54 protein-coding genes, 1 tRNA gene and 1 pseudogene (2 of these 56 cut by a window edge) are annotated in these 55,993 nt (G+C 74.6%); 42 read left to right on the top strand and 14 right to left on the bottom strand.

Annotated features, from left to right (window positions below; translation table 11 throughout):
* The 4 genes and pseudogenes from ftsH to folK form a co-directional block, all read left to right on the top strand.
* On the top strand, positions 1-1,925 hold the 3' portion of the coding sequence (gene ftsH / locus ACFU9A_RS18010) for an ATP-dependent zinc metalloprotease FtsH (protein ID WP_430576666.1). The gene continues 145 nt to the left of window position 1, outside the view; 1,925 of the gene's 2,070 nt are visible here — the last part of the coding sequence; its start codon lies off the left edge, out of view; the stop codon is at positions 1,923-1,925.
* 23 nt (positions 1,926-1,948) lie between these two features.
* The gene (gene folE / locus ACFU9A_RS18005; protein WP_430576972.1) at positions 1,949-2,536 is read left to right on the top strand and encodes a GTP cyclohydrolase I FolE; all 588 of its coding nucleotides are present in this window, start codon (positions 1,949-1,951) and stop codon (positions 2,534-2,536) included.
* Between the two features lie 7 nt (positions 2,537-2,543).
* Entirely contained in the window at positions 2,544-3,518 is a 975-nt protein-coding gene (gene folP, locus ACFU9A_RS18000) for a dihydropteroate synthase (protein WP_430576665.1), read from the top strand.
* A pseudogene (gene folK, locus ACFU9A_RS17995) lies at positions 3,515-4,465 on the top strand (2-amino-4-hydroxy-6-hydroxymethyldihydropteridine diphosphokinase); the annotation flags it as partial. The gene folP and the pseudogene folK, both read left to right, overlap by 4 nt.
* Before the next feature lie 479 nt (positions 4,466-4,944).
* On the opposite strand, the gene ACFU9A_RS17990 reads toward folK, so the two are convergent.
* Complete coding sequence (locus ACFU9A_RS17990; protein WP_430576971.1) at positions 4,945-5,253, bottom strand: pentapeptide repeat-containing protein; 309 nt, start codon at positions 5,251-5,253, stop codon at positions 4,945-4,947.
* A gap of 179 nt (positions 5,254-5,432) precedes the next feature.
* Between ACFU9A_RS17990 and ACFU9A_RS17985 the strand changes: the two genes are divergently transcribed.
* From ACFU9A_RS17985 to mshA, 13 genes are all read left to right on the top strand, one after another.
* Positions 5,433-5,921, top strand: coding sequence for a DUF3180 domain-containing protein (locus ACFU9A_RS17985; RefSeq protein WP_430576664.1), 489 nt, complete (start codon positions 5,433-5,435; stop codon positions 5,919-5,921).
* Between the two features lie 117 nt (positions 5,922-6,038).
* Positions 6,039-6,563, top strand: a complete 525-nt coding sequence (locus ACFU9A_RS17980) for a PH domain-containing protein (RefSeq protein WP_430576663.1) — start codon at positions 6,039-6,041, stop codon at positions 6,561-6,563.
* Positions 6,560-8,218, top strand: a complete 1,659-nt coding sequence (locus tag ACFU9A_RS17975; protein ID WP_430576662.1) for a PH domain-containing protein — start codon at positions 6,560-6,562, stop codon at positions 8,216-8,218. Before ACFU9A_RS17980 ends, ACFU9A_RS17975 begins: the two co-directional genes overlap by 4 nt.
* Complete coding sequence (locus ACFU9A_RS17970; protein ID WP_430576661.1) at positions 8,215-9,201, top strand: Rossmann-like and DUF2520 domain-containing protein; 987 nt, start codon at positions 8,215-8,217, stop codon at positions 9,199-9,201. Before ACFU9A_RS17975 ends, ACFU9A_RS17970 begins: the two co-directional genes overlap by 4 nt.
* On the top strand, positions 9,198-10,139 hold the full coding sequence (gene panC, locus ACFU9A_RS17965; protein ID WP_430576660.1) for a pantoate--beta-alanine ligase: 942 nt from the start codon (positions 9,198-9,200) through the stop codon (positions 10,137-10,139). The genes ACFU9A_RS17970 and panC overlap by 4 nt, the downstream gene beginning before the upstream one ends.
* 34 nt (positions 10,140-10,173) lie before the next feature.
* A complete protein-coding gene (panD, locus tag ACFU9A_RS17960) occupies positions 10,174-10,587 on the top strand; it encodes an aspartate 1-decarboxylase (protein ID WP_430576970.1) in 414 nt (137 codons plus the stop codon).
* A gap of 49 nt (positions 10,588-10,636) precedes the next feature.
* The gene (locus ACFU9A_RS17955) at positions 10,637-12,331 is read left to right on the top strand and encodes an L-aspartate oxidase (RefSeq protein ID WP_430576659.1); all 1,695 of its coding nucleotides are present in this window, start codon (positions 10,637-10,639) and stop codon (positions 12,329-12,331) included.
* 121 nt (positions 12,332-12,452) lie between these two features.
* Positions 12,453-13,373, top strand: a complete 921-nt coding sequence (gene nadC, locus ACFU9A_RS17950) for a carboxylating nicotinate-nucleotide diphosphorylase (RefSeq protein WP_430576969.1) — start codon at positions 12,453-12,455, stop codon at positions 13,371-13,373.
* A 35-nt stretch (positions 13,374-13,408) separates the two neighbouring features.
* Complete coding sequence (gene lysS, locus ACFU9A_RS17945) at positions 13,409-14,947, top strand: lysine--tRNA ligase (protein WP_430576658.1); 1,539 nt, start codon at positions 13,409-13,411, stop codon at positions 14,945-14,947.
* A 14-nt stretch (positions 14,948-14,961) separates the two neighbouring features.
* Positions 14,962-15,153 carry a hypothetical protein gene (locus tag ACFU9A_RS17940; RefSeq protein ID WP_430576657.1) on the top strand — a complete coding sequence of 64 codons (192 nt, stop codon included), beginning with the start codon at positions 14,962-14,964 and terminating at the stop codon, positions 15,151-15,153.
* 104 nt (positions 15,154-15,257) lie between these two features.
* Positions 15,258-15,593: an Lsr2 family protein gene (locus tag ACFU9A_RS17935; RefSeq protein WP_430576656.1), complete on the top strand. Its 336-nt coding sequence runs from the start codon at positions 15,258-15,260 to the stop codon at positions 15,591-15,593.
* 105 nt (positions 15,594-15,698) lie between these two features.
* Positions 15,699-16,790 (top strand): lactonase family protein, encoded by a 1,092-nt coding sequence (locus tag ACFU9A_RS17930; protein WP_430576655.1) that lies wholly within the window; start codon positions 15,699-15,701, stop codon positions 16,788-16,790.
* Positions 16,790-18,136: a D-inositol-3-phosphate glycosyltransferase gene (mshA, locus tag ACFU9A_RS17925; RefSeq protein WP_430576654.1), complete on the top strand. Its 1,347-nt coding sequence runs from the start codon at positions 16,790-16,792 to the stop codon at positions 18,134-18,136. The genes ACFU9A_RS17930 and mshA overlap by 1 nt, the downstream gene beginning before the upstream one ends.
* Before the next feature lie 22 nt (positions 18,137-18,158).
* On the opposite strand, the gene ACFU9A_RS17920 is transcribed toward mshA, so the two are convergent.
* Positions 18,159-18,728: a hypothetical protein gene (locus ACFU9A_RS17920; RefSeq protein WP_430576653.1), complete on the bottom strand. Its 570-nt coding sequence runs from the start codon at positions 18,726-18,728 to the stop codon at positions 18,159-18,161.
* Between the two features lie 108 nt (positions 18,729-18,836).
* Between ACFU9A_RS17920 and ACFU9A_RS17915 the strand changes: the two genes are divergently transcribed.
* The 4 genes from ACFU9A_RS17915 to ACFU9A_RS17900 all read left to right on the top strand — a co-directional run bounded on the left by ACFU9A_RS17915 (position 18,837) and on the right by ACFU9A_RS17900 (position 23,846).
* The gene (locus tag ACFU9A_RS17915; protein ID WP_430576652.1) at positions 18,837-19,277 is read left to right on the top strand and encodes a nitroreductase family deazaflavin-dependent oxidoreductase; all 441 of its coding nucleotides are present in this window, start codon (positions 18,837-18,839) and stop codon (positions 19,275-19,277) included.
* Positions 19,278-19,360: 83 nt separating this feature from the next.
* The gene (locus ACFU9A_RS17910; RefSeq protein ID WP_430576651.1) at positions 19,361-20,101 is read left to right on the top strand and encodes a phosphoglyceromutase; all 741 of its coding nucleotides are present in this window, start codon (positions 19,361-19,363) and stop codon (positions 20,099-20,101) included.
* A 216-nt stretch (positions 20,102-20,317) separates the two neighbouring features.
* On the top strand, positions 20,318-22,756 hold the full coding sequence (locus ACFU9A_RS17905) for a polysaccharide lyase 8 family protein (RefSeq protein ID WP_430576650.1): 2,439 nt from the start codon (positions 20,318-20,320) through the stop codon (positions 22,754-22,756).
* A gap of 61 nt (positions 22,757-22,817) precedes the next feature.
* Positions 22,818-23,846, top strand: coding sequence for a DUF4037 domain-containing protein (locus ACFU9A_RS17900; RefSeq protein ID WP_430576649.1), 1,029 nt, complete (start codon positions 22,818-22,820; stop codon positions 23,844-23,846).
* 113 nt (positions 23,847-23,959) lie between these two features.
* Here the strand turns inward: ACFU9A_RS17900 and phoU are convergent, their stop codons facing one another.
* Positions 23,960-24,625, bottom strand: coding sequence for a phosphate signaling complex protein PhoU (phoU, locus tag ACFU9A_RS17895; RefSeq protein ID WP_430576648.1), 666 nt, complete (start codon positions 24,623-24,625; stop codon positions 23,960-23,962).
* A 170-nt stretch (positions 24,626-24,795) separates the two neighbouring features.
* Between phoU and ACFU9A_RS17890 the strand changes: the two genes are divergently transcribed.
* The 6 genes from ACFU9A_RS17890 to pstB all read left to right on the top strand — a co-directional run bounded on the left by ACFU9A_RS17890 (position 24,796) and on the right by pstB (position 30,968).
* A complete protein-coding gene (locus ACFU9A_RS17890; RefSeq protein ID WP_430576647.1) occupies positions 24,796-26,043 on the top strand; it encodes a sensor histidine kinase in 1,248 nt (415 codons plus the stop codon).
* On the top strand, positions 26,040-26,756 hold the full coding sequence (locus ACFU9A_RS17885) for a response regulator transcription factor (RefSeq protein WP_430576646.1): 717 nt from the start codon (positions 26,040-26,042) through the stop codon (positions 26,754-26,756). The genes ACFU9A_RS17890 and ACFU9A_RS17885 overlap by 4 nt, the downstream gene beginning before the upstream one ends.
* 232 nt (positions 26,757-26,988) lie before the next feature.
* The gene (locus ACFU9A_RS17880) at positions 26,989-28,101 is read left to right on the top strand and encodes a phosphate ABC transporter substrate-binding protein PstS (protein WP_430576645.1); all 1,113 of its coding nucleotides are present in this window, start codon (positions 26,989-26,991) and stop codon (positions 28,099-28,101) included.
* A 94-nt stretch (positions 28,102-28,195) separates the two neighbouring features.
* Positions 28,196-29,188 (top strand): phosphate ABC transporter permease subunit PstC, encoded by a 993-nt coding sequence (pstC, locus tag ACFU9A_RS17875; protein ID WP_430576644.1) that lies wholly within the window; start codon positions 28,196-28,198, stop codon positions 29,186-29,188.
* Entirely contained in the window at positions 29,188-30,144 is a 957-nt protein-coding gene (pstA, locus tag ACFU9A_RS17870) for a phosphate ABC transporter permease PstA (RefSeq protein ID WP_430576643.1), read from the top strand. The genes pstC and pstA overlap by 1 nt, the downstream gene beginning before the upstream one ends.
* A gap of 44 nt (positions 30,145-30,188) precedes the next feature.
* Complete coding sequence (gene pstB / locus ACFU9A_RS17865) at positions 30,189-30,968, top strand: phosphate ABC transporter ATP-binding protein PstB (protein WP_430576642.1); 780 nt, start codon at positions 30,189-30,191, stop codon at positions 30,966-30,968.
* A 100-nt stretch (positions 30,969-31,068) separates the two neighbouring features.
* Here pstB and ACFU9A_RS17860 read toward each other — a convergent pair whose 3' ends face one another.
* On the bottom strand, positions 31,069-31,560 hold the full coding sequence (locus tag ACFU9A_RS17860) for a hypothetical protein (RefSeq protein ID WP_430576641.1): 492 nt from the start codon (positions 31,558-31,560) through the stop codon (positions 31,069-31,071).
* Between the two features lie 275 nt (positions 31,561-31,835).
* On the opposite strand from ACFU9A_RS17860, the gene ACFU9A_RS17855 reads away from it, so the two are divergent.
* The 3 genes from ACFU9A_RS17855 to ispF all read left to right on the top strand — a co-directional run bounded on the left by ACFU9A_RS17855 (position 31,836) and on the right by ispF (position 33,625).
* Positions 31,836-32,318, top strand: coding sequence for a CarD family transcriptional regulator (locus ACFU9A_RS17855; protein WP_079570762.1), 483 nt, complete (start codon positions 31,836-31,838; stop codon positions 32,316-32,318).
* A gap of 78 nt (positions 32,319-32,396) precedes the next feature.
* Positions 32,397-33,137 carry a 2-C-methyl-D-erythritol 4-phosphate cytidylyltransferase gene (gene ispD, locus ACFU9A_RS17850; protein ID WP_430576640.1) on the top strand — a complete coding sequence of 247 codons (741 nt, stop codon included), beginning with the start codon at positions 32,397-32,399 and terminating at the stop codon, positions 33,135-33,137.
* Positions 33,134-33,625, top strand: coding sequence for a 2-C-methyl-D-erythritol 2,4-cyclodiphosphate synthase (gene ispF, locus ACFU9A_RS17845; RefSeq protein WP_430576639.1), 492 nt, complete (start codon positions 33,134-33,136; stop codon positions 33,623-33,625). The genes ispD and ispF overlap by 4 nt, the downstream gene beginning before the upstream one ends.
* A gap of 4 nt (positions 33,626-33,629) precedes the next feature.
* Here the strand turns inward: ispF and ACFU9A_RS17840 are convergent, their stop codons facing one another.
* Positions 33,630-34,277, bottom strand: coding sequence for a M15 family metallopeptidase (locus ACFU9A_RS17840; RefSeq protein WP_430576638.1), 648 nt, complete (start codon positions 34,275-34,277; stop codon positions 33,630-33,632).
* Positions 34,278-34,364: 87 nt separating this feature from the next.
* Between ACFU9A_RS17840 and ACFU9A_RS17835 the strand changes: the two genes are divergently transcribed.
* Both ACFU9A_RS17835 and ACFU9A_RS17830 read left to right on the top strand, forming a co-directional pair.
* Positions 34,365-35,096, top strand: coding sequence for a response regulator transcription factor (locus ACFU9A_RS17835; protein ID WP_430576637.1), 732 nt, complete (start codon positions 34,365-34,367; stop codon positions 35,094-35,096).
* Entirely contained in the window at positions 35,089-36,204 is a 1,116-nt protein-coding gene (locus ACFU9A_RS17830; protein WP_430576636.1) for a sensor histidine kinase, read from the top strand. Before ACFU9A_RS17835 ends, ACFU9A_RS17830 begins: the two co-directional genes overlap by 8 nt.
* 15 nt (positions 36,205-36,219) lie before the next feature.
* On the opposite strand, the gene ACFU9A_RS17825 is transcribed toward ACFU9A_RS17830, so the two are convergent.
* Positions 36,220-37,638, bottom strand: coding sequence for a D-arabinono-1,4-lactone oxidase (locus ACFU9A_RS17825; protein WP_430576635.1), 1,419 nt, complete (start codon positions 37,636-37,638; stop codon positions 36,220-36,222).
* Between the two features lie 87 nt (positions 37,639-37,725).
* Here ACFU9A_RS17825 and ACFU9A_RS17820 point away from each other — a divergent pair, with 87 nt between their 5' ends.
* The 3 genes from ACFU9A_RS17820 to rlmB all read left to right on the top strand — a co-directional run bounded on the left by ACFU9A_RS17820 (position 37,726) and on the right by rlmB (position 41,449).
* Entirely contained in the window at positions 37,726-38,931 is a 1,206-nt protein-coding gene (locus tag ACFU9A_RS17820; RefSeq protein WP_430576634.1) for an alanine racemase, read from the top strand.
* Positions 38,932-39,003: 72 nt separating this feature from the next.
* Positions 39,004-40,428: a cysteine--tRNA ligase gene (gene cysS / locus ACFU9A_RS17815; protein WP_430576633.1), complete on the top strand. Its 1,425-nt coding sequence runs from the start codon at positions 39,004-39,006 to the stop codon at positions 40,426-40,428.
* 28 nt (positions 40,429-40,456) lie between these two features.
* Entirely contained in the window at positions 40,457-41,449 is a 993-nt protein-coding gene (gene rlmB / locus ACFU9A_RS17810) for a 23S rRNA (guanosine(2251)-2'-O)-methyltransferase RlmB (protein ID WP_430576632.1), read from the top strand.
* A 100-nt stretch (positions 41,450-41,549) separates the two neighbouring features.
* On the opposite strand, the gene ACFU9A_RS17805 is transcribed toward rlmB, so the two are convergent.
* From ACFU9A_RS17805 to ACFU9A_RS17790, 4 genes are all read right to left on the bottom strand, one after another.
* Entirely contained in the window at positions 41,550-42,875 is a 1,326-nt protein-coding gene (locus tag ACFU9A_RS17805; RefSeq protein ID WP_430576631.1) for a DUF4032 domain-containing protein, read from the bottom strand.
* Positions 42,876-42,949: 74 nt separating this feature from the next.
* The gene (locus ACFU9A_RS17800; RefSeq protein ID WP_430576630.1) at positions 42,950-44,074 is read right to left on the bottom strand and encodes an ABC transporter ATP-binding protein; all 1,125 of its coding nucleotides are present in this window, start codon (positions 44,072-44,074) and stop codon (positions 42,950-42,952) included.
* A gap of 218 nt (positions 44,075-44,292) precedes the next feature.
* The gene (gene otsB / locus ACFU9A_RS17795; RefSeq protein ID WP_430576629.1) at positions 44,293-45,150 is read right to left on the bottom strand and encodes a trehalose-phosphatase; all 858 of its coding nucleotides are present in this window, start codon (positions 45,148-45,150) and stop codon (positions 44,293-44,295) included.
* 56 nt (positions 45,151-45,206) lie between these two features.
* Positions 45,207-46,670, bottom strand: coding sequence for a trehalose-6-phosphate synthase (locus ACFU9A_RS17790; protein WP_430576628.1), 1,464 nt, complete (start codon positions 46,668-46,670; stop codon positions 45,207-45,209).
* Between the two features lie 254 nt (positions 46,671-46,924).
* Between ACFU9A_RS17790 and ACFU9A_RS17785 the strand changes: the two genes are divergently transcribed.
* From ACFU9A_RS17785 to ACFU9A_RS17775, 3 genes are all read left to right on the top strand, one after another.
* Entirely contained in the window at positions 46,925-48,859 is a 1,935-nt protein-coding gene (locus tag ACFU9A_RS17785; protein WP_430576627.1) for a serine/threonine-protein kinase, read from the top strand.
* A gap of 120 nt (positions 48,860-48,979) precedes the next feature.
* The gene (locus ACFU9A_RS17780; protein ID WP_430576626.1) at positions 48,980-49,795 is read left to right on the top strand and encodes a DsbA family protein; all 816 of its coding nucleotides are present in this window, start codon (positions 48,980-48,982) and stop codon (positions 49,793-49,795) included.
* A 52-nt stretch (positions 49,796-49,847) separates the two neighbouring features.
* Positions 49,848-49,923: transfer RNA gene (locus ACFU9A_RS17775), tRNA-Thr, on the top strand.
* Between the two features lie 86 nt (positions 49,924-50,009).
* On the opposite strand, the gene ACFU9A_RS17770 is transcribed toward ACFU9A_RS17775, so the two are convergent.
* Complete coding sequence (locus ACFU9A_RS17770) at positions 50,010-50,909, bottom strand: SGNH/GDSL hydrolase family protein (protein ID WP_430576625.1); 900 nt, start codon at positions 50,907-50,909, stop codon at positions 50,010-50,012.
* A gap of 67 nt (positions 50,910-50,976) precedes the next feature.
* Entirely contained in the window at positions 50,977-51,627 is a 651-nt protein-coding gene (locus ACFU9A_RS17765; protein WP_430576968.1) for a uracil-DNA glycosylase, read from the bottom strand.
* Between the two features lie 141 nt (positions 51,628-51,768).
* Here ACFU9A_RS17765 and ACFU9A_RS17760 point away from each other — a divergent pair, with 141 nt between their 5' ends.
* The 4 genes from ACFU9A_RS17760 to groL all read left to right on the top strand — a co-directional run bounded on the left by ACFU9A_RS17760 (position 51,769) and on the right by groL (position 55,184).
* Positions 51,769-52,110, top strand: a complete 342-nt coding sequence (locus ACFU9A_RS17760) for a DUF3263 domain-containing protein (protein ID WP_430576624.1) — start codon at positions 51,769-51,771, stop codon at positions 52,108-52,110.
* A gap of 91 nt (positions 52,111-52,201) precedes the next feature.
* Complete coding sequence (locus tag ACFU9A_RS17755; protein WP_430576623.1) at positions 52,202-52,867, top strand: LytR C-terminal domain-containing protein; 666 nt, start codon at positions 52,202-52,204, stop codon at positions 52,865-52,867.
* A 136-nt stretch (positions 52,868-53,003) separates the two neighbouring features.
* Positions 53,004-53,207, top strand: a complete 204-nt coding sequence (locus tag ACFU9A_RS17750) for a cold-shock protein (RefSeq protein WP_430576622.1) — start codon at positions 53,004-53,006, stop codon at positions 53,205-53,207.
* 351 nt (positions 53,208-53,558) lie between these two features.
* Positions 53,559-55,184, top strand: coding sequence for a chaperonin GroEL (gene groL / locus ACFU9A_RS17745; RefSeq protein ID WP_430576621.1), 1,626 nt, complete (start codon positions 53,559-53,561; stop codon positions 55,182-55,184).
* Positions 55,185-55,287: 103 nt separating this feature from the next.
* Here the strand turns inward: groL and ACFU9A_RS17740 are convergent, their stop codons facing one another.
* Both ACFU9A_RS17740 and ACFU9A_RS17735 read right to left on the bottom strand, forming a co-directional pair.
* Positions 55,288-55,578: a WXG100 family type VII secretion target gene (locus ACFU9A_RS17740; RefSeq protein ID WP_429733705.1), complete on the bottom strand. Its 291-nt coding sequence runs from the start codon at positions 55,576-55,578 to the stop codon at positions 55,288-55,290.
* Between the two features lie 115 nt (positions 55,579-55,693).
* Positions 55,694-55,993 carry the final stretch of a hypothetical protein gene (locus tag ACFU9A_RS17735; protein ID WP_430576620.1) on the bottom strand. It continues 417 nt past the right edge of the window, so the window shows 300 of its 717 coding nt (coding positions 418-717); its start codon lies off the right edge, out of view; it ends in the stop codon at positions 55,694-55,696.

The raw sequence follows: 55,993 nt of genomic DNA, 5'->3' as shown, positions 1-55,993 counted from the left end.
CGGTGGACCACGCACTCGTCGTCGACGGGGAGCAGCGCGTCGAGCTCGAGCTGAGCAAGAAGTACGTCACCGACCAGGGGTCGAAGGAAGAGCAGGACCACGGCACGAAGGTCGAGTTCTTCTACGTCCAGCCGCAGGGCGACGAGGTGGCCACCGCGGTCCGGACCGCGGACCTCAAGGACGGGTTCGACTCCCAGGTGCCGCAGCCGAGCTTCTGGAGCTCGATGCTGGGCTTCCTCATCCCGTTCCTCATCATCGGCGTGGTCTTCTGGTTCATCCTGTCGCGGATGCAGGGCGGCGGGCGCAACGGCGTCATGGGCTTCGGCAAGTCCAAGGCCAAGCTCATCAGCAAGGACATGCCGCAGGTGACGTTCGCCGACGTGGCGGGCGTGGACGAGGCGGTCGAGGAACTCCAGGAGATCAAGGAGTTCCTCGAGGACCCGGCCAAGTTCCAGGCCGTCGGCGCCAAGATCCCCAAGGGCGTGCTGCTGTACGGCCCGCCCGGCACCGGCAAGACCCTGCTCGCCCGCGCGGTCGCCGGCGAGGCCGGGGTGCCGTTCTACTCGATCTCCGGCTCGGACTTCGTCGAGATGTTCGTCGGCGTCGGCGCGTCCCGCGTCCGCGACCTGTTCGAGCAGGCGAAGAACAACGCGCCGGCGATCATCTTCGTCGACGAGATCGACGCCGTCGGCCGCCACCGCGGCGCCGGCATGGGCGGCGGTCACGACGAGCGCGAGCAGACGCTGAACCAGATGCTCGTCGAGATGGACGGCTTCGACGTCAAGACGAACGTCATCCTCATCGCGGCGACCAACCGCCCCGACATCCTCGACCCGGCGCTGCTGCGCCCGGGCCGCTTCGACCGCCAGGTCGCCGTCGAGGCGCCGGACCTCAAGGGCCGCGAGCACATCCTCACCGTGCACGCGCAGGGCAAGCCGATGGTCGACACGATCGACCTCGCCGCCGTCGCGCGCCGCACCCCGGGCTTCACGGGCGCCGACCTGGCGAACGTCCTCAACGAGGCCGCGCTGCTCACCGCCCGCAGCGGCGCCCAGCTCATCGACGACCGCGCGCTGGACGAGGCGATCGACCGCGTCATCGCCGGGCCGCAGAAGCGCACCCGCGTGATGAAGGTCAAGGAGCAGAAGATCACCGCCTACCACGAGGGCGGGCACGCCCTGGTCGCGGCGGCGATGCGCTACACGGACCCCGTCACGAAGGTGACGATCCTGCCCCGCGGCCGCGCCCTCGGCTACACGATGGTCATGCCGATGGAGGACAAGTACTCCACCACCCGCAACGAGCTGCTCGACCAGCTCGCGTACGCGATGGGCGGCCGCGTGGCCGAGGAGATCGTCTTCCACGACCCGACCACCGGCGCCAGCAACGACATCGAGAAGGCCACGGCGACCGCCCGCAAGATGGTCACCGAGTACGGCATGAGCGAGAAGGTCGGCGCCATCAAGCTCGGCAACGGCTCGGGCGAGCCGTTCCTGGGTCGCGACATGGGCCACCAGCGGGACTACTCCGAGGCCGTCGCCGGCACCGTGGACCACGAGGTGCGCAAGCTCGTCGAGGCCGCGCACGACGAGGCGTGGGAGGTGCTCACCCAGTACCGCGACGTGCTCGACGACCTGGTGCTGCGCCTGCTCGAGAAGGAGACGCTCAACCAGGCCGAGCTGGCGGAGATCTTCGCGCCCGTGGTCAAGCGCGAGCCGCGCGACGTCTGGCTGTCCAGCGAGCAGCGCACCGTGCAGACGCGCGGCCCGATCATGACCGACGGCGAGCGCGCCGCGGCCAACGGCAACGGGCACGTCGTGCCGCAGGACGAGGCGGCCATCGTGGGCAACGAGGGCGACCTGCAGGAGGCCGGCCCGGGCGTCGGCACCGACAGCGAGCCCCCGGCAGCGGGGGAGAACCGGTGACCGACCCGGTGACGGACCTGGGCATGCGCGCGGCCGCGGACGTGCCCCCGTACGACTCCGTGCGGGCCGAGGCCGCCGTCCGCGAGCTGCTGCTCGCGGTCGGCGAGGACCCGGACCGCGAGGGCCTGCGGGAGACGCCCGCCCGCGTGGCGCGCGCCTACCAGGAGATCTTCGCGGGCCTGCGCCAGGAGCCCGAGGACGTGCTGACCACCACCTTCGACCTCGGTCACGAGGAGATGGTGCTGGTGCGCGACATCGAGGTGTACTCGACGTGCGAGCACCACCTGGTGCCGTTCCACGGCGTCGCCCACGTGGGCTACATCCCCAGCACGGACGGCCGGATCACGGGCCTGTCGAAGCTGGCGCGGCTCGTCGAGGTCTACGCCCGGCGCCCGCAGGTGCAGGAGCGCCTGACGACGCAGGTCGCGGACGCGATGGTGCGCATCCTCGAGCCGCGCGGCGTCCTGGTCGTCGTGGAGTGCGAGCACCTGTGCATGTCGATGCGCGGCGTGCGCAAGCCGGGCTCCCGCACGGTCACGTCGGCCGTGCGCGGCATCATGCAGAACCCGGCGACGCGCGCCGAGGCCATGAGCCTCATCGCGGGGCGGTGACACCCGGATGACGGTGCACCCGCGCGACGCGCTCGTCGCGGGGCTCCCGGAGCTGTCCGGGGTCGGTCGGTGCCTCGTCATGGGCGTCGTGAACATCACGCCCGACTCGTTCTCCGACGGCGGCGAGTGGTTCGAGCCGGACGCCGGCGTGCAGCACGGCCTCGACCTGCTGGCCGAGGGCGCGGAGATCCTCGACGTCGGCGGAGAGTCCACCAGGCCGGGCTCCGCCCGCGTGGACGAGGCCGAGGAGCTGCGCCGCGTGCTCCCGGTGATCGAGCGGCTCGCGGCGCACGGCGCCGTGGTGTCGGTCGACACGACGCGGTCCGCGGTCGCCGAGCGTGCGGTCGCCGCGGGCGCGCGGCTCGTCAACGACGTCTCGGGCGGCCTCGCCGACCCGCGGATGGGCCACGTCGTGGCCGACACGGGCGTCGCGTACGTCGCGATGCACTGGCGCGGCCACGCGGACGTCATGGACAGCCTCGAGGTGTACGACGACGTCGTCGCCGAGGTGCGCGACGAGCTCGCGCAGCGCATGGACGCCCTGCTCGCCGTGGGCGTCGCCGCCGAGCAGGTGGTGCTCGACCCGGGCCTCGGCTTCTCGAAGGCCGGCGCCCTGAACTGGCCGATCCTGTCCCACCTGGACGCGCTGCACTCGCTCGGGCGCCCGGTGCTCGTCGGCGCCTCGCGCAAGAGGTTCCTGGGGCACCTGCTCGAGGGGACCCGCGGACTGCCGGACGACCGGCCCGCGCCGCCGCTCGAGCGCGACCACGCCACCGCCGCCGTCTCCGCGCTGTCCGCCGCCGCGGGCGCGTGGGCCGTGCGCGTCCACGCCGCCCGGGCCAGCGCGGACGCGGTCCGCGTCGCGGACGCCTGGACGGCGGCGTCCCTCGACGTGGAGGATGCCGGGATGACCGCACCGGCACACCGCACCGAAGCCGTGGGCGGGCCCCGTACCGCCGCCGATGAGGAGGGCCTCTCGTGACCTTCGCAGCAGCCGTTCCCGGACCGGACGGACAGCCGCTCGACCAGATCCGCCTCGCCGGCGTCACGGCGACCGGGCACCACGGCGTCCTCGCGCACGAGCGCGCCGAGGGGCAGGTCTTCAGCGCCGACGTCGTGCTGCACCTGGACACCCGGGAGGCCGCGTCGTCGGACGACCTCGGGCGCACGGTGAGCTACGCCGACGTCGCGCAGGACGTGCACGACGTGCTCGCCGGGTCCCCGGCGGACCTCGTGGAGACCGTCGCCGAGCGGATCGCCGCCGTCGTCCTCGCCCGCCCGGCCGTGCAGGCCGTGGACGTGCGCGTGCACAAGCCGCAGGCGCCCATCCCCGTGCCGTTCGACGACGTCGCGATCGTGGTCCGCCGCGACCGGTCGCGCCCGCCCGTGGTGCCCGCCGCGACGCCGGCCGAGCCCGTCGAGGCCGCCCCGGCGTTCCCGGCAGCGGCGTTCGCCGACGCGCCGCCGGAGCCCGAGCCGGCAACGCCCGCGCCCGTCGCGGCGCCCGTCGCCGTCGCGGCGGCCGCCGCCCCCGAGCCCGAGGTCGCGCCGACGCCCGCCGGGGACCCGCTGGACACCACCCCGGCCGAGCCCGTCGAGGCCGTGCTGGCCCTCGGCGCCAACCTGGGCGACGCGCAGGTCACCCTCCGCCAGGCGGTGACCGACGTCGACCGGCTCCCCGGCGTGCAGGTCATGGAGGTCTCGCCCCTGGCGCGCACGGCCGCCGTCGGCGGCCCGGAGCAGCCGGACTACCTCAACGCCGTCCTCGTCGTGCGGACCACGCTCTCGCCGCGGGACCTGCTGCGCAGCACCCAGCAGGTGGAGGCGCAGCACGGCCGCGTCCGCGAGGAGCGCTGGGGCCCGCGCACCCTCGACGTCGACATCGTCCAGTACGGGTCGCTCGTCGCGAACGGGCCCGACCTCGAGCTGCCGCACCCGCGCGCCCAGGAGCGCGCGTTCGTGCTGGTGCCGTGGGCCGAGGTCGCGCCCGAGGCGCTGCTCGGCGGCCCGGGCGGTGGCCCCGTCGGCCAGCTCGCGGTGACCGCCCCCGACCGGGCCGGCATCCGCTGGCTCGCGCTCGACTGGCTGACCGGGCCCACGCAGAGCACCGGCCAGGTCTCCGCCGGGTCGGACCCCGCACCGTCCTCGCCCGTGCCGCAGTCGGAGCCGGCGCCGCAGGAACAGGCCTCCGGCGCGTACCCGGCGCAGGCCTACCCCGGCGAGCAGCACGGGGTGGAGCCGTACGCCGCCGAGCAGCCCGGCGCGCCCGTCGCGGAGCCGCCGTCGGAGCCCTACGCCGAGCCGTACGCGGCGCCCTCCGTCGTCGAGCCGGAGCCGCACGCCGAGCCCCGGCGGGACGACCCGCACGGTGGCCCGCGCGACGCCTACGACGCCTACGGGCCCGACGCCTACGGCGACCCGGCGCAGCCGCTCACGCCGCGGCCGTTCGCCGCCGTCACGCCGGTCGGGCACGACGCCGGACCGCACGCGCCGGTGCCCTCCCCGCCCGCGCCGTCGGGCCCGGCGCCGTACCTGCCGGTGCAGTCGGGCCTCGTCCCGTCCGCGCCCGCGGCGCCCGCACCGCCGGTCGCGTCGTCGTTCGCGCCGCCCGCCGCGCCGGAGGCGGCCGCCCCCGAGACGTTCGCCCCCGAGCCGTTCGCACCCGAACCGTTCGCGCCGGTCGCGTACGTGCCCGAGCAGTTCGTGCCGGACCGCACGACGCCGCAGCCCGCCGCCCCGGGCCCGGTACGGCACGAGCCGGTGCCGCCGGCGCCGGCCCCTGCCCCGGGTGTCGCCGCCAACCCGCCGGCGCTGCCGGACCCGTTCGCGCCGCTGCCGGACGCGCACCCCGGCCCGGCCCTCTCGCAGGAGCGGTACGGGGAGGACGACCGCTGAGATGCGTCGCACCTCGGTCCGCCTGCTCGCGGCCGTCTTCGCCGTCGTGGCGGTGGGCGGCGCCGGGCTGCTGCGGCTGCTCGAGTCGCGGGGCGTCTACCTGCCCACCGTCGCGTGGGTGGAGGACGTCGCGATGCTCGCGCTCGCCGGCGCCATCTTCTGGGCCGGCTGGGCCGTGCGCGCGTACCAGAAGGGCGACCGGCCGGACCTCGACCCGCTGCGTGCCGCGCGCACGTTCGTCCTGGCCAAGGCCGGGGCGCTGACGGGCGCGCTGCTCGCCGGGCGGTACGTCGCGAGCGTGCTCGTGGTCCTCGGGCAGCTGCACATCGAGGCGCGCCGGGACCAGGCGATCGCCTCCGCGATCGCCGCCGCGTGCGCGGTCGTGCTCTGCGTGGTCGGGCTCGTCGTGGAGAAGTTCTGCCAGCTCCCGCCGTCGGACGACGCCGACGGCGGGGACACGGAGGAGCACGCCGACCCCCTCCCGTCCTGACGACGGGACCCCGCCGCGAGGAGGGGGGGCCGTCCGACCTCCGTCGGACCCGCGGGCGTCACGGTCCAGCCGGACGGACGATGTGGCCGGGCCCGGCGTGGATGGAAGGATGGAGCCATGACGAGCATCCCCGCGGGCGCGGACCACCCGGCCGTGCGCCACTCCGGTCCCTTCGACCCGCCGGACGTCGCCTGGCAGAGCGTGTCGCCGCGGCTGGTCCCGGCGCGGCTCATCTCGATCTCGGTGACGCTGGGCGTGCCCCTCGTGGCGGGCGTCGTCCTGGCCGTCCTCGTCTCGCCGTGGTTCTGGCTGCTGGCCGGGGTGCCGGCCGCGCTGCTGCTGTGGGCGGTGCTCCTCGTGCCCCGGCAGGTCCGCGCGATCGGGTACGCCGAGCGGGACGACGACCTGCTCATCCGCAAGGGCATCATGTTCCGCTCGCTCGTCGTCGTGCCCTACGGCCGCATGCAGTACGTGGACGTGGAGGCCGGGCCGCTGGACCGCAAGCTGGGGATCGCGAAGGTGCAGCTGCACACCGCGTCAGCCGGCACCGACGCCGACATCCCGGGCCTGGTGCCCGACGAGGCGGAGCGGCTGCGCGACCGGCTGACCGCTCGGGGCGAGGCGAGGCTGGCGGGCCTGTGAGCACCCCGACCCCCGGCGCGACGCCGGGCCCGACCTCGGGTCCGACGCCCGGCCCGGCCCCGGCACCCGCCCCCGACCCTGCCGCGGGCGCGCCGTCCGCGCGCCACGACCTGACCTGGCGCCGCGTGCACCCGGTCACGCCGTTCGTGCGCGGCTGGGCGGCCGTCGTCGCGATCCTCGTCATCGCGGGCCAGCAGGTCCTCGACGACGTCGCCAACGCGGTCAAGGCCGCCGGCGAGATCCGCGGCCTGTGGTGGATGGTGCTGCTCGGCCTCGTCGTGGTGGCGGCGATCATCTTCGGCTACGCCGCGCTCGCCTGGCGCATGACGGCGTACGCGGTGGACGACGACGTCGTGCACCTGCGCAAGGGCATCCTGTTCCGGCAGCAGCGGCACGCGCGGCTGGACCGGCTGCAGGCGATCGACGTGCGCCAGCCGCTGCTCGCGCGCCTGTTCGGACTGGCCGAGCTGCGGCTCGAGGTGGCCGGCGGCTCGGACTCGGGCGTGGCGATCGGCTTCCTCAAGGAGGCGGACGCGCAGCACCTGCGCGCGGACCTGCTGGCCCGCGCCGCGGGCGTCAAGGCCGCCCACCGCGCCGGGGCGCCGGCCGCGCCGGCCGGTGGGGTGCGCCCCGCGCCGGACGACGCCGCCGCGGTCGCCGCGCCCGCCGACCTGGCCGACGGGCGGCCCGCCGGGGCGGGGCCCGTGCCCGACCCGGTGCCGGACCAGGGGGAGGCGGACGACGTCGCCCCGGAGGCGCCCGAGCGTCAGGTCTACGAGGTACCGCCCACGCGGCTGCTGCTGTCGCTGCTGCGGATGCCCGGACTGTGGTTCGCGGTGCTCGTGCTGGTCGGCGTGGGCGTGGCGGTGTTCGTGACCCGCGAGGTCAGCATCCTGTTCTCGGCGCTGCCCGCCATCCTGGGCGTCGGCGGGTACATCTTCCAGCGCTTCGCCGGGGAGTTCGGCTTCCGCGCGGCGCTGTCGCCCGACGGGATCCGCCTGCGCCACGGCCTGCTGGAGACCCGCGCGCAGACCATCCCGCCGGGCCGCGTGCAGGCCGTGTCGCTCACGCAGGGCCCGCTGTGGCGCGGGCCGGACTGGTGGCGCGTCAAGGTCAACGTGGCCGGCTACGGCGGCGGCGAGGGCCAGCAGGGGGAGCAGCAGCACGTGCTGCTGCCGGTCGGCCCCCGCGAGGAGGCCCTCACCGCGCTCTGGCTGGTGCTGCCCGACCTCCAGGTCGCGGACCCCGACGACACGCTCGCCCTGCTCGACGAGGCCCTCACCGGCGACGCCCGCACCGACCGCTGGTTCGTCACCAGCCCGAAGCGGGCCCGGCTGCTCGACCCGTGGAGCTGGCGCCGCAACGGGTACGCCGTGACGGGCCGCGCGCTCCTGGCGCGCGGCGGCCGGTTCGTGCGCCGCCTCGAGGTGGTGCCGCACGAGCGCACCCAGTCCCTCGGGCTCGAGCAGGGGCCGTGGCAGCGCCGGCGCCGCCTGGCGTCGTTCGCGCTGCACTCCACGCCCGGCCCCATCAGCCCGGTCGTCTACCACCTCGCCGAGGACGAGGCCGCCCGCCTCCTCGACGAGCAGTCCGTGCGCGCCCGGGAGGCCCGCGCCCACGCGGGTCCCGAGCGCTGGATGGAGGGCCCGCGGTGAGCGTCGCCGACGACCGCCCGACCCCGCCGTCGGCGCGGCCGGGCCGCCTGGGGGTGGGCGTCGTGGGCGCCGGCCGCGTCGGCGCCGTGCTGGGCAGCGCCCTGCGGGCGGCGGGTCACACCGTCGTCGGGGCGAGCGGCGTCAGCGAGGAGTCGCGCGAGCGGATCGCGACGCTGCTGCCCGGCGTGCCGCACCTGGAGGTCCAGGAGGTCGTGGAGCGCGCCGAGCTCGTGCTGCTCGCGGTGCCCGACGACGCGCTGGCGGACGTCGTGGGCGGGCTCGCGGCGCTCGGCGCCTGGCAGCCCGGGCAGCTCGTCGTGCACACGTCCGGCCGGTACGGCGCGGCCGTGCTCGACCCGGCCCGACGCGCCGGCGCGATCCCGGTGGCGCTGCACCCCGCGATGACGTTCACGGGGACCTCGCTGGACCTGCACCGGCTGGAGGGCTGCACGTTCGCCGTCACGGCGCCGGCGGCGGTCCAGCCGATCGGCCAGGCGCTCGTCGTCGAGGTCGGCGGGGAGCCCGTGATCGTCGCGGAGGAGGCGCGAGGGCTGTACCACGCGGCCCTCGCGCACGGCGCGAACCACCTGGTCGTCCTCGTCGCGCAGGCGGCGCAGGCGCTCGAGGCGGCCGGCGTCGAGCAGCCCGGCCGCGCCCTGGCGCCGCTGCTGTCGGCCGCGCTCGACGGCGCGACCCGCGCCGCGGACGTGCGCGACGGCGCCGGTGCGGTCTCCGCGCTCACCGGGCCCGTGTCGCGGGGCGACGTCGGCACCGTGCGCACGCACCTCGACGTGCTGCGGGAGCTGGCGGCGCGGACCGGCGCCACCGACGTCCCCGCGTCGTACACCGAGCTGGCCCGCGGCGCCACGAGCCGCGCGCTCGCCGCCCACCGCATCGGCGACGGCGCGGCCCGCGAGCTGCTCGACGCCCTCGCGCCGCCCGCGGCGCACCACCCCGACGACCCGTCCGAGGAGCCACGATGAGCGCAGAGACCCCCACCACCGCGGCGCCCGCCGTCGTGCGCACCCGGCCGGAGCTGCACGACGCCCTCACCGCGTGGACCCTGTCGGGGCCGGAGCCCACGGACCGGCGGGCCGTCGTCATGACGATGGGCGCGCTCCACGACGGCCACCTGCAGCTCGTGCGGCAGGCGCGCGAGGCGGCCGGGCCGACGGGGCAGGTCGTGGTGACGATCTTCGTCAACCCGCTGCAGTTCGGCGCCGGCGAGGACCTGGACCGGTACCCGCGCGACCTGGACGGCGACCTCGCGAAGCTGGCGAGCGTGGGCGCGGACCTGGTGTTCGCGCCCACGCCGGACGTCGTCTACCCCGACGGGGACCCGATCGTGCGCGTCGCGGCCGGGCACGTCGGCGAGGTGCTGGAGGGCGAGTCGCGCCCCGGCCACCTGGACGGCGTGCTCACCGTGGTGCTGAAGCTCATGCACCTGGTGCGCCCCGACGTGGCCCTGTTCGGGGAGAAGGACGCCCAGCAGCTGCTGGCCGTGCGCCGCATGGTGCGGGACCTGGACGTGGACGTCGAGGTCCTCGGCGTGCCGATCGTGCGCGACCCGGACGGTCTCGCGATGTCCTCGCGCAACGCCTACCTGTCCGACGACGAGCGGGCCGCCGCGCTGACGCTGTCCCGGGCGCTGCGGGCCGGTGCGGACGCGGCCGGCGAGGGCCCGGAGGCCGTCCGCGCCGCGGCGTCGGGAATCCTCGAGGCGGGGGCCGGTGTTGAGGTGGATTACCTGGCACTCGTCGACCCGACTACCGTGGACCCGGTGCTCGCGGACTTCCGCGGCTCCGCCCTCCTCCTCGTGGCGGCGCGTGTCGGCGCCACCCGACTGATCGACAACCAGGCCGTGGACCTCGCTGGCGGCCCCGCCACCAGCGCGAGTCCACAGGAGAACCCCAGTGACTGAGCACGCGAACCGCCCCGCCTCCCTGCAGCGGCCGATGATGATCGGCAAGATCCATCGCGCCACCGTGACGCAGGCGGACCTGCACTACGTCGGCTCGATCACGATCGACGCCGACCTGCTCGACGCCGCGGACCTGTACCCCGGCCAGCAGGTCGACGTGGTCGACGTCACCAACGGCGCCCGCCTCACGACGTACGTCATCCCGGGCGAGCGCGGCGGCCGCCAGGTCAGCATCAACGGCGCGGCCGCGCACCTCGTGCACCCGGGGGACACCGTCATCGTCATCGCGTACGGGATGCTCTCGGACGCCGACGCGCGGACCTACTCCCCGGCGGTCGTCTTCGTCGACCCGGAGAACCGGGTCGTCGAGCTCGACGACGACCCGGGCCAGGTGCCGGACGGCTTCGGGCTGGAGTCCAGCGGCGTGCCCTTCGCGGCCGTCCGGTGACGGCGGCGCGGACCCCCGACCGCAGCCCCGACGGCCCGGTGACGACCCGGTGAACGGGCCGCGGCTGGCCCGCGCGCTCGTCGCCCCGGCCCCCGGCTGGACCATCACCGCCGACGCGGTCGTCGTCGGCACCGGCATCGCGGGCCTGACGGCGGCGCTGGAGCTGCGCTCCCGCGTGCCGCGCGTGCTGCTGGTCACCAAGGGCGCGCTGTCCTCCGGGTCCACGGTGTGGGCGCAGGGCGGCATCGCAGCGGCCCTGCACCCCGACGACACCCCCGACGCCCACCTCACGGACACCCTCGCCGCCGGCGGCGGCCTGAGCGACCCCGAGGCGGTGCGGGTGCTCGTCACCGAGGGCCCGGACCGCGTGCGCGAGCTCGTGGCCCGCGGCACGTCGTTCGACGTGGGCCCGGACGGCGAGATCGCCCTCACCCGGGAGGGCGGCCACCGCGCCGACCGGATCGTGCACGCGGGCGGCGACGCCACCGGCGCGGAGATCTCCCGCGCCCTCGTGGCGCAGATCGAGGCCGTGCGCGACGACCCCGGCATCGAGGTGCTGGAGAACGCGCTGGTGCTCGACGTGCTCACCGGCGCCCCCGGCCCCGACGGCCGCCGGCCCGCCGCGGGCGTCACGCTGCACGTGCGCGGCGCGGGCAGCCGCGACGGGGTGGGCGCCGCGCTGGCGCCGGTGGTGGTGCTGGCCACGGGCGGCATCGGGCAGGTCTTCCGCTCGTCGACCAACCCGCCCGGCGCCACGGGCGACGGCATCGCCGCGGCGCTCCGCGCGGGCGCCACGGTGGGCGACCTCGAGTTCGTGCAGTTCCACCCGACCGTGCTGTGGCAGGGGCTCGGCGCCAAGGGCCAGCAGCCGCTCATCAGCGAGGCCGTCCGCGGCGAGGGGGCGCTGCTGCTCGACGTCGACGGCTACCGCTTCATGCCCCGCGAGCACGAGCTGGCCGAGCTGGCGCCGCGGGACGTCGTCGCGCACGCCATCGTGCGGCGCATGGCGGCCACGAACGCCGACCACGTGCTGCTGGATGCCCGGCACCTCGGGGCCGGGTTCCTCCGGCGCCGGTTCCCGACCATCACCTCGCGGCTGCTGGCCCAGGGCATCGACTGGACCGAGGAGCCCGTCCCCGTCGCGCCCGCGCAGCACTACCACTCGGGCGGCGTCGTGACGGACGTGCGCGGCCGCACCTCCGTGCCCGGCCTGTACGCCGTCGGCGAGGTGGCGTGCACGGGCGTGCACGGCGCCAACCGGCTCGCGTCCAACTCGCTGCTGGAGGGGCTGGTCTTCGCGCACCGCGCCGCCCGCGACGTCGCCCAGCGGGTCGAGGACGGCGAGCTGCGCTCGGCCCCGGACCCCGAGGAGCGCCCCGGCGGGTCGGCCCTCGTGGCCGCCGCGGCCCGCTCGCGCGTGCAGCGCGCGACCTCCGAGGGGGCGGGCCCGGTGCGGTCCGCCGAGTCGCTCGAGCGCGCCGCCGGCCTCCTCGACGCCGTCCGGACCGACGCGCACCGCGCCGACGGCGTCGTCGCCGACCCCCAGGTCGCCGAGTGGGAGACCACCACCGTGCACCAGGTCGCCAGCGCCCTCGTGCACGCCGCCTGGGTGCGCACCGAGTCCCGGGGCGGGCACTTCCGCACCGACTTCCCCGCGCCGGACCCGGCCTGGCAGCGTCGGGTCGTCCTGGCCCTCGACGACGACGGCGCCCTCCGCGAGGCGGCCCCCGTCGCCGCGAGGTAGCGCCGCACCGGGCGAGACGGTGCGGGTAGCGTTGCGACGCGTGACCGACCTGCGCCCCGACCTGAACCGCCCCGACCCGAACCACGCCGACGTGGACGGTGCCGACCTGAAGGGTGCCGGCCTGCCCGTGCACGACCGGGCCTCCGCCGTCGAGCCCGGTCTGGACGCGGCGTGGGTGGCCCGCGTCGTCGAGGTGGCCCTGGACGAGGACCTCGGCGCGGCGCCCGGTCGCGACGTCACGACGCAGGCCACGGTGCCGGCGTCGGCCACGGGGACGGCGGACCTCGTCGCCCGGGCGGCGGGCACGGTCGCGGGGCTGGTCGTGGTGGCGGAGGTGCTGACGCAGGTCGCCGGCCGCCTGGGCCTGCCGGCCCCCACCGTGACGTTCCACGCGCAGGACGGCGACGCCGTCGAGCACGGCCGGGTGCTCGCGGCGCTCGCGGGCCCGGTGCAGGTGCTGCTCGTCGCGGAGCGGACGCTGCTCAACCTCGCGTCGCGCGCGTCGGGCGTCGCGACGGCGACGGCGGCGTGGTCGCGCGAGCTCGCGGGCACGGGCGCGCAGGTGCTCGACACCCGCAAGACGACGCCCGGCCTGCGCGCGCTGGAGAAGTACGCGGTCCGCGCGGGCGGCGGCACCAACAAGCGGATGGGCCTGTACGACGTCGCGATGGTCAAGGACAACCACGTGGTGGCCGCCGGCTCCGTGCGCGGCGCGATCGACGCGGTGCGGGGCGCGTTCCCCGACGTGCTGGTCCAGGTCGAGGCGGACACCACCGCCCAGGCGCTGGAGGCGCTGGACGCCGGCGCGGACTTCCTGCTGCTCGACAACATGCCGACGCCCGTGCTCGCCGAGACCGTGGCCGCGGTCCGCGCGCGGCAGGGGCGTGCCGGCGTCCCGGCGCACGTGGAGCTCGAGGCCACGGGCAACCTGACCCTCGACCGCGCGCGCGAGGTGGCGTCGACCGGCGTCGACTACCTGTCCGTGGGCGGGCTCACGCACTCGGCGCCGATCCTCGACCTCGCCCTCGACCTCCGCCCCTGATCCCGGCACCCGGCGATCGCTCGTAGAATCTCCGGGTGACCTCCCCGCAGAACCCCGCCTCCGCCGCGCCCGCCGACGACTCCGCCGCGGGCACGGACGACCTCCCGGAGCAGATGCGCGTGCGCCGGGAGAAGCGCGACCGGCTGCTGGAGCAGGGCGTCGAGCCCTACCCCGTCGGGCTGCCGGTGTCGCACTCGATCGCTGCGGTGCGCGAGGGCTACGAGCACCTCGAGGCGGGCCAGGAGACGGACGACGTCGTCGGCGTGGCCGGACGCGTCGTCTTCCTGCGCAACACGGGCAAGCTGTGCTTCGTCACGCTCCAGGACGGCGAGGGGCGGCGCCTGCAGGCGATGCTCAGCCTCAAGGAGGTCGGCGAGGAGTCGCTGGCGTCGTTCAAGTCCGACGTCGACCTGGGCGACCACCTGTTCGTGCACGGGCGCGTGGGCTCGTCGCGCCGCGGCGAGCTCAGCGTGTTCGCCGACTCGTGGCAGCTGGCGGCGAAGGCCCTGCGGCCGCTGCCTGTGCTGCACAAGGACCTGTCCGAGGAGGCCCGCGTCCGCCAGCGGTACGTCGACCTCATCGCGCGCCCCGCGGCCCGCGAGATGGTCCGCACCCGCGCGGGCGTCGTGCGCTCGCTGCGCGACAACTTCCACGGCCGGGGCTTTCTCGAGATCGAGACCCCGATGCTGCAGACCATCGCATCCGGGGCGTCGGCGCGTCCGTTCATGACGCACATGAATGCCTATGACATCGATCTGTTCCTGCGGATCGCGCCGGAGCTCTTCCTCAAGCGCGCGGTCGTGGGCGGAGTCGAGAAGGTCTTCGAGATCAATCGGAATTTCCGGAACGAGGGCGCGGACTCCACGCACTCTCCCGAGTTCGCGATGCTCGAGGCCTATGAGGCGTACGGCGACTACAACACCATCGGCGCCCTGACGCAGGATCTCGTGCAGCGCGCCGCGCTCGACGTTCTCGGCACCACGGTCGTGACCCTTCCCGACGGTGAGGAGTACGACCTCGGCGGCGAATGGGCGCAGATCACGATGTACGGGTCCCTCTCCGAGGCGATCGGTGAGGAGATCACTCCCGAGACCACGGTGGAGCACCTCACGGAGCTGGCCGAGAAGGTCGAGATCTCGGTCGACCCGAAGAAGGCCAACCACGGCAAGCTGGTCGAGGAGCTGTGGGAGCACCACGTGGGCGACGGGCTCCACGCCCCGACCTTCGTCCGGGACTTCCCGGTGGAGACGTCGCCGCTGGTGCGCGCGCACCGCACGGTGCCCGGCCAGGTGGAGAAGTGGGACCTGTACGTGCGCGGGTTCGAGCTGGCCACGGGCTACTCCGAGCTGGTCGACCCGGTGGTGCAGCGCCAGCGCTTCGAGGCCCAGGCGCTGCTCGCCGCGGCGGGAGACGACGAGGCGATGGCCCTCGACGAGGACTTCCTCACCGCGATGGAGCACGCGATGCCGCCGTCGGGCGGGATGGGGATGGGTCTCGACCGTCTCCTCATGGCGCTCACCGGCCTCGGGATCCGCGAGACCATCCTTTTCCCGCTCGTCAAGCCGACGGCCTGAACGAAAGTCATCCCATGGACACCTTTGTCGCCATCTTGAGCGGGCTCGCCCCGTCCGTCGGTGTGGGCCTGCTCTTCTGGCTCGCGATGCGCAAGATTCTGCACGCGGACCGGAACGAGCGGCTCGCCCTCGAGAAGATGGACGCGGAAGAGGCGGCCGCTGCCGCTGCTGCCGCCGCCGTCCCCGCCGAGCAGGAATCCCGCTGAATTCTTGATGTCATTGTCGGGTCGCGTGCGATTCGCATTGACATTCCGGTGACGGAGAAGGCATTGTCGACGATGTCATCTCTTCATGACCGGAAGGCATTCACGTGGTTCAGAAGCAGCAGATCGTCCTGATCGACGATATCGACGGGAGCGACGCGGACGAGACCGTGACGTTCGCCCTCGACGGCGTCTCCTACGAGATCGACCTCACCTCCGCGCACGCCTCCGAGCTCCGCGACGCGTTCGCCACCTGGATCGGGCACGGCCGCAAGACCACGGCACGCCTGGGGGGCGGCACCCGTGCCGCCGCCCGCCGCACCGGCACCGACCGCGCGCAGCTCGCGAAGATCCGCGAGTGGGCCCGCGAGAACGGCCACGAGGTCAGCGACCGGGGCCGCATCTCGGCCACGGTGATGGCCGCCTACGAGGCCGCGCACTGACCTCGCCGCAGCACGCGCGCACGGCGCACCGCACGACCCCGGCCGGGCTCCGGCCGGGGTCGTGCGCGTTCCGGCCCGGGCGGCCGGCGGTCATAGGCTGAGGCCATGACGGACACGGGCGCTCGGGCGCAGCTCTGGGTCGGCACCTACCCGCAGCCGGGGGCGGAGCCGGGCAGCGGCGAGAGCATCTGGCGCGTCGAGCTGGACCGTGCCGACGGCTCGGTCGCCTCCGCGGTCCCGGCCGTGGCGGCGACGTCCCCCTCCTTCCTCGCGGCGCACCCGTCCGGCCGTTCGCTCTACGCGGTGGGGGAGACGGCCGCCGGCACGCTCACGGCGTTCCGCGTCGGGGACGCCGACGGCACCGCGACGCTCGCGCCGTCGGGCTCGGTGGCCTCCGGCGGCGACGACCCGTGCCACGTGCTGGCGCGCGGCGACGTCGTCTGGCTCGCGAACTACGGCGACGGCGTGGCGGCGGCCGTGCCGGTCGACGCGGCCACGGGCGACCTCGCCGCGGACGGCGTCGTCGCCCACCCCGGGGTCGGCAGCGGCCCGGTCGTGGAGCGCCAGGCCGGCCCGCACGCGCACTTCGTGGCCGAGGCCGGCGACGACGTCCTGGTGTGCGACCTCGGCGCGGACGTCGTGCGGCGCTACCCGGCCACGGGCGCGGACGCGGGCGCCCCCGCGGACGTCGCCGCCGTCCTGCCGCCGGGCACCGGGCCGCGCCACCTCGTCACCCTCGCGGACGGGTCGCTCGTCGTCGTCGGCGAGCTCGACGCCCGCGCCCACCTGCTGGTGCGCGACGGCGAGGGCTGGACGCCCGCGGCCGCGGTGCCGGTCTCCCCGGCCGCCGAGGGCGGGCGCGACTTCCCCGCCCACGTGACCCTCTCCGCCGACGGCACCCGGGTGCACGTCGGGGTGCGCGGGGCCGACCTCCTCGCCGTGCTCGCGGTGCGCCCGGCCGACGGCGGCGCACCCGTCCTGGAGCACCTCGCCGACGTCCCGCTGGGCGACGGCGCGTGGCCGCGCCACCACGCCGTGCTGGCCGCGGGCGCCGACGACGCGGCCGAGACCGTGGTCGTCGCCCTCCAGGGCCGCAGCGAGCTCGCGACCGTGCGGATCGACCCGGCGACCGGTGCCGGCGAGGTCGTCGCACGCCACGCCCTGCCCACGCCGCCCGCCTGCGTGCTGGAGTCCTGATGAGCACCTCGGCCGACGCGACGCGCCCCGGCCCGCGGGTGGCGATGCTGTCGGTGCACACGTCGCCGCTGGACCAGCCGGGCACCGGCGACGCGGGCGGCATGAACGTCTACGTGCTGGAGCTGGCGCGCGCGCTGGCCCGCCGCGGGGCCGAGGTGGAGATCTTCACGCGCGCGACGACGTCCGCGCAGCCGCGGTGCGTCGACGTCGAGCCGGGGATCCGCGTGGCGCACGTCGCCGCCGGTCCGTACGAGGGCCTGGACAAGAACGACCTGCCCGGCCAGCTGTGCGCCTTCACCGCCGGCGTGCTGCGGGCCGAGGCGCACCGCCCGCCGCACTGGTACGACGTCGTGCACAGCCACTACTGGCTCTCCGGGCAGGTCGGCTGGCTCGCCGCGGATCGCTGGGACGTCCCCCTGGTGCACACCATGCACACGATGGCGCGCGTGAAGAACGCGGCCCTCGCCCCCGGGGACGCGCCGGAGCCCGTGGGCCGGATCGTGGGGGAGGAGCAGGTGGTCGAGGCCGCCGACGCGCTCGTCGCCTCCACGCGCGAGGAGGCCCAGGACCTCGAGCAGGAGTACCGGGCCGACCCGGACCGCGTGCACGTCGTGGCGCCCGGCGTCGACCTGGACGTCTTCCGGCCGCTGGAGCCCGCCCCCGGGCAGGACGCCGACGACGCCCGGCGGGCGCTGCGCGAGCGGCTGGGCCTGCCCACGGACCGGAAGATCGTCCTGTTCGCGGGCCGCGTCCAGCTCCTCAAGGGCCCGGACGTGCTGGTCCGCGCCCTCGGCGTCCTCGCCGACCACGCCAGCTCCGGCGACGCCACCGAGGCCGAGGCCTGGTGCGACGGCGGCGGGTCGCGCGTGCCGATGCTCGTCGTGCTGGGCGGCGCCAGCGGCCGTGCGACGGCGGTGCGCGAGCTCGAGGCGCTGGCGCACCAGGTGGGCGTCACCGACCACCTCGTCGTGCGCCCGCCGGTGCCCCGCGAGGAGCTGGTCGACTACCTGCGCGCTGCCGACGTCGTCGCCGTGCCGTCGCACAACGAGTCCTTCGGCCTCGTCGCCGCCGAGGCGCAGGCCGCCGGCACGCCCGTCGTCGCCGCGGCCGTGGGCGGGCTCCAGACCGTCGTCGTCGACGGCGTCTCCGGCGTCCTCGTCCCCGACCACAGCCCGTGGACCTGGGCGCGCGAGCTCGGCGACCTCCTCGCCGACGACGACCGCCGCGCCCGCCTCGCCGCCGGCGCCCGCCGCGCCAGCGAACGGTTCAGCTGGGACCGCGCCGCCGCCGCCATGCTCGACGTGTACGCGCAGGCGGCGAAGGTGCACCGCGCGCGCCGCTCCTAGCCCGGGGTGTCGCGACCCGCGTCTACGACGAACGCGGCGACGCCCCGCCCACGAGCACGACGGCCTGGGCGACGGCGTGGTCCGGCGTGTGCCACACGACGACGGGGGAGTCGTCCCTCGGCGCCTGCGCGGCGTCGAGGCGCCAGGTGAGGCTCCCGGCGACCGACATCGGGACCTGGCGGGTGCTGCCGTCGGCGGCGGTGTAGGCGACCTGCCCGGCGACGGTGCACCGCCGGTTGTCGCGGTCCCACCGCAGGTCCAGCTCGGCGATGCGCCCCTCGGCCCGCTGCGGCTGCGCGGCGAGGAGGGCGTACGACCGGTCCCAGCGCAGGACGACGAGCTGCGGCCGCACGAGGACGAGCCACAGCACCACCACGACCGCGGCGCCCACGACGCACAGGGTGCGGGCGGCACCCGCGCCGAGGGTGATCGCCCCCGCGACGCCGCCGAGCGCGAGGATCGCGGCCGCGACCGTCATCGTGGTCGCGCGGCGGCGGTCGGCGGAGCGGTCGGGCACGTCCTGCGGGCTCGGGGCGGACTCGAGGGCCGCGCGGTCCGTCACGAAGGCGGTCAGGGTTCGGGGTCTCGCCACGGTCGTCCTCACTGGTTCGGGCCTGGGGCAACCGGTGGAGAGTAGCCGGTCGTGGGGTCCTCGACCCCCGCCGGGAATGCGCGAGCCCGCCCGGCGATTGCATCGGACATGCCGATCACCGGAGAGTACGCACCCAGCCCGTCCGCCCACGCCGCGAAGCAGGTCGAGCAGTACGAGAGCTCGGGCGGGACGAAGGGCACGACGATGCGCGGGATGCCCGTCGTCGTCCTCACGACGGTGGGCGCGAAGAGCGGCAAGCTCCGCAAGGCGCCGCTGATGCGCGTGGAGCACGAGGGCGCGTACGCCGTCGTGGCGTCCCTGGGCGGGGCCCCGAAGCACCCGGTCTGGTACTACAACGTCGTCGCGAACCCGCGCGTGGAGCTGCAGGACGGCCCGGAGAAGCACGAGTACGACGCCCGCGAGGTGACCGGCGAGGAGAAGGCGCTGTGGTGGGAGCGGTGCGTCGCCGCGTACCCGGACTACGCCGACTACCAGCTCAAGACCGACCGCCAGATCCCCGTCTTCGTGCTGGAGCGCGCCGACTCCTGAGAGGGACGCCTGGTGCGGACGCCGGCGTCCCGGGATCCGACCCGCGGTGCGGGCGCCGGCGTCCAGCAGGCAGGATGGACCCCATGACCTACACCCTCGTGCTGCTCCGCCACGGCGAGAGCGAGTGGAACGCGAAGAACCTCTTCACCGGCTGGGTGGACGTGCCGCTCTCGGAGAAGGGCACCGCGGAGGCGAAGCGCGGCGGCGAGCTGCTCAAGGAGTCGGGCGTCACCCCCGACGTCGTGCACACGTCGCTGCTGCGCCGCGCCATCAACACGGCGAACCTGGCCCTCGACGCCGCCGACCGCCACTGGATCCCGGTCAAGCGCAACTGGCGCCTCAACGAGCGCCACTACGGCGACCTGCAGGGCAAGGACAAGAAGCAGGTGCGCGACCAGTACGGCGAGGAGCAGTTCATGCTCTGGCGTCGTTCCTACGACGTGCCGCCGCCCGAGATCGAGCTGGGCTCGGAGTTCTCGCAGGACTCGGACGTCCGCTACGCCGGCGAGCCGATCCCGCGCGCCGAGGCCCTCAAGCAGGTGCTCGACCGGGCCCTGCCGTACTGGGACGGCGAGATCGTGCCGGACCTCAAGGCGGGCAAGACCGTCCTCGTCGCCGCGCACGGCAACTCGCTGCGCGCGATCGTCAAGCACCTCGACGGCGTCGACGACCAGACCATCGCCGGGCTCAACATCCCCACGGGCATCCCGCTGGTGTACGAGCTCGACGAGGAGACGCTGAAGCCGACCAACCCGGGCGGCACGTACCTCGACCCGGAGGCCGCGAAGGACGCCATCGCGGCCGTCGCGAACCAGGGCAAGTAAGCCCGGCTGTCCCGCGCACGACGGCGCCGCACCCCGCCCGGGGTGCGGCGCCGTCGTCGTCCCCGGCCTCGTCTCGGCGTTGCCCGCCCCGACGTCCGGCAGCGGTGATCAGTTGTGACCGGAACGTTGTCGGGCCGATCGTCTGCGCGCCATAGTGGCGGCGGGCCGCGCACAACGGCGTGCGCGGCCGTCTTTTCGACGACGAGAGGGACGCCCATGCGCGCACAGCACCCCGCGGCCACCGGCTCGGGCATCACGCGACGCCACCTGCTGCTGATGGGGGCCGCCGTCCCCGCCGCGGCGGGCCTGCTCGGCACGTTCGGACTCCCGGCGGCGCGGGCGGCGGACGGCTTCGACGCCCTGCGCGCCCGGTGGGCCGACTACCTCACGGGCGGCGCCGGGCTCGACACCGGGCACCCGCAGATCGCGGCGCAGCTCGCCGACCTGTCCTCCCGCGCGGGGGAGGCGCTGGCGGCCGCCGCCCCGGCCCCCGCCGCCGGCGGCGACGTGTGGGCCGACCTGCCGATGGCCGGGCCCGCCGAGGGCAACATCTCGCTCACCTACTCGCGCATCCTCGTCGTCGCGACGGCGTGGGCCACGCCAGGCACCGCGCAGCACGCCGACGCCGGCGTCGCCGAGCGCCTCGTGGCCTGGTACCGGCACATGAGCGCGAGCTGGTACAACCTCACGATCCGGAAGTCGGGCAACTGGTGGTTCTGGGAGATCGGCATCCCGCGCACCCTCGGCGACCTGTCCGTCCTCGTCGACGCGCTCCTCACCGACGCCGACCGCGCCGCCGCCGTCGCCGCGATCCGGCGCTTCACGCCGAACCCCAATTACCGCGGCACGTCCACGTCCCCCGAGACGGGCGGCAACCGCGCCGACAAGGCGCTCGCGTGCCTGCTGCGCGGCATCACCGGTCGCGACGAGGCCGACATGGTGCTGGCCCGCGACGCCCTCAGCGACACGGCCGGCGGCGGCCGCAACAGCCTGTTCCGCTACGTCACCTCCGGGAACGGCTTCTACGCCGACGGGTCGTACGTCGACCACTCGTACCTGCCGTACGTCGGCACCTACGGGAACGTGGCGCTGTCGGGCGTCGCGCGCTCGCTGATGCTCGTGACGGGCAGCCCGTGGGAGGTCACGGACCCGGACGTCGAGATGATCCTCGGCGCCCCCGAGCGCTCGTTCGCGCCGTTCGTGTGGAACGGCCGGATGATGGAGACCGTCCGCGGCCGGGCCGTCTCGCGCGAGCGCGAGCACGACTTCCACGACGGCTTCACGACGGCGGGATCCCTGCTGCTGCTCGCCACCCAGCTGCCCGCGCCCTACCGCGACACGTACCGGTCGCTGGCCAAGGGCTGGCTGTCGCGCTGCACCGAGGACTACACGGCGTCGGCCACGCTCAGCGACCTCTCGCGCGCGCTGCCGGTGCTCGCCGACGGCGCGGTCGTGGGCACGCCGGAGCCCGTCGGCCACCGGCAGTTCGGCGCACAGGAACGGATGGTCCACCGGGGGAGCGGCTGGGCGTACACGGTCGCGACGTCGTCGAGCCGCATCGGCCGCTACGAGTGGGGCAACGACGAGAACAACCTCGGCTGGCACCAGGGCGACGGCGCCGCCTACCTGTACGTCGACGGCGACCAGGGGCAGTTCTCCGACGACTACTGGCCCACCGTCGACCCGTACCGGCTGCCCGGCACGACGGCGTCCCTCGCGGCGCGGCAGTCGGGGGCGTCGGGCGCGGGGACCGGCATCCCGCGGGCGCAGAACCGGTGGGCCGGCGGCGTCGGGCTCGCCGGGCGGTGGGGCACCTCCGGGATGGACCTCACCAACAGCCTCGGCAACCTGCGGGCGAAGAAGTCGTGGTTCCTGCTGGACGACGCGGTGGTCGCGCTCGGCTCGGACGTGACCGTGACCGGCTCGGGCGCCGAGACGGTGCTCGAGAACCGCGGCTTCGCCACGGACCTGGACCCGGCGCTCCTGCTCGACGGCGCCCGCGTGACCGGCCCGGTCGAGGGCGCGACGCCCACCTGGGCCCACGTGGAGGGCGTGGCCGGGTACGTGCTGCTGGGCGAGGGGCAGGCCGTCCGCGCCCAGGTGGCGGACCGCTCCGGATCCTGGCACGACGTGAACTCCGGCGCCGACACCGGCGGCTCCACCGACGTCCGCACCCGCCGCTACGCCACCCTGAGCGTCCAGCACCCCGCGGGGACCACCGGCGGCCGGTACGGCTACGTGATCCTGCCGGGCGCCACCGCCGAGCGCACCGCCACCGTGGCCGCGGACGGCCTCGAGAAGCTCGACGTCCAGGTGCTGCGGCAGGACGCGACGGCGCACGTCGTGCGGGCGGTGCGGAAGGGGCGCTGGTTCCTGTTCGCCCACCTGTTCGCGGCCACCGACGAGGGCCCCGTGCGCGCCACCGGCCCGTGCGCCGTGCTCGTCTCCGGCAAGGCGCGCGAGGCCACGCTGGCCGTGTCGTCGCCGTCGAGGTCGATCGAGGGCGCGACCGTCGAGATCGAGCTCGACCGCAAGCTCACCCGCGTGACGTCGGCCCACGAGCGGCTGACCGTCACCGGCGGGCACGTCGTCACCGTGCAGGCGGTGCTGTCGAACGCGGCGGGCGCGTCGTTCGAGGCGACCCTGGCGGGCTGACGACGCCGGGCACCCGAGAAAACGGTGCGGGTGCCCGGCGGCCGGCTGGCAGGCTGACCGCGTGACCACCGGCATCGGCCTCGCGCGGGCCTACTACGCGGACGTCGTCCGGCCCCTGCTCGACGCCTGGCGCCCGGGCCTGCCGCACGCGGCGGCCCGGCTGGGCAGCGGGTCGGACGTCCTCGGCCTCGACGACGACACGTCGCGCGACCACGACTGGGGCCTGCGGCTCACGCTGCTGGTCGGCGAGGCGGACGTCGCGGCCGTGGACGCGTACCTGGAGGGGGCGCTGCCCGCCGAGCACGTCGGCCTGCCCACCCGGTTCGCGACGACCTGGGAGCCGGTGGTGCGGCACCGGGTGGAGGTCGCCACGCCCCGCGCCTTCGCGCGGTCGCGGCTCGGCCTGGACCCGGTCACCGGCCTCGACGCCGCGGGCTGGCTCTCCCTCACGGGGCAGAGCGTGCTGGAGGTGACCGCCGGCGCCGTCTTCCACGACGGCCCGGGGGAGCTCACCGCGATCCGCGAGCGGCTGGCCTGGTACCCCGACGACGTCTGGCTGCACGTCCTCGCCGCGGAGTGGGCCCGCGTGGGGCAGGAGCTGCCGTTCGTCGGCCGCACCGGCCATCGGGGCGACGACGTCGGCTCCCGCGTCCTCGCCGCGCGGCTCGCGGGCTCGCTGCTGCGCCTGGGCCTGCTGCTGGAGCGTCGCTGGCCGCCCTACCCCAAGTGGCTCGGCACGGCGTTCGCCGGCACCCCGTCCGCGGCGACGGCGGGCCCCCACCTGGCGCGGGCGCTCGCGGCGTCGTCCTGGCAGGAACGCGACGCCGCCCTCGGCGACGCGTGCGACGCCCTGCACGAGCGGCAGCGCGCCCTCGGCCTGCCGGCACTCCACGGCACCGTGACCGAGCCGTTCTTCGACCGGCCCTTCCACGGGCTGCGCGGTGTGCCGGAGCTGCTGCGCGACGCCGCGGGAGCGACAGTGCGCGGCCGGCCGGCCGCCGTCGAGCAGTGGATCGACGCCGTCGACGTCCTCACCGACGGCCCGCGGCGGGTGGCGCTGACCCGGTCACGCGTGGCCGGGACGGCGTAGGCCGGGATCTCTTGTCGCGAGGCGCGCCATCCGGTCGCTCGTCCCTCGCGACCTCCCGCCAGGCCCAGCCAGCCTCGCGACAAGAGATCCCGGCCTACGCCGGCTCCGGGTGCTCAGGCGTCCGCGCGCGCGTGCTCGTCGTCGAAGTTGCCGGTGACGAGGAAGGTGATGCGGCGGGCGACGGAGACGCCGTGGTCGCCGAACCGCTCGTAATAGCGGCCGAGCAGGGTGACGTCGACCGTCTCCTGCGCGGTGCCGGGCCACTCGGGGTCGAGCATCGCGGCGAAGGTGTCCTGGTGCAGGGCGTCGAGGAGGTCGTCGTCCTGCTCCACCTCGGCCGCCAGGGCGACGTCGCGGGTGGCGAGCAGCGCGGTCGTGCGCTGGGCGACGTGCACCGCCGCGCCGTGCATCTTGACGAACGTCTCGCGCGCCGGGCCGGGCACCGCCTGCGCGGGGTAGCGGCCCCGGGCGATCTCGGCGACGTGGCGGGCGAGGTCGCCCATGCGCTCGAGCGTCGCGCTGATGCGCAGCGCGGAGATGACGACGCGCAGGTCGGTGGCGACGGGCTGCTGCTGCGCCAGCAGGTAGACGCAGCGCTCGTCGAGCTCGGCCTCGAGCCGGTCGATCGCGTGGTCGGAGGCGATGACCTCCTGCGCGAGCTGGTGGTCGGCCTCGAGCAGGGCGTCGCCCGCGCGGCGGATGGCGGACTCGACGAGCCGGCTCATCTCGATGAGGTCGTCACCGACCTGGCGCAGCTCGGCCTCGAAGATCTCTCGCATTGCAGTCCTCTCGGGTCAAAGGTTCTGACGGCACCCTGCCACGCCCTGTGGACGTGCCGGGGGCGCCCAGGTGAACTCCGGGAGGGCCGAAGGTGAACAGTGGGCGACGGCTCGCTGAGCAGTTCCGCTCCACGACGGATTCCCGCGGCGACGCCACCTAGGCTGCTGCTGTGGACGGAATCATCCCGGGCGTGACCGCGGTCGTCGCGGGCATCTTCGGCGTCGTGGTCGGCGTGATCGCCACGGTCGCCTTCCGCTTCTCCGAGCGTGCCCACCACCGGTCGCCGGAGGCGCCCCCCGCCGAGCTCGACGAGGGGCTCGTCCGCGTGCTCGCGGTCCTCCGGTCGGCGGCGGTGGTCCTGGACGGGGAGGACGACGTCGTGCGGGCGTCGCCGCCGGCGTACGCGCTGGGCGTGGTGCGTAACGACGCCCTCCAGCACCCGGCGATCGTGGACCTGGTGCGCCAGGTGCGTCGCGACGGCGTGATCCGGGAGAAGGAGCTCGAGCTGCCGCGCGGGCCGATCGGCTCCGGCACGGTGCTGCTGCAGGTGCGCGTCGCGCCCGTCGGGCCCGACAAGCTGCTGGTGCTCGCCGAGGACCGCACCGAGGCCCGCCGCGTCGAGGCGATCCGCCGCGACTTCGTCGTCAACGTCTCGCACGAGCTGAAGACGCCCGTGGGCGCGCTCGCGCTGCTGGCCGAGACGGTGCAGGACGCCGCGGACGACCCGGTGGCGGTGCGCCGCTTCACGCAGCGCATGCAGGCGGAGGCCCAGCGGCTGTCCGCGCTGGTGCACGAGATCATCGAGCTGTCCCGCCTGCAGGTGGCCGGCGCGCTGCAGGAGGTGAGCACCATCCCGGTGCGCGACGTCGTGTCCGAGGCCGTAGACCGGGCACGGACCACCGCGCAGGCGAAGAACATCACCATCACGGTGGGCGGCACCGCGGACGTGCTCGTCTACGGCGACCACAACCTGCTGGTGACGGCGGTGCGCAACCTGCTCGACAACGCGGTGGCGTACTCGGCGGAGAACACGCGGGTGGGCGTGGGCGTGCGCGAGCGCGCCGGCCTGGTCGAGATCGACGTCGTCGACCAGGGCGTCGGCATCGCCGCGGACGAGCAGGAGCGGGTCTTCGAGCGCTTCTACCGCGTGGACCCGGCGCGCTCCCGCGACACGGGCGGCACGGGCCTCGGCCTGAGCATCGTCAAGCACGTGGCGGCCGACCACGGCGGCGACGTGCAGATGTGGTCGGAGCCCGGCAAGGGCTCCACGTTCACGCTGCGCATCCCGTCGGCCGACGTGCCGCAGGAGGTGCCGTCGGACGCTCCGCCGGCGCAGCACCTCACCCCGCCGGACCGGAACCCGCAGGACCAGACCCAGCACGACCATGGCACGACTGACGAGGAGGTAGGTGCGTGACGCGCATCCTGGTGGTCGAGGACGAGGAGTCCTACCGGGACCCCCTGACATATCAGCTGACCCGCGAGGGCTTCGAGGTCGTGGAGGCCTCGAACGGGGTGGACGCGCTGGCCGCCTACGACGACGGCGGCGCGGACCTGGTGCTGCTCGACCTCATGCTGCCCGGGCTGTCCGGCACGGAGGTGTGCCGCGAGCTGCGGCAGCGCGGCGACGTGCCCGTCATCATGCTCACGGCCAAGGACTCCGAGATCGACAAGGTCGTGGGCCTGGAGCTGGGCGCCGACGACTACGTCACCAAGCCGTACTCGTTCCGCGAGCTGCTGGCGCGCATGCGCGCCGTGATGCGCCGGCGTGGGCCCTCGGCGCCGGAGACGGCGTCCAACGGGCACGACGACGACGGCGAGCCCGTGCTCGAGGTCGGGCCGGTGCGCATGGACGTGGAGCGGCACACCGTGACGGTGGACGGCGCCGCGGTGTCCCTGCCGCTCAAGGAGTTCGACCTGCTGGAGCTGCTGCTGCGCAACGCCGGCCGCGTGCTCACCCGCGGGCAGCTCATCGACCGTGTGTGGGGCGCGGACTACGTCGGCGACACGAAGACGCTCGACGTTCACGTGAAGCGGATCCGCTCCAAGATCGAGCCGGACCCGGGCTCCCCGCAGCTGCTCCTCACCGTGCGCGGGCTGGGCTACAAGCTCGCCGACGAGGACGCCTGACCGCACCTCACCACCCCGCGCCGAACAGGCGGTTGCGCACGTTCTGAGAGCTCAGGACGTGCGCAACCGCCTGTTCGGCGTTCGGGGCTGCGGCCCAGGTGACCAAGCGCCCGCCACTGTTCACCCGTCGTTCACCTGCTCCTGGGTCCCGGGCCACCTTGCCTCCTTAGCGTTCCTGACGAACGCCGGTACATCGCCGGTGCCACTCCGTGTGAACAGGATGGAACGAGACGTGAAGCTCAGCCGATTCTCCCGTGCTGGATCCGCCGTCGCGGTCGGCGCGCTTGCCCTGACCCTCGCCGCGTGCGGCTCGGACCCGGCCACGCCGGGTGCGGCCTCCACCGACGGCTCGACGGAGGGCAGCACCTCCACCCTGACCGGTGAGCTCAGCGGTGGCGGCGCCTCCTCCCAGGAGTCGGCCCAGGAGGCCTGGCGTGCCGGCTTCCAGACGGCCAACCCCGACGTCACCGTCAACTACGACCCGGTCGGCTCCGGCGGTGGCCGCACCGGCTTCACCGACGGCTCCTACGGCTTCGCGGGCTCCGACGCGGCCCTGGACGAGGACGAGATGAAGGCGGCCGAGGCCCAGTGCGGCGACGGCGGCGTCATCGAGTTCCCGGGCTACATCAGCCCGATCGCCGTGGCCTTCAACCTGCCGGGCATCGACTCGCTGAACCTCAAGCCGGAGGTCATCGCGAACATCTTCTCGGGCAAGATCAAGGCCTGGAACGACGACGCGATCGCCGCCGACAACCCCGACGCCGACCTGCCGGACACCGCCATCACCGTGGTGCACCGGTCGGACGACTCGGGCACCACCGAGAACTTCCAGGCGTACCTGTCCGAGGCCGCCCCGCAGGCGTGGGAGCACGAGCCCGACGGCGTGTGGCCGATCGAGGGCCAGGAGTCCGCGCAGGGCACCTCCGGCGTGGTCTCGGCCGCGCAGTCGGGTGAGGGCACCATCACCTACGCCGACGCGTCGCAGGTCTCCGGCCTCGGCACCGTGGCGGTCGGCGTCGGCGACGAGTTCGTCCCGTACAGCGCCGAGGCGGCCTCCGAGGTCGTCGCCCAGTCGCCGCGTGCCGAGGGCACCGCCGACGGCGTGTACTCGATCGACCTCAAGCGCGACGTCGCGGGCGCCTACCCGGTCGTCCTGGTCTCCTACCTGCTGGCCTGCGGCACCTACGCCGACCAGGCGCAGGCGGACCTGGTCAAGGGCTACCTGTCCTACATCGTGAGCGAGGACGGCCAGAAGGTCGCGGCCGACGCCGCGGGCTCGGCGCCGGTGTCCTCGGCCATCCGCGACGCGGTCCTGCCGTCGATCGAGGCGATCAAGGCCGCCTGACCGGGCACGCACGGCCGGTCGAGCCTGCCGCCGGTCGAGCCCCTGGGCTCGGCCGGCGGCGGCATCACCCACAGCAGGAGAACGAGGAGCACGAGTGACCACCACCGCCAGCCCGCCCGCCGAGCGGGTGCCGGGGCGTCCACGACGCCGGCGCCGCACGACCGACCGCGGCTTCAACCGGGCCTTCCGCTGGATCGCCGTCGGCGCGGGCGTCCTCATCCTGGCCGTGCTGGCCGCCGTCGCGGTCTTCCTGCTGCAGCAGGCGTGGCCCGCCCTGACCGCCGGCTCGGACGAGCTGGCCGCGTCGGTGCCGCGCTACCCGGACGACACGTCGCTGCTCGAGTACGTCGGACCCCTCGTGTTCGGCACGCTGCTCGCGGCGGCCCTCGCCCTCGCGCTCGCCACCCCGGTCGCGATGGGGATCGCGCTGTTCATCTCGCACTACGCGCCGCCGCGGCTGTCCCAGGTGCTCGGCTACCTGGTCGACCTGCTCGCCGCGGTCCCGTCGGTCATCTACGGCCTGTGGGGCATCTACGTGCTCGGCCCGGCGGCGCTGCCGCTGTGGGAGTGGCTCAGCTCGGTCTTCGGCTGGTTCCCGCTCTTCGCCGGCCCGGTGTCGCCGACCTCCCGCGTGCTGGCGACGGTGGCGGTCGTCCTCGCGGTGATGATCCTGCCGATCATCACCGCCGTCGCGCGCGAGGTCTTCCTGCAGACGCCGAAGCTCCACGAGGAGGCGGCGCTCGCGCTCGGGGCCACCCGCTGGGAGATGGTCAAGACGGCCGTGCTGCCGTTCGGCCGGTCGGGCGTGATCTCGGCCGCGATGCTCGGCCTGGGTCGCGCGCTCGGCGAGACGATGGCGGTCCTCATGATCCTCTCGCCCGGGTTCCTGTACTCCTTCCGGATCCTCGACAGCGCGCAGCAGCAGACCATCGCCGCGTACATCGCGCTCGACTTCCCGGAGGCGAGCGGCCTCGCGGTGAACACGCTGATCGCCACCGGCCTCGTGCTGTTCGTCATCACGCTGGCCGTCAACATGGGCGCGCGCGCGATCGTGGCGCGGCGCAAGGAATTCTCGGGGGCCAACTGATGAGCACGACCACCGTGGACCCGACCGACGCCACCGCGCGCACGCGGGCCGCGCTGACGGGCGCGGACGGCGCCCGGCGCCGCAAGGACCGCACGATGACGGTCCTGATCTGGGGCGCGTTCGTCGTGGCGATGGCCCCGCTCGTCTCGCTGATCTGGACCGTGCTGGGCAACGGCGTCGGCCGCATCAGCATGGACTTCCTGACGCTGTCGATGCGCAACATCTTCGGCGGCGACCCCAGCGGCGGCATCTACCACGCGATCGTCGGCACGCTGATCATCACGGCCCTGGCCACGGTGATCTCAGTGCCGGTCGGCCTGCTCACCGCCATCTACCTGGTGGAGTACGGCAAGGGCGCGCTCGCCCGTTCGGTGACGTTCTTCATCGACGTCATGACGGGCATCCCGTCGATCGTGGCCGGCCTCTTCGCCGTCTCGCTGTTCACGCTGATCCTCGGGCCGGGGGTGCGGATGGGCGTCATCGGCGCCGTGGCCCTGTCGGTGCTGATGATCCCCGTGGTGGTCCGGTCCTGCGAGGAGATGCTCAAGCTGGTCCCGAACGAGCTCCGCGAGGCCGCCTACGCGCTCGGCGTGCCCAAGTGGCTCACGATCGTCAAGGTCGTGCTCCGCACGTCCGTCGCCGGCCTGACGACCGGCATCCTGCTCGCCATCGCCCGCGTGATCGGCGAGACGGCGCCGCTGCTCGTCACCGTGGGCGTCACCGACTCCATCAACTTCGACCCCTTCGAGGGGCGCATGATGACGCTGCCGGTCTTCGCCTACCGCCAGTACAGCCAGGGCCTGGCGACCTGCCCCGGGGGCGCGTCGGCCACCTGCGTCCCCGACATCGCGATCCAGAACGCGTGGGGCGCGGCGCTCGTGCTGATCGTCCTGGTGCTCGCCCTCAACCTCATCGGCCGGCTGGTGAACCGCTGGTTCTCCCCGAAGCTGCGCTGACCCGCAGCCGCCGCCCGCCGCAGTCCACCAGAAAGAGACAGACGATGGCACAGCGCATCGACGTGAAGGACCTCAACATCTACTACGGCGACTTCCTCGCCGTGCAGGACGTGTCGATGACGATCGACCCGAAGTCGGTGACGGCGTTCATCGGCCCGTCCGGGTGCGGCAAGTCGACCTTCCTGCGCACGCTCAACCGGATGCACGAGGTGATCCCGGGCGCCCGTGTGGAGGGCACGGTCGAGATGGAGGGCGTCGACCTGTACGGCGACGACATCGACCCGGTGGCCGTGCGCCGCAACGTCGGGATGGTCTTCCAGCGGCCCAACCCGTTCCCGACCATGTCGATCCGCGACAACGTGCTCGCGGGCGTGCGCCTCAACAACCGGCGCCTGGGCAAGGCGGCGGCCGAGGAGCTCGTCGAGACCTCGCTGCGCGGCGCCAACCTGTGGAACGAGGTCAAGGACCGGCTGGACCGCCCCGGGTCGGGCCTGTCGGGAGGCCAGCAGCAGCGCCTGTGCATCGCCCGCGCCATCGCGGTGAAGCCGCAGGTGCTGCTCATGGACGAGCCCTGCTCCGCCCTCGACCCGATCTCGACCCTCGCGATCGAGGATCTCATCGGGGAGCTGAAGCAGGACTACACGATCGTCATCGTGACCCACAACATGCAGCAGGCGGCGCGCGTCAGCGACCGGACGGCGTTCTTCAACATCGCGGGCACGGGCAAGCCGGGTCGCCTGATCGAGATGAACGAGACGTCCACGATCTTCTCGACGCCGACGGAGCAGGCCACCGAGGACTACGTGTCCGGCCGCTTCGGGTGACACCGCCGCGCCGGGCGGTGCCCGGCGGGGACGACGAAGGGGCGGGTCGCAGCGGTCGCTGCGGCCCGCCCCTTCGTCGTGGGCCGGTGTCCCGGCGGCGTCAGGACGCCGTGGAGGTCGGCAGGTAGGGGTGGTACTCGGGGAGCGAGCCGTCCATGATCGGGAGGAAGAAGTCCTCCTCGACGCCCGCTCCGGACAGGGTGGCCTCGAGGTCGCCGCCGGGGTGCGACGCGACCGAGGCGATCTGCGGCTGGACGACCTGGACGGAGTCCTGCTCGGCGTTCAGGTAGACGGTGCTCTTGGCGGGCACGTCCAGCGACAGCGGCGCGGCACCCTCGGCCGTGAGGACGAAGCTCACGTCCTCGGACGAGTCGTTGGCGAGCGCACCGAGCACGTTGCCGGGCTCGCCCTCGCCCTCGGTGACGACCATGAGGTTGATGCCGCGCACCTGGTCCGTGAGGTTCACGCGCACGCCGTCGGACGGGGCGTACGGCTTGGTGGTGATCGTGGGGGAGCAGGCGGCCAGCAGCAGGGCGCCCGCCATGACGCTGGCGGCGGCGACGGTGCGTGCGGGGCGGACGGAGCGGAACACGTGCTCTCCTTCGAAGGCGTCGGCACGCGAGCGCGGGTGGCGTCGCGGGCTCGGGACATCAGCGGTCCTCCCGAGCCGGGCGCGGGAGGGAGCGGGCCTGCAGAGGGCCCGTCGACATCCTACCGACGCCCGCTGGGTGCTGCGTCCCTGGCCGCGCTACCAGCCCTCTGACCTGCGGAAACGTAGGTCCGGACAGGGCGTTCGGGGGCGCGGGGGCAGGGGAGTGTCGGCTCCCCCGTGATAAACTCGTCGACTGGGAAAGGGGACATCTGCAGATGACGTTCACAGTAGGCGAGACGGTTGTCTACCCGCATCACGGCGCCGCGCTGATCGAGGAGATCAAGACGCGGAAGATCCGTGGCGAGGAGAAGATGTACCTCAAGCTCAAGGTTGCCCAGGGCGACCTGACGATCGAGGTCCCGGCGGAGAACGTCGACCTCGTCGGCGTGCGCGACGTGGTCGACCAGCAGGGGCTGGACCGCGTCTTCGAGGTGCTGCGCGCGCCCTACACGGAGGAACCGACCAACTGGTCGCGCCGGTACAAGGCGAACCTCGAGAAGCTCGCGTCCGGCGACGTGATCAAGGTCGGCGAGGTCGTGCGTGACCTGTCGCGCCGCGACGCCGACCGTGGCCTCTCGGCGGGCGAGAAGCGCATGCTCGCCAAGGCGCGCCAGATCCTCGAGTCCGAGGTCGCGCTCGCCGAGGGCGTCGACGAGGAGAAGGCCGGTGCGATCATCGACGAGGTCCTCGCCTCCTGAGGCACCCGTCACCAGCACTGCACGGCGACCCCCGGCTCCGGCCGGGGGTCGCCGTCGTCGTTCCGGTACCGTGACGCCGTGACGACGCTCGCGATCCTGACCGCCGCGGGGTCCGGGACCCGGCTCGGTCGCGACCTCCCCAAGGCCCTGGTCACCCTGGACGGCTTCCCCCTCGTGGTGCACGCCGCGCGGCGGCTCGCGTCGTCAGGGGTCGTCGACTCCCTCGTCGTGACCTGCCCCGCGGGGCTCGACGCGGTCGTCCGGGACATCGTCGCGCAGGACCCGCACGTCGACCTGCCGGTCCGTGTCGTCGAGGGCGGCGCCACCCGGCAGGCGTCCGTCGCCGCGGGACTCGCGCTCGCCGCGCCCGACGACGACGTCGTCCTCGTGCACGACGCCGCCCGCCCCCTCGCCCCGCCGCAGCTCGTGCGGCGCGTCGTCGCCGCGGTGCGCGCGGGCCACCGCGCCGTCGTCCCGGGCCTGCCCGTCACCGACACGGTCAAGCGGATCGTGCCCCGCGACGCCGCGGCGCAGGCGCCCGTCGGGCCCCCGGTCGACCGCGTCGTCGAGACCCCCGACCGTGCGCTGCTGCGCGCCGTCCAGACGCCGCAGGGCTTCGACCGCGCGCTGCTGGAGCGCGCCCACGCCGGCGGGGCCGCCCGCTCCCGGTCGGAGGGGCTCGCCGCCACCGACGACGCCGGCCTCGTCGAGGCGCTCGGGGCGGCCGTGCACGTCGTCGCGGGCGACGCCGCGGCCCTGAAGATCACCACCGAGCGGGACCTGCTGGTGGCCGCCCTGCTGCTCCAGGAGGAGTCGTGACCGTCCTGCCCCGCACCGGCCTCGGGGTCGACGTGCACGCCTACGCCCCGGAGGGCTCGGACCGCGAGCTGTGGCTCGGGGGCCTGCGCTGGCCCGGCGAGCGGCCGCTGGCCGGGCACTCGGACGCGGACGTCGCGGCGCACGCCGCCGCCGACGCGCTGTTCTCCGCCGCCGGCATCGGCGACCTGGGCACGCACTTCGGCACGAGCGAGCCGCGGTGGGCCGGTGCCGCCGGGGTCACCCTGCTCGCCGAGGCCGCCCGCCGGGTGCGGGAGGCGGGCTTCGACATCGGCAACGTCGCCGTCCAGGTGATCGGCAACCGGCCCAAGGTCGGCCCGCGCCGGGCGGAGGCGGAGGCGGCGCTCAGCGAGGCCGCCGGGGCGCCGGTCTCCCTCAGCGCCACCACGACCGACGGGCTCGGGCTCACGGGTCGCGGCGAGGGGGTCGCGGCGATCGCCACGGCGCTCGTCGCGCCGCGCACGGACTAGGCGCTCACCCGCGCAGCCGCGGGTCCGCGGTCGGGTCGGCGTAGGGAGCGGGGCACCCGGAGCCGGCGGCCTCGGGACGCAGCTCGTAGTGCCAGGGCTCGTTGCCGTACACCTGGCACAGCCCGTAGGCGGCGCCGTGCTCGGCCAGCCACGCGGGGCCGCCGTTCTGGGCGAGGTCGACGGCCTCGCCGGAGACGTGGGACGACGTGTCGGCGCCGGCCACCCACCGCGCGGCCTCCGCGGCGGAGCCGTACTGCGCCACGGCCTCGCGCAGCAGCTGCTTCTGGTAGGCGCGCGAGCGCCAGCCGCTGTTGACGACGAACGTGACGCCGTCGTCCTCCGCGTCCGTCGCGGCGTCCTGGAGCGCGCGACGGAGCGCGGGGTCGAGGTTCGCCACCGCCGGCAGGCGCTCGTCGAAGACGGTGGTGCCGCTCGGCACGTGCCCGGCGGCCGCCCCGTCGCGGGGGCCGTCCCCGACGGGGCGGGATGCGGCGCCGGTGGGCCGGGGCGAGGCCGACGCGTCGGGGTCCGCCGTGGTCGCGGTGAGGCAGGCGGTGAGGCCGAGCAGGACGGCGACGACCCCGCCGAGGACGAGCAGGACGGTCCGGGCGGGGTGGGCGGACGCCGGGGAGGTGCGCTGGTGCTGGGGCATGGCCCCAGTCGAGCGGGGGCGGTGTTGCCGGCGCGTATGCGCTCCTCGATACGCGGACGATAGGCGGACGTCCGTAGCATCGAGGACATGCGTGTGCTGATCGTCGAGGACGAGCCGTACCTGGCCGAGGCCGTCCGCGACGGGCTGCGCCTCGAGGCGATCGCGGCCGACGTCGCCGGCGACGGCGACACCGCGCTCGAGCTGCTCGGCGTCAACACCTACGACATCGCCGTGCTCGACCGCGACGTCCCCGGGCCGTCCGGCGACGAGATCGCCGCGCGCATCGTCGCCTCCGGCAGCGGCATGCCGATCCTCATGCTGACGGCCGCCGACCGCCTCGACGACAAGGCATCGGGCTTCGAGCTCGGCGCCGACGACTACCTCACCAAGCCGTTCGCCATGCGGGAGCTCGTGCTGCGGCTGCGGGCGCTCGACCGGCGTCGCGCGCACGTGCGCCCGCCGGTGCAGGAGCTCGCCGGGCTGAGGGTCGACCCGTTCCGCCGCGAGGTCTACCGGGACGGCCGCTACGTCGCCCTCACCCGCAAGCAGTTCGCGGTCCTGGCCGTGCTCGTCGCGGCGGACGGCGGCGTCGTCAGCGCCGAGGAGCTCCTGGAGCGGGCCTGGGACGAGAACGCCGACCCGTTCACCAACGCCGTGCGCATCACCGTCTCCGCCCTGCGCAAGCGGCTGGGGGAGCCCTGGGTGATCGCCACGGTGCCGGGCGTCGGGTACCGGATCGACACGGGACCCGACGAGGCGCCCGACGGCGAGGGGGCGGGCGCGACGGCCGCCGCGGACGGGGCCGGCCGTCGTGGCTAGGGCTCCCGGGCCGAGCGTGCGGCTCAGGCTGACCCTCAGCTACGCCGCCTTCCTGCTGGTCGCCGGCGCCCTGATCCTCGCCGTCGTGTGGGTGTTCCTGCTGCGCTACGTGCCCGACGGGCCGATCGTGACGCAGGGCGGGCTGGGCAGCCCGTTCGTGCCGAACCGGTCGGACCTGCTGCGCGCCTTCGGCCCGCGGGTCGCGTGGGCGCTCGCCTTCCTGCTGGTCCTCGGCGTGGTGGGCGGGTGGTTCCTCGCGGGCCGGATGCTCGCGCCGCTGGACCGGCTCACGGACGCGACCCGCCGCGCCGCCGCCGGGTCGCTGTCCCACCGGATCCGGCTGCCGGGCCGCCAGGACGAGTTCCGTGAGCTCGCGGACGCCTTCGACGACATGCTCGCGCGGCTGGAGGCGCAGGTGGCCGAGCAGCAGCGGTTCGCGGCCAACGCGTCGCACGAGCTGCGCACGCCGCTGGCGATCACCCGGACCATCCTCGACGTGGCGCGGCAGGACCCGGACCGGGACACGGACGAGCTGCTCGCCCGGCTCGACATCGTCAACGCGCGGGCCATCGACCTCACGGAGGCGCTGCTGCTGCTCAGCAAGGCGGACCGGGGCTCCTTCGCCCGCGAGCCCGTGGACCTCTCCCTCGTCGCGGAGGAGGCGGTCGAGACGCTCCTGCCCCTCGCGGACGGGCGCCGCGTCGACCTGCGCGTGTCCGGCGACGTCGTCAGCGCCGTGGGGTCGCACGCCCTGCTGCTGCAGCTCGTCACGAACCTCGTGCACAACGGGATCGTGCACAACCTGCCCGACGGCGGCACGGTGCGGGTCGACACCTTCGACCGCGCGGGGGAGGCGGTGCTCACGGTCGAGAACACCGGCGAGCGCCTCGACCCGCAGCTCGTCCCGACGCTCACCGAGCCGTTCCAGCGCGGCGGCGGGCGCACCCGCGCCGACCACGGTGGCGTCGGCCTCGGGCTGGCGATCGTCCGCAGCATCACCGAGGCGCACCGCGGCGTGCTCACGCTCGTCCCGCGGCCCGACGGCGGGCTCCGCGTCACGGTGCGGCTGCCCGAGGCCGGCCGCGCCCCGTCGTGGCCGGCCCGCTGACCACGACGGCATGGCCTACGACCGCGGGACGCCGAGGACGGTGTCGGTGTAGTCGTTGCGGAAGACGCCCTCGGGGTCGACGGCGGCGCGCACGCGGGCGACGTCGTCCAGGGGGTAGTGGTCGGCCAGGTACTCCGCCGTGCGGGTGTGCATCTTGCCCCAGTGGGGTCGCCCGCCCGCCGCGACGAAGATCTGCTCCGCGGCGCTGAAGTACCGCTGGTGCGGCATCGGCGCGTACTGGTGCACCGCCACGTAGGCGGTCTCCCGGCCGTGGGCCGTGGACAGCCACACGTCGTCGGGGGCGGCGAACCGGACCTCGACGGGGAACGGCACCGGCTCGCCGGAGGCGCGCAGCCAGGCGTCGAGCTCGTCGAGCACACCCCGCAGGGCGGCGCGCGGCAGCGCGTACTCCATCTCGACGAAGCGCACGCGCCGGCGGGTGACGAACACGTCGTGCGACGGCGCCGTGTACGTCTTGGCGCCGAGCGCCCGCGCGCTGACCGCGTTGAGCCGCGGCACCATGCCGGGCGCGGCCAGCGCGAGCCTGTTCAGCACCTCGAACGCGCCGTTGGACAGCACCTCCTCGTCGAGCAGCGCGCGGGCGCGGGCGCCGGCCGTGCGCACCGCGCCGCGGGCACCGGCACGGCCGCCCGCCCACGCCTCGACCTCGTCCGCGGTCGCGCGGTTGTTGCGCTTGGTCAGCGCGCGGCGCGTGCCGGGGAACCAGTAGAACTCCGCGTGGTCGTTGCCGTCGACGTAGTCGTCGAGCCGCTCCAGCACCCGGTCCAGCTCCCAGGGCTCCTCCTGCGCGCGCAGCCAGAACGCCGGGACCACCTCGAGGGTGACCGCGGAGAGCACGCCCGCGACGCCGAGGCCCAGCCGCGCGACCTCGAACAGCTCGCGCTCGGGCGTGCCCGGGGCCGCCGCGGCGGTGGCCGACCGCACCGCGCCGTCCGCGGTCACGACCCGCACACCGCGCACCTGCGTCGCGAGGCCCCCGAGCCGGGCGCCGGTGCCGTGCGTGCCCGTCGAGATCGCGCCCGCCACCGACTGCCGGTCGATGTCGCCGAGGTTGCGCATCGCGAGGCCGAGCGAGGCGAGGACCCGGTTGAGGGTGTGCAGCCGTGTACCCGCGCGCACGGTGACGAGGCTCGTGCCGTCCGGCTGCGGCGCGACCGCCTCGATGCCGCTGAGGTGGTCGAGGCTCAGGTGCACGCCGTCCGTCACCGCGGCGGCCGTGAACGAGTGCCCCGCGCCCATCGCGCGCACCCGCGTGCCCTCGGCGGCGGCCCCCGCGACCACCGCGCCGAGCTCGCCCTCGTCGCGCGGCCGGGCGCGGAGCGCGGGCTGCCAGGTGTGCGTGCCGCCCCACGTGCGCAGCGGGGCGTCGGGCGTGCGAGGAGCCGGGGTGCCGGCGACGGTGCTCGGATTCACGCGCACACTCTGCCACGCGCGCCGGGGGACGCGGATCCTCCTTCAGGCGGATCACGGGGCGGCCCCCGGCCGGTGTAGCGTGCCGCCATGACCCAGACGGAGCGGCTGGCCCGCGCGACCGCGCACCTGCCGGCGCCCGTGGCGGTGGTCGACCTCGATGCCTTCGACGCCAACGCGGCGGACCTTCGCCGCCGGGCCCGCGGCGTCCCCGTGCGTGTGGCCAGCAAGTCGGTGCGCGTGCGCTCCCTGGTGGGCCGTGCGCTCGACGCCGGCTTCGAGGGCGTCATGGCGTTCTCGCTGTCCGAGGCGCTGTGGCTCGTGCAGGAGGGCACCCGGGACGTGCTGGTCGGCTACCCGACGGTCGACGCCGACGCCCTCGCGCGGCTCGCCGCCGACGTCCGCGCCCGGCGCGAGATCACCCTCATGGTCGACGACGTCGCCCAGCTCGACCGCCTGGGCGCGGCCCTGCGCTCCGCCGGGCTGCCCGCCGGCACCGACGCCGACGCGCTGCCCGACGTCGCGGTCTGCCTGGACGTGGACGCGTCGCTGCGGCTCGAGGTCGGACCCGTCCAGCTGCACCTCGGCACGCGCCGCTCCCCGCTGCGCAGCCCGGAGGACGCCGCGACGCTCGCCCGTCGCGTCGAGGCCCTGCCCGGCGCGCGGCTGCGCGGGCTGATGTTCTACGAGGCGCAGGTCGCCGGCCTGCCCGACACCAACCCCGCCGTCCGGCTGGTCAAGCGGCTGTCCGTCACCGACCTGGACCGTCGCCGCGCCGAGGTGCGCGACGCCGTCCGGTCCGCCGTCGGGCACGACGTCCCGCTCGTGAACTCCGGCGGCACGGGGTCGCTCGAGACGTCGTCGGCCGGGCCGGCGGTCACCGAGGTCACCGCCGGGTCGGGGCTGTTCGTGCCCGGCCTGTTCGACGGCTACCGGGCCTTCGACCCGCGGCCCGCGGCCTTCTTCGGGCTGGACGTCGTGCGCCTGCCCGCGCCTGGCTGGGCCACCGCGTTCGGGGGCGGCTACGTCGCCTCCGGGCCGTCCGGCCGCTCGCGCCTGCCGCGCGTCGCGACCCCCGGCTGGTCGCTCACCGGGACCGAGGGCGCCGGCGAGGTCATGACGCCCCTGCGCCGCCGCCCCGGCGCCCCGCCGCTGGCGGTCGGCGACCGCGTGTGGCTGCGGCACGCGAAGGCCGGCGAGCTCATGGAGCGGTTCGACGTCGTGCACCTGGTCCGGGGCGACGAGATCGTCGAGACCGTCCCGACCTACCGGGGCGAGGGGCGCACCTTCGGCTGACGCGAGGTCCCGCGCCCGCCGCGCCCCGCTGGGAGCAGGGAGGACGGCAGGTCCGGCCGGTACCCTGGACCGGTGAGCCTTCGCCTGTACGACACCGCGACGCGCGACGTGCGCGACTTCGTCCCCCTGACCCCGGGCGAGGTCGGCATCTACCTGTGTGGCGCCACCGTCCAGGCCCCGCCCCACATCGGCCACCTGCGCCCCGTGATCGCCTTCGACGTCCTGCGTCGCTGGCTGGAGCGCTCGGGCCTGCGCGTCACGCTCATCCGCAACGTCACCGACATCGAGGACAAGATCCTCGCGAAGGCCGCGGCCGCCGGCGTCGAGTGGTGGGCGCACGCCGCCACCCACGAGCGCCTGTTCACGCGCGCCTACGACGCCCTCGGCGTCCTGCCGCCCACCTACGAGCCGCGGGCCACGGGCCACGTGCTCGACATGGCGGAGCTGATGCAGCGCCTCGTGGACCGCGGCCACGCGTACGCCACCGGCCCCGGCGACGTCTGGTTCGACGTGCGGTCGTGGCCCGCCTACGGCGAGCTGACCCGGCAGCGGCTGGAGGACCTCAACCCCGAGCCCACGGGCGACGACGGCGCGGCGTCCGCCAAGCGCGACCCGCACGACTTCGCGCTCTGGAAGGCGCCGAAGCCGGGCGAGCCCGACACGGCGTCGTGGGACACCCCGTTCGGCCGGGGCCGCCCCGGCTGGCACCTCGAGTGCTCCGCGATGGCGCGCCGCTACCTGGGCGACGCGTTCGACATCCACGGCGGCGGCCTGGACCTGCGGTTCCCGCACCACGAGAACGAGCAGGCCCAGTCGCGCGCCGCCGGGTACGGCTTCGCGCAGCGCTGGATGCACTGCGCCTGGGTCACCCAGCAGGGCGTCAAGATGAGCAAGTCGCTCGGCAACGGCCTCCTCGTCACCGAGCTGCTCGCCCAGGCGCCCGCGCCCGTGATCCGCTACGCGCTCGCCGCCGTGCAGTACCGGTCGATGCTCGAGTGGTCGCCCGACACCCTCGACGAGGCGCGCGCCACCTGGGAGCGCCTCTCCGGGTTCGTGGAGCGCGCCACCGAGCGCGTCGGCGCGGTGACGGCGGACGAGGTCGCGAAAGTCGACCTCCCGTCGGCGTTCGTCGAGGCCATGGACGACGACCTCAACGTGCCCGCGGCGCTCGCCGTCGTGCACGAGCACCTGCGCGCCGGCAACAGCGCGCTGGCGTCGCGTGACGACGCGGCCGCCCGGGCCGAGCTCGTCGCCCTGCGCGGCATGCTCGACATCCTCGGCCTCGACCCCGCCGACCCGCAGTGGGCCGACGGCGCCGGCGACACCAAGGCCCGCACCGCGCTCGACTCGCTCGTCGCCGCGGAGCTCGACGCCCGGACCGCGGCCCGGGCCGCGAAGGACTGGGCCGCCAGCGACGCCATCCGCGACCGCCTCGCGGCGGCGGGGGTCGTCGTGCAGGACTCCGCCGACGGCGCCCGCTGGACGCTGACCGACTGACCGCTCGACCACCCTGAGAAGAGACACCATGGCAGGCAACACCCGGCGCCCCGGCGCCGTCCGCAAGGCCGGCAGCAAGAAGGGCGCGCAGGTCGGCACCGGCGGCCACGGGCGCAAGTCGCTCGAGGGCAAGGGACCGACGCCGAAGGCGGAGGACCGCACCTACCACCCCGCGCACAAGCGGAAGGCGGCCGCGGAGAAGCGCGAGGCCGTGGAGACGCAGCGGGGCGCGAGCAAGGGCGTCGTGCGCGGCACCCGCCGCCCCACGGGCGGTGCGGAGGTCGTGGCCGGCCGCAACGCCGTGCTCGAGGCGCTGCGCACCGACGTCCCCGTCACCGCGGTGCACCTCGCCGCGCGGATCGACCACGACGACCGCACCCGCGAGATCCTCGAGCTGGCCTCGACCCGGTCCGTGCAGCTGCTCGAGGTGTCGCGCACCGAGCTCGACCACCTCACCGAGGGCTCGGTGCACCAGGGCGTCGCCGCGCAGGTGCCGCCGTACGACTACGCCGACGTCGACGACCTGCTCGACGCCGCCGCGCAGGCCGGGCAGGCGCCGCTGATCGTCGCGCTCGACGGCGTGACCGACCCCCGCAACCTCGGCGCCGTGCTGCGCTCCGCGGGGGCGTTCGGCGCGCACGGCGTCATCGTCCCGTCGCGCCGCTCCGCCGGCGTCACGGCCTCCGCCTGGAAGGTGTCCGCCGGCGCGGCGGCCCGCGTGCCCGTCGCCAAGGTCACCAACCTGTCCCGCGCCCTCACCGACCTCAAGAAGTCCGGCGCCTTCGTCGTCGGGCTCGACGCCGGCGGCGACACCGAGGTGCGCGACCTCGCCTTCGCCACGGACCCGCTGGTCCTCGTCGTCGGCTCCGAGGGGCACGGCCTCTCCCGGCTCGTGCGCGAGACCTGCGACGCCGTCGCGTCGATCCCCATCTCGTCCGACGTCGAGTCGCTGAACGCCGGCGTCGCCGCGGGGATCACGCTGTACGAGGTGGCGCAGGCGCGTCGCACCGCCGCCGAGTGAGGTGCCGCCCGCCGAGCGAGGGCGGGCACTGCGCAGGGGACGAGGCCCCGCGCGGTCGTGGCCCAGGCCACGACCGCGCGGGGCCTCGCTCCGTCCCGCGTCAGGTCGAGAGGTGGAAGTGGTCGTCCTCGGGGGCGCCCTCCGGGCCGGTGTCGACGTCGGCGTCCTGCTCCCCCGGAGGGGCGCCGAGGATGGCCTTCTCGTCGGGGCGGTGGCGCAGCACGTTCTCGACGTACGACGCCGTGGCCTCGGGCATGGGGACGTCGCGCCCGGCCTGCTCCGAGATGAACCAGCGGTGGTCGAGGATCTCGTGGAACAGCTGGGCGGGTTCCAGCTTGCGGCGCAGCTCGCGGGGGACGGCGCGGATGGTCGGCTGGAAGACGTTCTGCGACCAGTCGTGCGCGACCATCTGCGGGTCGTCCTCCTGGCGGTCCGTGGCGGCCACGTAGGAGTCGAGGTCGTTGAGCAGCCGGCGGGCCTGGTTGTCCTGGACGTCGAGGCCGGTGAGGCGGAACAGGCGGCGCGAGTGGTGGCCGGCGTCGACCACCTGCGGCTGGATGCGCACCGTGGTGCCGTCGATGTCGGTGGTGATGGACAGCTCGCCCACGTCGAAGCCGAGGTCGTTGAGCCGGTCGATCCGGGCCGCGACCCGCCAGCGCTCGTCGGCGCCGAACGACTCCACGCCGGTCAGGGCCTCCCACAGCTCGGTGTACCGGGAGACGAGGGCGTCGCCGATGGCGAGCTCGTCCACCTCGGCGTCGAGCAGCTCGCCCGCCGCGAGGTCCATCAGCTCGCCGATGATGTTGGTGCGGGCCAGGTCGACGTCGTACTCGCGCTGGCCGCGGGACAGCTCGCGGTGCAGGTCGCCCGTCTCGGCGTCGACCAGGTAGGCCGCGAACTGGTGGGCGTCGCGCCGGAACAGCGTGTTCGACAGGGAGACGTCGCCCCAGTAGAAGCCGACGAGGTGCACGCGCACCAGCAGGACGGCGAGCGCGTCGATGAGGCGCGACGCGGTGTCGGGACGCAGGGCCTGGCTGAAAACCGCGCGATAGGGCAGGGAGAAGGCCAGGTGCTCGGTGACGAGAGCCGCCTCGAGCGGCTCCCCGGCGTCGTCGCGCCGCCCGGTGACGACGCCCACCGGCCGCACGGACGGGATCTCGAGCTTGCGCAGCTGGCGCAGCAGCTCGTACTCGCGGAACGCGACGGACTCGCTGATCTCCTTGATGGCGAGCACGCGGCCGTCGAGGCGCACGAACCGCACGACGTGCCGCGAGATACCGCGGGGGAGCGCGGCCAGGACGTCCGCCGGCCACTCGGCCAGCGGGGTGCGCCACGGCAGGTCGAGCAGCGCGGAGTCCGGCGTCGCCGACGTGATCTGCAGCTGTTCGGTCTCCACGGTCATCCCCACCTCGAGAGCACCCGCCATGACGACGAGCGCATGTCAGCGTAGACGAAGGGCGGGCCCGGCAGCAGCCGGACCCGCCCTTCGTCTGACGCGGGTCAGCCCAGGCGGTTGCCCGTGGCGGCCGAGAAGACGTGCGCCTTGCCCGGCTTGATGGCGACGTGGATCTTGTCGCCCTTCATCGGGACGTCGCGCGGGTCGATGCGCACGATGACCTGGTTCTCGCCGGCGCCCGAACGGACCTCGGCGTCCTCGGCGAACTCGCCGACGAGGGTGCCGTAGACGAACGCGTCGGAGCCGAGCTCCTCGACGAGGTTCACGAGGACCGGGATCGCGTTGCTGTCGGCCTCGGAGACGATGTCGAGCGACTCCGGGCGGAAGCCGATGGTGACCTTGCCGCCGTCGGCCTCGGTGAGCTGCGACACGACCTCGCGCTCCAGGGGCACGCGGGCGGGGCCGACGTGCGCCACACCGTCGTCCACCTTGAAGGTGGCGATGTTCATCGCCGGCGAGCCGATGAAGCCCGCGACGAAGACGTTGGCCGGCGTGTCGTACATCTCGCGCGGCGTGCCGACCTGCTGCAGCAGACCGCTCTTGAGGACCGCGATGCGGTCGCCCATGGTCAGCGCCTCGGTCTGGTCGTGCGTGACGTACACGGTCGTGACGCCGAGGCGACGCTGGAGCGACGCGATCTGCGTACGGGTCTGGACGCGGAGCTTGGCGTCGAGGTTCGACAGCGGCTCGTCCATGAGGAACACCTGCGGCTGGCGCACGATGGCGCGGCCCATGGCGACACGCTGACGCTGACCACCGGAGAGCGCCTTCGGCTTGCGGTCCAGGTACTCGGTGAGGTCGAGGATCTTCGCGGCCTCCTCGACGCGCTGGCGGATCTCGGCCTTGGGGGTGCCGGCGATCTTCAGCGCGAAGCCCATGTTGTCCGCGACGGACATGTGGGGGTAGAGCGCGTAGTTCTGGAACACCATCGCGATGTCGCGGTCCTTCGGCTGGACGTCCGTGACGTCGCGGTCGCCGATGAGGATGCTGCCACCGTTGACGTCCTCCAGGCCGGCGAGCATGCGCAGCGAGGTGGACTTGCCGCAGCCCGAGGGGCCCACGAGGACGAGGAACTCGCCGTCCTCGACGTGCAGGTTGAGCTGGTCGACAGCCGGGCGCTCGGTGCCCGGGTAGACGCGCGTCGCGTGGTCGAAAGTGACCGTAGCCATGGTTGCTTCCCTCTCCACCGGCAGGTACGTGCCGGACGATCCGTTGTGGGTGGGTGCCGTAGCGCTTTCACGAAAGGCGTGTCGGCGGTGACACATTCTGTTGTCCTGCGCGCGAGCCCTGCCCGGAGGGCTGGGACCCGGTGCGCCGCGATGATCGTACATGCCCCGGACGTGACCCATGACACGTCCCAGGTCAGCGACCCACGGACCCCGGCCGGTCAGCCGTCGAGGGCGTCGGCGAGGCGCTCGAGGAGGGCCGCCAGCGCGTCCGCGTCCGCGACCCGGTGCCCGGCGACGGTGGGTCCGGGGCCCACCTTGACGCCGAGGTCGTCCGGCCCGAGCACCGCGAACGCGGCCTCGTCCGTGGTGTCGTCGCCGGCGTAGAGCACCAGCGCGCGGACGTCGTCGGCCTCCTCCAGCTGCTCGCGCAGCCGGTCGACGGCGATCCCCTTGGAGGTGTGCACGACGGCGATCTCGACGACGTCCTTGCCGTGCATGGCGTGCAGGCCGAGCCGCCGGGCCACGGCGTCCGCGTCGGCGACCGCGGCGCGCGCGTCCTCCGGGTCGCTCAGCCGGGTGTGCAGGACGGCGGCGCTCGGCTTGTCCTGCACCCAGGCGCCGCGCCGGCCGTCGACGGCGTCCTGCAGCCCCTCGCGCAGGCGCCCGAGGGCCTCCTGCTGCTCGGACGTGAGCTGGAGCGGCACGGCGTCGACGCCGTGCGCGGTGACCCGGCCGGTCTCCGCGCCGTGGCTGCCCACGAGGTAGGTGCCGGCGGGCACCCCCGAGCGGGCGGCCAGGTCCGTGAGGTTGCGGCCGGAGACGAGCGCGAGTTGCAGCTCGTCGCCGTCGCCCGCGGCCGGCCGGGCGGCGAGGCCGGCGAGCCGGTCCACCGCGGCCCGCGCGGCGGGCGTCATGGCCGACGCCGACGGGTCGTCGACCAGCGGCGCCAGCGTCCCGTCGAAGTCCAGCGCGACCAGCCGTACGCACCGCCGCGTCGCCAGGTCGGGCGGGCCCGCGAACGCGAGCACCGCGGCGAGGGCGTCGTCGTGCGCGCCGGGCACCGGTGGCTCGTCCACCCGCGGCTCGTTCCCCATGGGCTCGTTCTCCGAGGTCCCGTTCTCCGAGGTCCCGTTCACCCGTGGCTGCTCCGCGGCGGCATGGCGGTGAGCACGCCGAGGAACGTCTGGGACCACTTGGCGACGTCGTCGGCCATCACCTTGCGCCGCAGCCGGCGCATGCGGCGGCGCTGCTCCCGCGGCGGCATGTGGGCGGCGGCCACGATGGTGTCCTTCATGCCGTCGATGTCGTGCGGGTTGACCAGGAGCGGCCCAGGGGCGAGCTCGTCGGCCGCGCCCGTGAACTCGCTGAGCACCAGCACGCCCTGCTCGTCCGACCGCGCCGCGATGTACTCCTTCGCCACGAGGTTCATGCCGTCGCGCAGGGACGTCACGAGCATGACGTCGGCCGCGAGGTACAGGGCGGCCATCTCGTCGGGCGGGTAGGAGTGGTGGAGGTAGTGGATGGCCGAGTGCCCGAGCTCGCCGAACTCGCCGTTGATGCGGCCCACGAGTCCCTCGACGTGCTCGCGCAGGTCCTGGTAGGCGCCCACGTTCTCGCGGCTGGGGCTGGCCACCTGCACCAGCGTGGCGTGCTCGACGTCGAGGCGGCCGTCCTGCAGCAGCTCCCCGTACGCCTTGATGCGGTGCCGGATGCCCTTGGTGTAGTCGAGGCGGTCGACGCCCAGCATCATGATCTGCGGGTCCCCCAGGTCGGCGCGGATCTCCTTCGCCCGCGCCTGCACCTCCGGCTCGCGGGCGAGCGCGTCGAAGTGGTGGGAGTCGATCGAGATCGGGAACGCGGCCGCCCGCACGTGCCGCGAGGGGCCGCCGTCCTCGTCCGCCACGGTGATGATCGGACCGCGGGTGGTGTGCTTGGTGAGCCGGCGCACCGACCGCACGAAGTTCGACGCGTCGCCGCCGCGCTGGAAGCCGATGAGATCGGCGCCGAGCAGGCCCTCGACGATCTGCGTGCGCCACGGCAGCTGCTGGAACAGCTCGACCGCGGGGAACGGGATGTGGTCGAAGAAGCCGATGCGCAGGTCGGGCCGCAGCTCGCGGAGCATCTTGGGCACCAGCTGGAGCTGGTAGTCGTGCACCCACACGACGGCGTTCTTCGCCGCCTGCGCGGCCGCGGCCTCCGCGAACCGGCGGTTGACCCGGCGGTACGCGTCCCACCACTGGCGGTGGTAGGTGGGCGGCGAGATGACGTCGTGGTACAGCGGCCAGAGGGTGTCGTTGGAGAACCCCTCGTAGTACCGCTCGATCTCCGGGGCGCTGAGCGTGACCGGCACCAGCAGCATGCCGTCGGCCTCGAACGGCTCGTGCTCGAGGTCCGGGGCGCCGGACCAGCCGACCCACGCGCCCTCCGCCTCCCGCATCACGGGCTCGAGGGCGGTGACCAGCCCTCCGGGCGAACGCTGCCAGTCCACCTCTCCGTCGGCGTCGACGGTGAAGTCGACCGGGAGCCGGTTGGCGACGACGACGAGGTCGTAACCGTCGTCCCCGTGATGGCTGCTTGACGATCCTTTGCCTGTCAACGGACCTCTCTCCAAGGATTCGGTAGCACTGCGTCGAACAACGCCCCCGAGGGACAGGGTACCGAGACGGTCCTCGCCTCGCCCCGCTGCGCCCCCGACGGGACCGGACCTCGTCCGCCACGGCACCGCCACGGGACCGCCACCGGACCGCCGCGGCGACCGCGGGCGCGAGGCCCCGCGACCTGCCCGGAACCTGCCCGGGACCCGCGCGGCACGGCGCGCCGGGGGATGGCGGGACGACTACGGTGTGGCCCATGGGAGAGGTCGACGAGATGCAGGTCCCGGGGCGGGCCCCGGTGCCGGGTGCGTCGTCGGCCCCGCCGCCCGCTGCCCCCGCCGTGCGGCGGACCCGCGACGGCGGCCTCGCCGAGGGCGCCGAGGTCGGCGGGTACACCGTCGTGCGGCCGCTCGGCAGCGGCGCGATGGGCGCGGTCTACGAGGCCGTCGACGGCGGCGGGAACGCCGTCGCGCTCAAGGTGCTGCACGCGCACGTCGACGCCGACCCCGCCGGCCGCGAGCGGCTGCGGCGCGAGGCCGCGTCCCTGCAGCGCCTGCGCCACCCCGCCGTCGCGCAGGTGCTCGACGCCGAGCTCGAGGGCCCGTACGCGTTCGTCGTGACCGAGCTGGTGGACGGCGTGACGCTGGAGGAGGAGGTCGACGAGCGCGGCCCGCTCGACGCCGCCGACGTCTTCTCCCTGGCCGACCAGCTCGCCGACGCGCTGGAGGCCGTGCACGACGCCGGCGTCGTGCACCGCGACCTCAAGCCGTCCAACGTCATGATCACCGCCCAGGGCCCCGTGCTGATCGACTTCGGCATCGCGCAGGGCCCCGGCGACGCCCGGACCACGTCCGCCGGCTTCGTCATGGGCACGCCCGGCTACATCGCCCCGGAGCTGCTCGACGGCGGCGCGCCCGTCGCCGAGACCGACTGGTGGAGCTGGGCCGCGCTCCTCGCGTTCGCCGCGACCGGCCGCTCGCCGTTCGGCGTGCGGCCCACCGAGCTCGTGCTGCGCCGCTCCCGGGAGGGGCGGCCCGACCTGGTCGGCGTGCCCGCCCGCACCGCGCGGGCGCTCGCCGGCGCGCTCCAGGCCGACCCCGCCCTGCGCTGGGGACCCACCGAGGTGGCGAAGGCGCTGCGCCGCGACCTCGACGACGCCCTGGGCGGCGCACCGGACCCGTGGGCCTCTCCCGACGCCACGCAACGGATCGCGCAGTCGGCCGAGACCCAGAGGGTGGGGCTGCCCACGCAGGTCGTGGCGGCCGCGGACCCGCCCGCGCCGGCCGCACCGCCCGCTTCGTTCGCCCCCGCCTCGACCGGCGCCGTCCCCGCGGTCCCGCCGCCGCCCCCGCCGCCGGCCGCCACCGGTGCGGTCGCCGTCGCGCCGGAGTCGCTCGACCCCGAGGACCCCACCCAGACGATGACGGCCCTCGAGCGCGACCGCCTCCAGGCCCAGGACGGCGCGACCCGCGCCATCCCCGTCGGCGACGTCCGCTACAAGGGGTACGACCAGCTCGTCGAGGAGATGCCCCTCGCCCCCGAGCCGCCCGGGCCCTACGTGCGGCCCGTGCACCCCAAGCGCTCGGGCTCCGCGTTCGCCGTCGGGCTGGTGTTCGTGGCGCTCGCGGCCACCCGGCCCCTGATCGGCTTCGCCGCCCTCGTCGTGCTGGTGCTCGCGTGCCGCACGGTCGCGACGTCGGGCGACGCGCTGCACCGGCGCCGTGAGCACAAGGGCGTCCGCGGCTCGGACGGCGTGGTCGGCACGCTGCTGTTCCCGTGGCACGCGTTCATGGGCGTGCTCGGAGCGGTCCCCGCGGTGCTCGTCGGCGCGTGCGCCGGGCTGCTGACACTGCTGGCCGGCTGGTGGCTGTTCGGCGCGGGGCACCTCATCGTGCTGCCGCGCGCCGACCTGGAGGCACGCTCCCAGGGCGGGATGAACGAGGACGTCGTGTTCAACGGCGTCCTGGCGGGCGTGATGGTCGTCGCGCTGCTGGCCACCTGGTTCGGACCCGCCGGCGGCACCGCGCGCGAGGGCGGTCGCACCCTCCTGGCCCGGATCGCGCCGGGGAAGATCGGGGCCGCCGTGCTGGTGGGGGTCTGCCTGGCGGCCACCGCGCTGCTCCTCGCCCCCGTGCTCGGCAGCCCGACCATCGACTGGTGGCCCCTGACCGGCCCGCCCGTGGTGCTGTGACGAGGACCGCTCGCTGACCTGCGCCGCTCCCCGGTGGGTGCCCAGGTGGCGCGGGTAGGCTTCGCCCCGTCCGGCGCTGCCGCGCCGCCGCCCCGATCCCCCGAGGACCTCGAGGACACGATGTCGAAGAACCCGAACATGTCGAAGGCCGAGCGCCGCGACGCCGCCCGCGCCGAGGCGCTCGCCCTCCGCGAGAAGGAGCAGCAGCGCGACCGCCGCAACCGGATCATCACCCTCTCCGTGCTCGCCGTCGCGCTCGTCGCCCTCGGTGTCGTGGTGTGGGTGATCCTGCAGCAGGGCGCGAAGAAGAACGTCGACGACGTCCCCCTGGCGAACGTCACGATGCCCTCGACGGCGCAGCCCGACGGCGGCATCCCGGTCGGCAAGGACGGCGCGGCCGGCACGGAGAACGCGGACGCGCCCGTGATCGACGTCTACCTCGACTACATGTGCCCCGTCTGCGGCCAGTTCGAGCAGACCAACGCGGACACCATCGACGAGATGGTGGCGGCCGGCGACGCGACCGTCGTCTACCACCCGATCTCGATCCTCGACCGCGCGTCGCAGGGCACCGAGTACTCGACCCGCTCGGCGTCCGCGGCGGCCTACGTGGCCGACCAGGCGCCCGAGGCGTTCCCCGCGTTCCACGCGGCGCTCTTCACGAACCAGCCGGCGGAGAACACCCAGGGGCTGACGGACGAGCAGCTCGCGGGCTACGCCGAGGACGCCGGTGCGCCCGCGGACGTGGCGAAGGCCATCGAGGACGGCACCGCGCGCGAGACCTTCGGGCAGTACGTCTTCTCGGCCACGACGGAGATCCAGAAGAACGAGGGCTTCACCGGCACCCCGTACGTGCTGGTCGACGACACCGTCGTGTCGAACTGGAACGACCCGTCCGCCCTCCAGCAGGCCGTGGACGCGGCCGCCAAGGGCTGACACGTGGCGCGCGGCGCGGCCTGCCCCTCCCGGTAGGCTGTGCCGCGCTCCCGCCGCCTTAGCTCAGCTGGTAGAGCTCCCGTCTTGTAAACGGAAGGTCGTCGGTTCGAATCCGACAGGCGGCTCCATCCGCCCGGTGCGACGGCCGGGCACGACGAAGGGGCGGACCCGGTGGGTCCGCCCCTTCGTCGTTCCTCCGCGTCGGGACGCGCCGTCAGCGGGCGTCGTCGGCGGCACCGGCGGTCGGCCACGGCGTGGGCTCGGCCCACTTGGGGGGCCGGCCGTCGCCGCTGGACGTGTGCCGGATGCGGCGCTGCACCCACGGCACGACGTGCGTGCGCGCCCACTGCGCGTTGGCGCGCGCCCGCTCCACGAACGCCTGCGGCGGCAGGGGGTCGAGCGCGACGCCGTAGTCGGCGTCGTCGGGCTCGAGGCCGAGGCCGACCAGGCCGGCGTCCGCGACGCGGCGGTGGCCCTCCGGGGTGAGATGGATGCGGTCGTCGGACCACATGCGCAGGTCGAACAGCGGGTCGAGGCCCCACAGGTCGAGCACGTGCGCGCCGTGCTTGCGGGCGATGGTCCAGATGTTGGCGTTGTACTGGCCCACGCGCCCACGGGTCCAGCTCAGGCCGGCCCCCGCCTTGAACCCCGTGCCGAGCAGCACGTCGGCTCCCGTCGCGCGGACCTTCGCGACGCCCTGCTCCAGGCGGGCGGAGAGCACGTCGACGTCGGCCTGCGGGCGCAGGATGTCGTTGCCGCCGCCGACGAAGGAGACCAGGTCGGGCTGCATCGCCAGGGCGACGTCCACCTGCTCGTCCAGGATGTGGCGCAGCAGCCGCCCACGGATCGCGAGGTTCGCGTACTCGAACGTCTCGCCGGCGGCGGCGCGCCGGGCGGCGAGGGCGTCGGCGAGGCGGTCGGCCCAGCCGCGCTGCTTCGCCGCGGACTCCGTGCCGGCGGGGGCGGGGGAGCCGTCGTCGAACGGGTAGGGGTCCCACAGCCCCTCGGTGAACGAGTCGCCGATCGCGACGTACCGCGCCCACGTGGGGGCGCTCGTCCGGGGGGTCGTGCCGTCAGGGTTCGTGGTGGGTGCCTGCGTGGTCACGTCCGCCATTGTGCCCCTCCGCGCGCGGCGGGTGCTCGGGGCGACGGCGTGGGCGGCGCCGCGGGGGAGCGCCCGGTCAGGCCAGGCGCCAGTCCACGGGCGCCCCGCCCTGGGCCTCGAGCAGCGCGTTGACCCGGGAGAACGGTCGCGACCCGAAGAAGCCGCGGTACGCGGACAGCGGGCTGGGGTGGGCGCTCTCCACGGTGGGGACGTCGCCCAGCCAGGGCTTGAGCGACGCGGCGTCCCGCCCCCAGAGGATCGCGACGAGCGGGCCGCCCCGCGCGACGAGCGCCTTGATCGCGGCCTCGGTGACCTGCTCCCAGCCCTTCCCGCGGTGCGAGGCGGGGGTGCCGGGCCGCACGGTGAGCACGCGGTTGAGCAGCATGACGCCCTGGTCGGCCCAGGGGCGCAGGTCACCGTTCGACGGCGTGGGGACGCCGACGTCCTCGGCGAGCTCCGTGTAGATGTTCACCAGCGACTTGGGCACCGGCCGCACCTGCGGCTGGACCGAGAAGGACAGGCCCATCGGGTGCCCGGGCGTGGGGTACGGGTCCTGCCCGACGACGAGGACGCGCACGTCCGCGAGGGGGCGCGAGAACGCCGCGAAGATGTTCGGCCCCTCCGGCAGGTACGTGCGGCCCGCCGCGACCTCCGCGCGCAGGAAGTCGCCCATGGCGTGGACCTGCGGCTCGACGTCGGCCAGCGCCGCCGCCCAGTCGGGGGCCATGACCTGGTCGAGGGGCGGCCGGGTGCTCGTCGTCTCCAGATCTGTCTCCACGCCGCGACGCTAGCGCACCCGGTCGCGGGATCGCGGCGCGCGGGGCGACGTCGTCGGGGACGTGGGGCGGAGGCGCCATACTGGGACGCCATGAGCGAGATCCTGGTCCAAGAGGTCCAGCCGGACCCGGAGGCGTCGGGCACGACGGCGGCCGAGCAGGCCGCGACGCCGGCCGAGGGCGACCTCACCGACCGCGACCGCGAGATCCTCGCCTTCGAGCGGCAGTGGTGGAAGTACGCCGGGGCGAAGGAGCAGGCGGTGCGCGAGCTCTTCGGGCTGTCCGCGACGCGCTACTACCAGGTGCTGAACGCCCTCATCGACTCGCCCGCCGCCCTCGCGCACGACCCGATGCTCGTCAAGCGGCTGCGGCGCATGCGCTCCACGCGCCAGCGGGCCCGCTCGGCGCGGCGCCTGTCCGACGGCCAGGGCTGACGACGCACCGCTCGCACGTGCAGGGGCAGGCCAGCGAGTTGCTGGGAGCGCCCTGGACGGGCGGGCGCCCGGAACGGCTACCCTGTCCGCCGTGAGCAAGAGCCATTACTCCTACCCGCCCGACGAGTTCGACGTCCGCGGGCCCGAGGGCACTCCGGTCGGCGTGCATCGTGAGCCGCGGAGCGGGTGGAGCTCGGTGTGGCCGTTCCTGCTGGTCGCCGTCATCTTCGCCGGGATCGCCGTCGGCGTCGTGTCGTTCCTGTCCGACGGCGGCCCCAAGACGCCGCCCGCGGCGGAGCAGACCGCCGGGGCCGGCGCCGACGAGCCGAAGGCGAGCGAGTCGAAGGACGCCGAGGCCGAGGACGCTCCGGCGGACGACGCGAGCGACGAGCCGGCGGAGGACGAGCCCGCCGACGGCGAGTCCGACGCCGCCACCGAGCTGCCCGGCGACCCGTCGTCGGCGAACCTCGAGGCGCCGGTCCTCGTGTTCAACGACGGCGCGGGCGGCGGCCAGGCGGCCGCGGGCCAGGGCGCCCTCACGACCAAGGGCTTCACCGACGTCGCGGCGGCGAACGTGCCGGACGCGCTGGCGGGGGCGTACGACGACAGCACCGTCCTGTACGGCGCGGACCGCGCGGACACCGCCAGCGCCGTCGCCGACGCGCTCGGCGTCGACCCGGCGAACGTGCAGGAGTCGGACGACGTCTCCGCGAGCCCCGAGGCCGTGTGGGTGGTGCTCAAGACCCCGGTCGGCTGACGCGCCGCCCTGGGTGCCGACACCTCGGATGCCGACATTCCGGACATCGGTGCTTCCCTTGCCTCGGCGGCCGCTACTAGGCTCCCCCTCACCGTGGGGTGCCTGCCCTGCGGCCGAGCAGCACAAGGAGAAGTTCATGGCCCAGGGCACCGTCAAGTGGTTCAACTCGGAGAAGGGGTACGGGTTCATCACCCCGACCGCAGGCGGGCAGGACCTGTTCGTCCACTACAGCGCCATCCAGAGCGACGGCTACCGCAGCCTGGACGAAGGACAGAGCGTCGAGTTCGAGGTCGGACAGGGGCAGAAGGGTCCGCAGGCCGAGCAGGTCCGCCCGCTCTGACCTCGCGGGCAGGCCGACACGGGGGACACCTCGCGCAGGTCACCGCACGAAAGGCCGGCGCCACCGACCGCAGGGACGCGGACGGGGCGCCGGCCTTCGTCGTGCCCGGGGCGTTGCACGCCCTCGGCGAACGTCTTGCACTCGCCACCCGAGAGTGCCAATAATGGCTTAGCACTCTCGGTCGTCGAGTGACAGCCGCCCCCCGGGGCGGCGTTCTCTCGGGCCGCGGGTGAAGCATTCGGGTCGTTCGGTGAGACCCTCCGTGCGCGCGTGACCTGAACGCCGCGGGGGTGGGTCGTCCGTCGCGGGCACCGGCCGGCCATCTCAGCCACCAGCGGAGGATCAGTCCCCATGGCCAAGATCATCGCGTTCGACGAGGAAGCTCGTCGGAGCATGGAGCGCGGGCTCAACCAGCTCGCCGACACCGTCAAGGTCACGCTCGGCCCCAAGGGCCGCAACGTCGTCCTGGACAAGAAGTGGGGCGCCCCCACGATCACCAACGACGGTGTCTCCATCGCCAAGGAGATCGAGCTCGAGGACCCGTTCGAGAAGATCGGCGCGGAGCTCGTCAAGGAGGTCGCCAAGAAGACCGACGACGTCGCGGGTGACGGCACCACCACCGCCACCGTGCTCGCCCAGGCGCTCGTGCGCGAGGGCCTGCGCGTCGTCGCCGCCGGCGCCAACCCGATCGCCGTCAAGCGCGGCATCGAGAAGGCCGTCGAGGCCGTCACCGAGCAGCTGCTCAACGCCGCGGTCGAGATCGAGACCAAGGACCAGATCGCCGCCACGGCCGCCATCTCGGCCGGCGACACCTCCATCGGCGAGCTCATCGCCGAGGCCCTCGACAAGGTGGGCAAGGAAGGCGTCATCACCGTCGAGGAGTCGAACACCTTCGGCCTCGAGCTCGAGCTCACCGAGGGCATGCGCTTCGACAAGGGCTTCCTCGCCCGCTACTTCGAGACGGACCCGGAGCGCCAGGAGGCCGTCCTCGAGGACCCGTACGTCCTGATCGTCGAGTCGAAGATCTCGAACGTCAAGGACATGCTGCCGGTGCTCGACCAGGTCATGAAGGCCGGTCGCTCGCTGCTGATCATCGCCGAGGACGTCGAGGGCGAGGCCCTGGCCACCCTGGTGCTCAACAAGATCCGCGGCACCTTCAAGTCCGTCGCCGTCAAGGCCCCGGGCTTCGGCGACCGTCGCAAGGCCATGCTGCAGGACATCGCGATCCTCACCGGCGGCCAGGTCATCACCGAGACCGTCGGCCTCAAGCTGGAGAACGCGACCCTGGACCTGCTGGGCCAGGCGCGCAAGGTCGTCGTGACCAAGGACGAGACCACGATCGTCGAGGGTGCGGGCGACGCCGAGCTCATCTCGGGCCGCGTCAACCAGATCCGCTCCGAGATCGAGAAGTCGGACTCCGACTACGACCGCGAGAAGCTGCAGGAGCGCCTCGCCAAGCTGGCCGGCGGCGTGGCCGTCATCAAGGCCGGTGCGGCCACCGAGGTGGAGCTCAAGGAGCGCAAGCACCGCATCGAGGACGCCGTCCGCAACGCCAAGGCCGCGGTCGAGGAGGGCATCGTCGCCGGTGGTGGCGTCGCGCTGATCCAGGCCGGTGCCGCCGCGTTCCCGAAGCTGGAGCTCGAGGGCGACGAGGCGACCGGTGCGCAGATCGTGCGTGCCGCGATCGACGCCCCGCTCAAGCAGATCGCCGTGAACGCCGGCCTCGAGGGCGGCGTCGTGGCGGAGAAGGTCCGCAACCTCACCTCGGGTCACGGCCTCAACGCCGCGACCGGCGTGTACGAGGACCTGCTGGCCGCGGGCGTCAACGACCCGGTCAAGGTCACGCGCTCGGCGCTGCAGAACGCCGCGTCGATCGCCGCGCTGTTCCTCACCACCGAGGCCGTCGTGGCGGACAAGCCGGAGCCGGCCGCGGCCGCCCCGGGTGGCGACGGCGGCATGGGCGGCATGGACTTCTGATCCAGCCAGCCTGAGCCGGCGCCCACGCGCTGACGCACGACGGCGGCCGGTCGCCCCGCGAGGGGTGGCCGGCCGCCGTCGTCGTCCCGGGGCGCCTCGCCGGTCAGCGGGCGGCGAAGAGCCGGGTGGCCTGGGCCTCGGCGTCCGCGTAGGTGCGGGACGCCGACGACAGGGCCGCCGTCACCGCGTCGAGCGCCGCCTCGACCTGGGTCTGGGTGGCCTGCCACTGGCCCATGACGCCGGCGAACTGCGTCGCCGCGCCGCCGTGCCAGCTGGACTGCAGGTCCTGCAGGTGCCGCATCATCGCCCCCACCTCGGAGCGGATCGCCGCCACGGACCCGTTCACCGCCGCGCTCGCCTGCGCGACCCGCTCGCTGTCGACCTCGTACCGCACGTGTCCTCCTTCGTCGTCGGACCCCGACCGGGGTTGCCGACGACGACGCTACGGAGCGTGGGGTACGGGCGGCCGCCGTCGTCCACAGGCTGTGGAAGGCCCCGGCCGGACCGGCTCAGGAAGCGGACGGCGCGACGGTCTCCGGAGGCAGCAGGCGGCGCTCCTTGAGGAGGCGGTGCAGCTCGCCGTCGAGGTTCTGGCGCGCCGGCTCCTCCCACGCCGCGCCCATCGGGCTGCGGTACAGGGACGGGCGCTGCAGCAGCTTCTGCAGCACGCGGATGCGGGCGTCGAGGTAGTCCGCCAGCGGGATGTGCGAGTACTCGGCCCGTACGTTCGCCATGTACTCCTTGTAGCGCTGCGGCTCCGACGCCAGCATCGCCAGGTCGGCGTCGTTCAGCACCGCGGAGTCGACGTC

Origin of the sequence: Isoptericola sp. NPDC057653, assembly GCF_042799955.1 — a bacterium.
In the GTDB taxonomy this organism is placed as follows: Bacteria; Actinomycetota; Actinomycetes; order Actinomycetales; family Cellulomonadaceae; genus Isoptericola.
Note: the sequence above shows the minus strand (reverse complement) of the source record. Positions and strands in the feature narration are given on the sequence as shown.

Bases quoted from the DNA above. Each gene is read 5' to 3' on its own strand.
- panC (WP_430576660.1), top strand. From the start codon at position 9,198: ATGAGCGCAGAGACCCCCACCACCGCGGCGCCCGCCGTCGTGCGCACC.
- ACFU9A_RS17805 (WP_430576631.1), bottom strand. From the start codon at position 42,875: ATGGCGGGTGCTCTCGAGGTGGGGATGACCGTGGAGACCGAACAGCTG.
- mshA (WP_430576654.1), top strand. From the start codon at position 16,790: ATGAGCACCTCGGCCGACGCGACGCGCCCCGGCCCGCGGGTGGCGATG.
- folE (WP_430576972.1), top strand. From the start codon at position 1,949: ATGCGCGCGGCCGCGGACGTGCCCCCGTACGACTCCGTGCGGGCCGAG.
- ACFU9A_RS17840 (WP_430576638.1), bottom strand. From the start codon at position 34,277: ATGCCCCAGCACCAGCGCACCTCCCCGGCGTCCGCCCACCCCGCCCGG.
- ACFU9A_RS17985 (WP_430576664.1), top strand. From the start codon at position 5,433: ATGCGTCGCACCTCGGTCCGCCTGCTCGCGGCCGTCTTCGCCGTCGTG.
- ACFU9A_RS17765 (WP_430576968.1), bottom strand. From the start codon at position 51,627: ATGGCCCCCGACTGGGCGGCGGCGCTGGCCGACGTCGAGCCGCAGGTC.
- phoU (WP_430576648.1), bottom strand. From the start codon at position 24,625: ATGCGAGAGATCTTCGAGGCCGAGCTGCGCCAGGTCGGTGACGACCTC.
- ACFU9A_RS17760 (WP_430576624.1), top strand. From the start codon at position 51,769: ATGAGCGAGATCCTGGTCCAAGAGGTCCAGCCGGACCCGGAGGCGTCG.
- ACFU9A_RS17800 (WP_430576630.1), bottom strand. From the start codon at position 44,074: ATGGCTACGGTCACTTTCGACCACGCGACGCGCGTCTACCCGGGCACC.
- ACFU9A_RS17940 (WP_430576657.1), top strand. From the start codon at position 14,962: ATGGACACCTTTGTCGCCATCTTGAGCGGGCTCGCCCCGTCCGTCGGT.
- ACFU9A_RS17980 (WP_430576663.1), top strand. From the start codon at position 6,039: ATGACGAGCATCCCCGCGGGCGCGGACCACCCGGCCGTGCGCCACTCC.
- pstA (WP_430576643.1), top strand. From the start codon at position 29,188: ATGAGCACGACCACCGTGGACCCGACCGACGCCACCGCGCGCACGCGG.
- panD (WP_430576970.1), top strand. From the start codon at position 10,174: ATGATGATCGGCAAGATCCATCGCGCCACCGTGACGCAGGCGGACCTG.
- groL (WP_430576621.1), top strand. From the start codon at position 53,559: ATGGCCAAGATCATCGCGTTCGACGAGGAAGCTCGTCGGAGCATGGAG.
- pstB (WP_430576642.1), top strand. From the start codon at position 30,189: ATGGCACAGCGCATCGACGTGAAGGACCTCAACATCTACTACGGCGAC.
- ACFU9A_RS17835 (WP_430576637.1), top strand. From the start codon at position 34,365: ATGCGTGTGCTGATCGTCGAGGACGAGCCGTACCTGGCCGAGGCCGTC.
- folP (WP_430576665.1), top strand. From the start codon at position 2,544: ATGACGGTGCACCCGCGCGACGCGCTCGTCGCGGGGCTCCCGGAGCTG.
- ACFU9A_RS17910 (WP_430576651.1), top strand. From the start codon at position 19,361: ATGACCTACACCCTCGTGCTGCTCCGCCACGGCGAGAGCGAGTGGAAC.
- ACFU9A_RS17905 (WP_430576650.1), top strand. From the start codon at position 20,318: ATGCGCGCACAGCACCCCGCGGCCACCGGCTCGGGCATCACGCGACGC.
- ACFU9A_RS17750 (WP_430576622.1), top strand. From the start codon at position 53,004: ATGGCCCAGGGCACCGTCAAGTGGTTCAACTCGGAGAAGGGGTACGGG.
- rlmB (WP_430576632.1), top strand. From the start codon at position 40,457: ATGGCAGGCAACACCCGGCGCCCCGGCGCCGTCCGCAAGGCCGGCAGC.
- ACFU9A_RS17780 (WP_430576626.1), top strand. From the start codon at position 48,980: ATGTCGAAGAACCCGAACATGTCGAAGGCCGAGCGCCGCGACGCCGCC.
- ACFU9A_RS17855 (WP_079570762.1), top strand. From the start codon at position 31,836: ATGACGTTCACAGTAGGCGAGACGGTTGTCTACCCGCATCACGGCGCC.
- ACFU9A_RS17915 (WP_430576652.1), top strand. From the start codon at position 18,837: ATGCCGATCACCGGAGAGTACGCACCCAGCCCGTCCGCCCACGCCGCG.
- ACFU9A_RS17930 (WP_430576655.1), top strand. From the start codon at position 15,699: ATGACGGACACGGGCGCTCGGGCGCAGCTCTGGGTCGGCACCTACCCG.
- ACFU9A_RS17770 (WP_430576625.1), bottom strand. From the start codon at position 50,909: ATGGCGGACGTGACCACGCAGGCACCCACCACGAACCCTGACGGCACG.
- ACFU9A_RS17785 (WP_430576627.1), top strand. From the start codon at position 46,925: ATGGGAGAGGTCGACGAGATGCAGGTCCCGGGGCGGGCCCCGGTGCCG.
- ACFU9A_RS17820 (WP_430576634.1), top strand. From the start codon at position 37,726: ATGACCCAGACGGAGCGGCTGGCCCGCGCGACCGCGCACCTGCCGGCG.